The organism is Gloeotrichia echinulata CP02 (genome assembly GCA_038087035.1).
Classification (GTDB): Bacteria; Cyanobacteriota; Cyanobacteriia; order Cyanobacteriales; family Nostocaceae; genus Gloeotrichia; species Gloeotrichia echinulata.
This window is the reverse complement of record CP051187.1, coordinates 1,556,539-1,614,209: the sequence shown is the minus strand read 5'-3', so window position 1 is coordinate 1,614,209 and position 57,671 is coordinate 1,556,539. Positions and strand designations below refer to the sequence as shown.

Annotated in this window: 53 protein-coding genes, 1 pseudogene and 1 CRISPR repeat array (2 of these 55 only partly in view); of the genes and pseudogenes, 37 read left to right on the top strand and 17 right to left on the bottom strand. The window is 41.3% G+C overall.

Translation table 11 applies throughout. The features are described 5' to 3' along the window. From HEQ19_07145 to HEQ19_07120, 6 genes are all read left to right on the top strand, one after another. On the top strand, positions 1–161 hold the final stretch of the coding sequence (locus HEQ19_07145; GenBank protein ID WZI67131.1) for a hypothetical protein. It extends 598 nt beyond the left edge of the window; only the last 161 of its 759 coding nucleotides appear in the window; its start codon lies off the left edge, out of view; its stop codon occupies positions 159–161. 242 nt (positions 162–403) lie between these two features. Further along, a complete protein-coding gene (locus HEQ19_07140) occupies positions 404–1,006 on the top strand; it encodes a hypothetical protein (GenBank protein ID WYL99331.1) in 603 nt (200 codons plus the stop codon). Positions 1,007–1,619: 613 nt separating this feature from the next. Continuing rightward, positions 1,620–5,606, top strand: a complete 3,987-nt coding sequence (locus HEQ19_07135) for a magnesium chelatase subunit H (GenBank protein WYL99330.1) — start codon at positions 1,620–1,622, stop codon at positions 5,604–5,606. Positions 5,607–5,662: 56 nt separating this feature from the next. Further along, positions 5,663–6,745 (top strand): AAA family ATPase, encoded by a 1,083-nt coding sequence (locus HEQ19_07130; GenBank protein ID WYL99329.1) that lies wholly within the window; start codon positions 5,663–5,665, stop codon positions 6,743–6,745. Continuing rightward, positions 6,736–7,593 carry a hypothetical protein gene (locus HEQ19_07125; GenBank protein WYL99328.1) on the top strand — a complete coding sequence of 286 codons (858 nt, stop codon included), beginning with the start codon at positions 6,736–6,738 and terminating at the stop codon, positions 7,591–7,593. The genes HEQ19_07130 and HEQ19_07125 overlap by 10 nt, the downstream gene beginning before the upstream one ends. A 307-nt stretch (positions 7,594–7,900) precedes the next feature. Next, on the top strand, positions 7,901–8,473 hold the full coding sequence (locus HEQ19_07120) for an NYN domain-containing protein (GenBank protein WYL99327.1): 573 nt from the start codon (positions 7,901–7,903) through the stop codon (positions 8,471–8,473). Between the two features lie 288 nt (positions 8,474–8,761). Here HEQ19_07120 and HEQ19_07115 read toward each other — a convergent pair whose 3' ends face one another. Together HEQ19_07115 and HEQ19_07110 are read right to left on the bottom strand one after the other, a co-directional pair. Beyond that, positions 8,762–9,208: a PIN domain-containing protein gene (locus HEQ19_07115; GenBank protein WYL99326.1), complete on the bottom strand. Its 447-nt coding sequence runs from the start codon at positions 9,206–9,208 to the stop codon at positions 8,762–8,764. Beyond that, a complete protein-coding gene (locus HEQ19_07110; protein WYL99325.1) occupies positions 9,196–9,414 on the bottom strand; it encodes a hypothetical protein in 219 nt (72 codons plus the stop codon). Before HEQ19_07110 ends, HEQ19_07115 begins: the two co-directional genes overlap by 13 nt. A gap of 159 nt (positions 9,415–9,573) precedes the next feature. On the opposite strand from HEQ19_07110, the gene HEQ19_07105 reads away from it, so the two are divergent. From HEQ19_07105 to HEQ19_07095, 3 genes are all read left to right on the top strand, one after another. Next, entirely contained in the window at positions 9,574–9,753 is a 180-nt protein-coding gene (locus HEQ19_07105; GenBank protein WZI67130.1) for a hypothetical protein, read from the top strand. Between the two features lie 106 nt (positions 9,754–9,859). Beyond that, positions 9,860–10,084 (top strand): DUF433 domain-containing protein, encoded by a 225-nt coding sequence (locus HEQ19_07100; GenBank protein ID WYL99324.1) that lies wholly within the window; start codon positions 9,860–9,862, stop codon positions 10,082–10,084. Between the two features lie 382 nt (positions 10,085–10,466). Continuing rightward, positions 10,467–10,679, top strand: coding sequence for a type II toxin-antitoxin system HicB family antitoxin (locus HEQ19_07095; GenBank protein ID WYL99323.1), 213 nt, complete (start codon positions 10,467–10,469; stop codon positions 10,677–10,679). A gap of 38 nt (positions 10,680–10,717) precedes the next feature. Here the strand turns inward: HEQ19_07095 and HEQ19_07090 are convergent, their stop codons facing one another. Next, positions 10,718–11,005 (bottom strand): hypothetical protein, encoded by a 288-nt coding sequence (locus HEQ19_07090; protein ID WZI67129.1) that lies wholly within the window; start codon positions 11,003–11,005, stop codon positions 10,718–10,720. A 260-nt stretch (positions 11,006–11,265) separates the two neighbouring features. Between HEQ19_07090 and HEQ19_07085 the strand changes: the two genes are divergently transcribed. The 7 genes and pseudogenes from HEQ19_07085 to HEQ19_07055 all read left to right on the top strand — a co-directional run bounded on the left by HEQ19_07085 (position 11,266) and on the right by HEQ19_07055 (position 18,529). Further along, positions 11,266–12,891 (top strand): SDR family NAD(P)-dependent oxidoreductase, encoded by a 1,626-nt coding sequence (locus HEQ19_07085; GenBank protein ID WYL99322.1) that lies wholly within the window; start codon positions 11,266–11,268, stop codon positions 12,889–12,891. A gap of 21 nt (positions 12,892–12,912) precedes the next feature. Next, positions 12,913–13,002: pseudogene (locus tag HEQ19_07080) on the top strand (Uma2 family endonuclease). 78 nt (positions 13,003–13,080) lie between these two features. After that, positions 13,081–13,374 carry a response regulator gene (locus HEQ19_07075; protein ID WYM03293.2) on the top strand — a complete coding sequence of 98 codons (294 nt, stop codon included), beginning with the start codon at positions 13,081–13,083 and terminating at the stop codon, positions 13,372–13,374. Positions 13,375–13,382: 8 nt separating this feature from the next. Continuing rightward, positions 13,383–15,155, top strand: coding sequence for a response regulator (locus tag HEQ19_07070; GenBank protein WYL99321.1), 1,773 nt, complete (start codon positions 13,383–13,385; stop codon positions 15,153–15,155). Between the two features lie 229 nt (positions 15,156–15,384). Continuing rightward, on the top strand, positions 15,385–15,834 hold the full coding sequence (locus HEQ19_07065; protein ID WZI67230.1) for an RNA-guided endonuclease TnpB family protein: 450 nt from the start codon (positions 15,385–15,387) through the stop codon (positions 15,832–15,834). A 237-nt stretch (positions 15,835–16,071) separates the two neighbouring features. Beyond that, positions 16,072–16,803 carry a phycocyanobilin:ferredoxin oxidoreductase gene (locus tag HEQ19_07060; GenBank protein ID WYM03292.2) on the top strand — a complete coding sequence of 244 codons (732 nt, stop codon included), beginning with the start codon at positions 16,072–16,074 and terminating at the stop codon, positions 16,801–16,803. A gap of 67 nt (positions 16,804–16,870) precedes the next feature. After that, positions 16,871–18,529, top strand: a complete 1,659-nt coding sequence (locus HEQ19_07055) for an ABC transporter ATP-binding protein (protein ID WYL99320.1) — start codon at positions 16,871–16,873, stop codon at positions 18,527–18,529. A 246-nt stretch (positions 18,530–18,775) separates the two neighbouring features. Here the strand turns inward: HEQ19_07055 and HEQ19_07050 are convergent, their stop codons facing one another. After that, positions 18,776–19,714 carry a hypothetical protein gene (locus tag HEQ19_07050; protein ID WYL99319.1) on the bottom strand — a complete coding sequence of 313 codons (939 nt, stop codon included), beginning with the start codon at positions 19,712–19,714 and terminating at the stop codon, positions 18,776–18,778. Between the two features lie 966 nt (positions 19,715–20,680). Between HEQ19_07050 and HEQ19_07045 the strand changes: the two genes are divergently transcribed. The 6 genes from HEQ19_07045 to HEQ19_07020 all read left to right on the top strand — a co-directional run bounded on the left by HEQ19_07045 (position 20,681) and on the right by HEQ19_07020 (position 28,088). Further along, complete coding sequence (locus HEQ19_07045; GenBank protein ID WYL99318.1) at positions 20,681–21,184, top strand: N-acetyltransferase family protein; 504 nt, start codon at positions 20,681–20,683, stop codon at positions 21,182–21,184. A 976-nt stretch (positions 21,185–22,160) separates the two neighbouring features. Further along, positions 22,161–23,549, top strand: a complete 1,389-nt coding sequence (locus HEQ19_07040; GenBank protein ID WYM03291.2) for a tetratricopeptide repeat protein — start codon at positions 22,161–22,163, stop codon at positions 23,547–23,549. A 162-nt stretch (positions 23,550–23,711) separates the two neighbouring features. Next, positions 23,712–24,518: a DNA adenine methylase gene (locus HEQ19_07035; GenBank protein ID WYL99317.1), complete on the top strand. Its 807-nt coding sequence runs from the start codon at positions 23,712–23,714 to the stop codon at positions 24,516–24,518. Positions 24,519–25,311: 793 nt separating this feature from the next. Continuing rightward, positions 25,312–25,851: a universal stress protein gene (locus HEQ19_07030; GenBank protein WYL99316.1), complete on the top strand. Its 540-nt coding sequence runs from the start codon at positions 25,312–25,314 to the stop codon at positions 25,849–25,851. Positions 25,852–25,966: 115 nt separating this feature from the next. After that, positions 25,967–26,461, top strand: coding sequence for a bidirectional hydrogenase complex protein HoxE (gene hoxE, locus HEQ19_07025; GenBank protein ID WYL99315.1), 495 nt, complete (start codon positions 25,967–25,969; stop codon positions 26,459–26,461). Between the two features lies 1 nt (position 26,462). Then, positions 26,463–28,088, top strand: a complete 1,626-nt coding sequence (locus HEQ19_07020; GenBank protein ID WYL99314.1) for a NuoF family protein — start codon at positions 26,463–26,465, stop codon at positions 28,086–28,088. 38 nt (positions 28,089–28,126) lie between these two features. Here the strand turns inward: HEQ19_07020 and HEQ19_07015 are convergent, their stop codons facing one another. Next, positions 28,127–28,390 (bottom strand): hypothetical protein, encoded by a 264-nt coding sequence (locus HEQ19_07015; GenBank protein WZI67128.1) that lies wholly within the window; start codon positions 28,388–28,390, stop codon positions 28,127–28,129. An 83-nt stretch (positions 28,391–28,473) separates the two neighbouring features. Between HEQ19_07015 and hoxU the strand changes: the two genes are divergently transcribed. The 7 genes from hoxU to HEQ19_06980 all read left to right on the top strand — a co-directional run bounded on the left by hoxU (position 28,474) and on the right by HEQ19_06980 (position 34,195). Beyond that, on the top strand, positions 28,474–29,190 hold the full coding sequence (gene hoxU / locus HEQ19_07010; protein ID WYL99313.1) for a bidirectional hydrogenase complex protein HoxU: 717 nt from the start codon (positions 28,474–28,476) through the stop codon (positions 29,188–29,190). Between the two features lie 36 nt (positions 29,191–29,226). Beyond that, positions 29,227–29,754 (top strand): DUF3122 domain-containing protein, encoded by a 528-nt coding sequence (locus HEQ19_07005; protein ID WYL99312.1) that lies wholly within the window; start codon positions 29,227–29,229, stop codon positions 29,752–29,754. Positions 29,755–29,768: 14 nt separating this feature from the next. Next, entirely contained in the window at positions 29,769–29,909 is a 141-nt protein-coding gene (locus HEQ19_07000; protein WYL99311.1) for a hypothetical protein, read from the top strand. 109 nt (positions 29,910–30,018) lie between these two features. Continuing rightward, positions 30,019–30,564: an oxidoreductase gene (locus tag HEQ19_06995; protein WYL99310.1), complete on the top strand. Its 546-nt coding sequence runs from the start codon at positions 30,019–30,021 to the stop codon at positions 30,562–30,564. 62 nt (positions 30,565–30,626) lie between these two features. Continuing rightward, the gene (locus HEQ19_06990) at positions 30,627–31,241 is read left to right on the top strand and encodes a CP12 domain-containing protein (protein ID WYL99309.1); all 615 of its coding nucleotides are present in this window, start codon (positions 30,627–30,629) and stop codon (positions 31,239–31,241) included. A 231-nt stretch (positions 31,242–31,472) separates the two neighbouring features. After that, positions 31,473–32,924 (top strand): Ni/Fe hydrogenase subunit alpha, encoded by a 1,452-nt coding sequence (locus tag HEQ19_06985; protein ID WYL99308.1) that lies wholly within the window; start codon positions 31,473–31,475, stop codon positions 32,922–32,924. A gap of 641 nt (positions 32,925–33,565) precedes the next feature. Continuing rightward, entirely contained in the window at positions 33,566–34,195 is a 630-nt protein-coding gene (locus tag HEQ19_06980; GenBank protein WYL99307.1) for a Uma2 family endonuclease, read from the top strand. A 4-nt stretch (positions 34,196–34,199) separates the two neighbouring features. Here HEQ19_06980 and HEQ19_06975 read toward each other — a convergent pair whose 3' ends face one another. Beyond that, a complete protein-coding gene (locus HEQ19_06975; GenBank protein WYL99306.1) occupies positions 34,200–34,589 on the bottom strand; it encodes a pentapeptide repeat-containing protein in 390 nt (129 codons plus the stop codon). A 173-nt stretch (positions 34,590–34,762) separates the two neighbouring features. On the opposite strand from HEQ19_06975, the gene HEQ19_06970 reads away from it, so the two are divergent. The 3 genes from HEQ19_06970 to HEQ19_06960 all read left to right on the top strand — a co-directional run bounded on the left by HEQ19_06970 (position 34,763) and on the right by HEQ19_06960 (position 38,471). Continuing rightward, complete coding sequence (locus HEQ19_06970; protein WYL99305.1) at positions 34,763–34,903, top strand: hypothetical protein; 141 nt, start codon at positions 34,763–34,765, stop codon at positions 34,901–34,903. Between the two features lie 91 nt (positions 34,904–34,994). Continuing rightward, on the top strand, positions 34,995–35,453 hold the full coding sequence (locus HEQ19_06965) for a hydrogenase maturation protease (GenBank protein ID WYM03290.1): 459 nt from the start codon (positions 34,995–34,997) through the stop codon (positions 35,451–35,453). A gap of 225 nt (positions 35,454–35,678) precedes the next feature. Beyond that, positions 35,679–38,471, top strand: a complete 2,793-nt coding sequence (locus HEQ19_06960; GenBank protein ID WYL99304.1) for a bifunctional acetate--CoA ligase family protein/GNAT family N-acetyltransferase — start codon at positions 35,679–35,681, stop codon at positions 38,469–38,471. Between the two features lie 272 nt (positions 38,472–38,743). Here the strand turns inward: HEQ19_06960 and HEQ19_06955 are convergent, their stop codons facing one another. Then, positions 38,744–39,052, bottom strand: a complete 309-nt coding sequence (locus tag HEQ19_06955; protein WYL99303.1) for a hypothetical protein — start codon at positions 39,050–39,052, stop codon at positions 38,744–38,746. A 361-nt stretch (positions 39,053–39,413) separates the two neighbouring features. After that, positions 39,414–39,669: direct repeats of the CRISPR family, unit length 37 nt; unit sequence CTTGCGCCGACTGCGTTAAGTCGGATTAGTTGGAAAC. Positions 39,670–41,152: 1,483 nt separating this feature from the next. Beyond that, positions 41,153–42,286, bottom strand: coding sequence for a CRISPR-associated protein (locus HEQ19_06950; protein WYL99302.1), 1,134 nt, complete (start codon positions 42,284–42,286; stop codon positions 41,153–41,155). Positions 42,287–42,767: 481 nt separating this feature from the next. On the opposite strand from HEQ19_06950, the gene HEQ19_06945 reads away from it, so the two are divergent. Then, the gene (locus tag HEQ19_06945; protein ID WZI67127.1) at positions 42,768–43,169 is read left to right on the top strand and encodes a transposase family protein; all 402 of its coding nucleotides are present in this window, start codon (positions 42,768–42,770) and stop codon (positions 43,167–43,169) included. 110 nt (positions 43,170–43,279) lie between these two features. On the opposite strand, the gene HEQ19_06940 is transcribed toward HEQ19_06945, so the two are convergent. Beyond that, positions 43,280–44,248, bottom strand: coding sequence for a type III-B CRISPR-associated protein Cas10/Cmr2 (locus tag HEQ19_06940; protein ID WZI67126.1), 969 nt, complete (start codon positions 44,246–44,248; stop codon positions 43,280–43,282). 677 nt (positions 44,249–44,925) lie between these two features. Between HEQ19_06940 and HEQ19_06935 the strand changes: the two genes are divergently transcribed. After that, positions 44,926–45,705, top strand: coding sequence for an MBL fold metallo-hydrolase (locus HEQ19_06935; protein WYL99301.1), 780 nt, complete (start codon positions 44,926–44,928; stop codon positions 45,703–45,705). Between the two features lie 275 nt (positions 45,706–45,980). On the opposite strand, the gene HEQ19_06930 is transcribed toward HEQ19_06935, so the two are convergent. Both HEQ19_06930 and HEQ19_06925 read right to left on the bottom strand, forming a co-directional pair. Beyond that, positions 45,981–47,204 carry a glycosyltransferase family 4 protein gene (locus tag HEQ19_06930; protein ID WYL99300.1) on the bottom strand — a complete coding sequence of 408 codons (1,224 nt, stop codon included), beginning with the start codon at positions 47,202–47,204 and terminating at the stop codon, positions 45,981–45,983. Positions 47,205–47,326: 122 nt separating this feature from the next. Further along, on the bottom strand, positions 47,327–48,187 hold the full coding sequence (locus tag HEQ19_06925) for a PhnD/SsuA/transferrin family substrate-binding protein (GenBank protein WYL99299.1): 861 nt from the start codon (positions 48,185–48,187) through the stop codon (positions 47,327–47,329). Between the two features lie 280 nt (positions 48,188–48,467). Here HEQ19_06925 and HEQ19_06920 point away from each other — a divergent pair, with 280 nt between their 5' ends. After that, on the top strand, positions 48,468–49,370 hold the full coding sequence (locus HEQ19_06920; protein WYL99298.1) for a DUF3365 domain-containing protein: 903 nt from the start codon (positions 48,468–48,470) through the stop codon (positions 49,368–49,370). A gap of 1,038 nt (positions 49,371–50,408) precedes the next feature. On the opposite strand, the gene HEQ19_06915 is transcribed toward HEQ19_06920, so the two are convergent. Continuing rightward, positions 50,409–50,540 (bottom strand): alpha/beta hydrolase, encoded by a 132-nt coding sequence (locus HEQ19_06915; protein WYL99297.1) that lies wholly within the window; start codon positions 50,538–50,540, stop codon positions 50,409–50,411. 7 nt (positions 50,541–50,547) lie between these two features. Next, entirely contained in the window at positions 50,548–51,924 is a 1,377-nt protein-coding gene (locus tag HEQ19_06910; GenBank protein WYL99296.1) for a serine/threonine-protein kinase, read from the bottom strand. Between the two features lie 359 nt (positions 51,925–52,283). On the opposite strand from HEQ19_06910, the gene HEQ19_06905 reads away from it, so the two are divergent. Both HEQ19_06905 and HEQ19_06900 read left to right on the top strand, forming a co-directional pair. Then, positions 52,284–52,538, top strand: a complete 255-nt coding sequence (locus HEQ19_06905) for a hypothetical protein (protein ID WYL99295.1) — start codon at positions 52,284–52,286, stop codon at positions 52,536–52,538. A 9-nt stretch (positions 52,539–52,547) separates the two neighbouring features. After that, complete coding sequence (locus HEQ19_06900) at positions 52,548–53,807, top strand: murein transglycosylase A (GenBank protein WYL99294.1); 1,260 nt, start codon at positions 52,548–52,550, stop codon at positions 53,805–53,807. On the opposite strand, the gene HEQ19_06895 is transcribed toward HEQ19_06900, so the two are convergent. The 4 genes from HEQ19_06895 to HEQ19_06880 all read right to left on the bottom strand — a co-directional run. Beyond that, a complete protein-coding gene (locus HEQ19_06895; protein WYL99293.1) occupies positions 53,786–53,986 on the bottom strand; it encodes a hypothetical protein in 201 nt (66 codons plus the stop codon). The genes HEQ19_06900 and HEQ19_06895 overlap by 22 nt on opposite strands. After that, on the bottom strand, positions 53,961–54,830 hold the full coding sequence (locus HEQ19_06890) for a DUF5895 domain-containing protein (protein ID WYL99292.1): 870 nt from the start codon (positions 54,828–54,830) through the stop codon (positions 53,961–53,963). Before HEQ19_06890 ends, HEQ19_06895 begins: the two co-directional genes overlap by 26 nt. Positions 54,831–55,349: 519 nt before the next feature. Further along, positions 55,350–55,658: a hypothetical protein gene (locus HEQ19_06885; protein ID WYL99291.1), complete on the bottom strand. Its 309-nt coding sequence runs from the start codon at positions 55,656–55,658 to the stop codon at positions 55,350–55,352. An 8-nt stretch (positions 55,659–55,666) separates the two neighbouring features. Continuing rightward, positions 55,667–57,671 carry the 3' portion of a bifunctional (p)ppGpp synthetase/guanosine-3',5'-bis(diphosphate) 3'-pyrophosphohydrolase gene (locus HEQ19_06880; protein WYL99290.1) on the bottom strand. 263 nt of this gene lie beyond the right edge of the window, so the window shows 2,005 of its 2,268 coding nt (coding positions 264–2,268); its start codon lies beyond the right edge, outside the window — the gene reads right to left on this strand; the stop codon is at positions 55,667–55,669.

Genomic DNA, 57,671 nt, shown 5'->3' with positions numbered 1-57,671 from the left:
TTTCTGGCGTCGTCGTCCAACACATCGACAAAATCAATCAACCCCTAGTAGCCATATCTCCTAACAACCCACCCCATCCCTTTTACGCTTCCTTAATTATCAGCATCCTTGTCACCCTGGGATTTATTGGTTTAGGTTGGCTACTCACCAAACCTAAATAATACCAGAACTGAAACGAAGTATGTCTATAATAAAATTACATCTTTTGTAGGGGTTTAGCACTGCTAAACCCTAGCAAAGCGCGGATCTATTTACTTCATTTACCCGAAAAACGCTGTATGTCTATAATAAAATTACATCTTTTGTAGGGGTTTAGCACTGCTAAACCCTAGCAAAGCGCGGATCTATTTACCATCAACCCATTATTCATCAAAGCCGGATTATTTGCGCCAAATTAATTATCATGGCTTATAGCGACTTCTCTCTATCAAAAGTCAAACGTGACTTTAACTTAACTACAGTTGAAAACGGACGCTTTCTACCGGAAACCCAATCCATAGAACCTAGTATTTACCTCAAAGAAGCATTAAACGAAGGACTACCAATAGCAACAGCCACAGGTTCAGAAAAAGCTCGCTCAGAGTTAATTATTAGTCCTATTCTCGTAGAAGTTCGGAAAATTCTCGAACGAAAAATCAGCTTTTTTTCCGGTGAAGATTTCACCGTCGCATCGGAGTTAGGCTTAAGTGGAGTATGTGATTTTTTAATTAGCCGCTCACCCGAACAAATATTTATTGAAGCTCCCGTAATCGTAATTATTGAAGCCAAAAAAGGTGATTTAAAACCAGGTCTAGGTCAATGTGCAGCAGAAATGATTGCTGCACAAAAATTTAATGAAATTAATCATATCCCAATTAAGACAATTTATGGCAGCGTCACCAGCGGTACGGCTTGGCGATTTTTGAAATTAGAAGGACAAACATTGAGTATTGATTTGAATGATTATACCGTTCCCCCAGTGGAAATATTGTTGGGGATGTTAGTTTGGATGGTGCAGAAAGCTTAGAATCGTAGGGTGCGTGACCCTTCGATAAACATTCTACGCAGTTACAGAATTGCGGGATGAAATCGTTACAGCGGTTTTCAGGTAAATGAACCACATCTTTATATCTCAATATAGTTCAGTTAAGGAAAATTGTCGTAGGGGCACGGCACGAATAAAATTGTCATTAGAAGAAAAAATTTTGGATGCCGTGCCCCGTAAGTGTATATCATTCGAGCCTAACTGAACTGTATTGCTTTATATTTCACGCCTTCTCTACGTTCGCGAAGCGTGTCGTTCGCGGTAGCGTTGCGTAGCAAAGACAGACGCTCCGCGAATGCGTGAGATAAAAATCATCTAAGATCGGTTTTATAAACTCATAAATGACTAAATAGCTAATTAGTGATTTAACTAAAGTTAACAAAAAAATGAGTAATCACTTTTAACAAAAGTCAAGATTTGTTAACAAATCTTGCGTTTTTTATATCGATTTGTGTCAGATAGACCACAAAATCGGTATTTTGTAAGCATTTTCTGATAAAAAACTCATAGTGCCAAATCAAAAAAAATTCACATTGGACAGCATTAGCCGTCCAAAACTTCCACTAGAGAACTCGCATCAAAGGAGCTTATCTGCATGTTCACCCACGTCAAGTCCACCATTCGTCATATTGCGCCTGATAACTTACGCGGACGTAATTTAATCAAGGTGGTCTATGTCGTGCTTGAGTCCCAGTACCAGAGTGCATTGTCGCAAGCAGTTCGCACGATTAACTCTAACCATCCCAACCTGGCGATTGAAATCAGTGGTTATTTGATTGAAGAACTCCGAGATCCTGAGAACTACAAGGAGTTCCAGCGGGATATGGAGAGTGCTAATATATTCATAGCTTCACTGATTTTTATCGAAGACTTAGCACAAAAAGTAGTAGCAGCAGTAGAACCATACCGCGATCGCTTAGATGTTTCGGTTGTCTTCCCTTCGATGCCTGAAGTGATGCGCCTAAACAAAATGGGTAGCTTTTCTTTGGCACAGTTGGGGCAATCTAAGAGTGTCATAGCACAATTCATGCGGAAACGCAAGGAAAAATCCGGTGCGGGATTCCAAGATGGAATGCTGAAGCTGCTGCGAACACTCCCCCAAGTGCTGAAGTTTCTCCCCATTGACAAAGCACAGGATGCTAGAAATTTCATGCTCAGTTTTCAGTATTGGCTGGGGGGTTCGCCAGAAAATCTGGAAAACTTCTTACTGATGCTGACTGACAAATATGTATTAAAAGGCGTAGAAAAACAAAGTTCTGCAGCTGTTGATTATCAAGCGCCGGTAGTTTATCCCGATATGGGGATTTGGCATCCTTTAGCACCGAGTATGTTTGAGGATGTTAAAGAATATCTCAACTGGTATACAGCCCGTAAGGATATTTCTAGGGATTTAAAAGACCCCTTAGCGCCCTGTGTTGGCTTGGTATTGCAACGCACTCACCTAGTAACTGGTGATGACGCCCATTATGTAGCAATAGTACAGGAATTAGAATCACTAGGCGCAAAGGTGTTACCTGTGTTTGCTGGTGGTTTGGATTTCTCTAAGCCTGTAGACGCCTATTTCTACGAACCGACTACCAACAACGCTTTAGTGGATGCAGTAGTGTCCTTAACTGGGTTTGCTTTGGTGGGTGGACCAGCCAGACAAGACCATCCCAAAGCAATTGACTCACTCAAGCGCCTAAATCGTCCTTACATGGTGGCTTTACCCTTAATATTCCAAACCACAGAAGAGTGGATGGATAGCGATTTGGGGTTACACCCGATTCAGGTAGCTTTGCAAATTGCCATTCCCGAATTAGATGGGGCAATTGAGCCAATTATATTATCGGGTAGAGATGGCACCACAGGCAAGGCGATCGCACTCCAAGACCGTGTGGAAATTGTCGCCAAACGCGCCTTGAAATGGGCGAACCTCCGCCGTAAGCCGAAACTTGATAAAAAAGTAGCCATCACCGTTTTCAGTTTCCCCCCAGATAAGGGAAACGTCGGAACCGCAGCCTACCTGGATGTATTCGGTTCCATCTTCGAGGTGATGAAAGGCTTAAAAAACAACGGCTACGATTTACCAGAATTACCAGAATCAGCCGCAGCGTTAATGCAAGAAGTCATCCACGACGCCCAAGCACAGTACGCTAGCCCTGAACTCAACATAGCCTATAAAATGTCCGTGCCAGAATACGAAGCACTGACACCTTATTCTCAACGCCTAGAAGAGAACTGGGGACCACCTCCCGGTCATCTCAACAGCGACGGGCAAAACTTGCTGATTTATGGTAAACAATTCGGTAACGTCTTCATCGGTGTCCAGCCTACCTTTGGTTACGAAGGCGACCCCATGCGGTTGTTATTCTCCCGTTCCGCGAGTCCCCATCATGGTTTTGCTGCATACTACACCTACCTAGAACGGGTTTGGCGTGCCGACGCTGTGCTGCACTTTGGAACACACGGTTCCTTGGAATTTATGCCCGGTAAACAAATGGGGATGTCTGGTGATTGTTATCCAGACCAACTAATCGGCACAATTCCGAATCTGTATTATTACGCAGCCAATAACCCCAGTGAGGCAACAATTGCCAAACGCCGCAGTTACGCCGAGACAATTTCTTACCTGACACCACCGGCAGAAAATGCAGGTTTGTACAAAGGGTTAAAGGAACTGAGCGAATTAATTGCTTCTTACCAAACCTTGAAAGAAACTGGACGCGGTATCCCTATCGTCAACTCCATCATGGACAAGTGCCGGATGGTGAACCTAGATAAAGATATTAACTTACCAGAAAGCGACGCCAAAGATATCAGCGCCGATGAGCGGGATAATATTGTTGGTAGCGTTTACCGCAAGTTGATGGAAATTGAATCTAGGCTGTTGCCTTGTGGATTACATATTATTGGTAAACCACCGACAGCAGAAGAGGCGATCGCCACTTTGGTCAACATTGCCAGTTTAGATCGTCAAGAAGAAGAAATTCAAGGCTTACCCGGAATTATCGCCAATAGTCTGGGACGCAACATTGAGGATATCTACAAAAATAACGATGCCGGGATTTTAGCAGATGTCCAATTATTACAAGATATCACCCTAGCTACCCGTGCGGCTGTAACTGCTTTGGTACAAGAAAAAATCGACGCCGAAGGTCGAGTTTCTCTCGTTTCCAAGTTAAACTTCTTTAACATGGGCAAAAAGGAACCTTGGGTAGAAGGATTGCATCAAGCAGGCTATCCCAAAGTGGACACCTCTGCTTTAAAACCCCTGTTTGAGTATTTGGAATTCTGCTTAAAGCAAGTTTGTGCAGATAACGAACTGGGTGGACTACTCCAAGGCTTAGAAGGCGAATATATTCTACCAGGACCCGGTGGCGACCCCATCCGCAACCCAGATGTATTGCCCACAGGTAAAAATATACACGCCCTTGACCCCCAATCCATCCCCACAACCGCCGCTGTCCAATCAGCCAAAATCGTTGTGGATAGGTTATTGGCACGTAACAAAGCCGAAAACGATGGCAAATGGCCGGAAACCATCGCCTGTGTTCTTTGGGGAACCGATAACATCAAAACCTACGGGGAATCACTAGCACAAATCATGTGGATGGTTGGTGTGCGTCCCGTTCCCGATGCTTTGGGACGGGTGAACAAGTTGGAATTAATCTCTTTAGAAGAGTTGGGACGCCCCAGAATTGACGTGGTGATCAACTGTTCTGGAGTATTCCGCGACTTGTTCATCAACCAAATGAACCTGCTAGACCAAGGCGTGAAAATGGCTGCGGAAGCCGATGAACCCCTAGAAATGAACTTTGTTCGCAAACACGCTTTGCAACAAGCACAGGACATGGGAATTAATCTGCGTCAAGCAGCGACTCGTGTTTTCTCCAACGCTTCCGGTTCCTACTCGTCAAATATTAACTTGGCGGTAGAAAACAGCACGTGGGACAGCGAAGCCGAGTTACAGCAAATGTACCTCAATCGGAAATCCTTCGCCTTCAATTCCGATAACCCTGGTGTGATGGACGAGTCTCGGCAGATTTTTGAAACTACCTTGAAAACTGCTGATGCGACGTTCCAAAATCTCGATTCTTCGGAGATTAGTTTGACGGACGTTTCCCACTACTTCGACTCAGATCCTACCAAGTTGGTGGCAAGTCTGCGTGCTGATGGCAAGAAACCATCATCTTACATTGCAGATACTACCACAGCTAACGCCCAAGTACGCACATTATCAGAAACCGTGCGTTTGGATGCTCGTACTAAATTATTAAATCCCAAATGGTACGAGGGGATGCTATCTCACGGTTACGAAGGTGTGCGCGAACTTTCCAAGCGGTTGGTGAATACAACAGGTTGGAGTGCGACAGCTGGCGCCGTGGATAACTGGGTTTATGAGGATACCAATGAGACGTTCATCAAAGATGAAGAAATGCAAAAACGGTTGATGAACCTTAATCCTCATTCTTTCCGCAAGATTGTATCAACTTTGTTGGAAGTGAATGGACGCGGTTATTGGGAGACTAGCGAGGAGAATTTAGATCGCCTGCGCGAGTTGTACCAAGAGGTTGAAGACCGCATTGAAGGGATAGAATAGGATTAAGTTAAGAGGCTGAATCCAGCCTCTTAATTCTTAAATTGCAGGATAGAGTTATGAAAGTTGAATCTATATCCATTCAAAACTTTAAAAGATTTGACCATTTACCCCCTATTTCTTTTAAACATAAAACCCTGCAAGAAGTTAGTGATCAGTTTTTAATTTTAGGTGATAACGGTTCAGGGAAAACCACGATTTTACAAGCTGTAGCCTTACCCCTAGCATTAGCAACTAAAAAAATTCAAAAAGTATCTGATTTCAACTGGATTGGCTTTTTAGCCAGTCGATATTGGCGATGGGGAACACCTCATATTGAACTAGAAATATCCTTTGTAGATGAAGAGATAGAAGCAACTAAAGAAGTAGCTAAACTTTGGTTTGATTCTTTACCTGACTACTTCCGAGAAAGAAGACAATTTATTGAACCAGGCGATAACAAAATATTAAAAGTTGTCTTAGATGGTGAAGATTGGGAAGTGGGAAATAGAGAAGCAGATCGTTTACAATTTCAAGGACGCTATTATGTCCAGAAAACTCTCAAGAAAAACCCTGCTATTCGTTCAAAATTTGCCCAATTACCGGGAATATTTTGGTTTGATCAATATCGTCTAAAAACGAGTGATACTGCTAATACAGAAGACGGTAAAAAAGATGATATAGCCTCTATTGAAAGTATAGCAAGTTTACGTCCTTATTTACTCGATTGGATAGAAAGAAGAAAAACCCCTAATTATAACTCTGAAAATGATTATTATTTCAAGCTAGAAAATTATTACAAACGTATTTTTAAAGGTCGTTCCTTTTCTGGATTAGAACCATCAACTAATCAAGGAGATGAGCCTTTTTTCGTACTTAATGACGAGAACAGAACCTATGATATTGTAGAAATGTCTGGGGGTGAGTATTCTGTTTTCCCGATTCTATATGAATTTGTCCGGCAACAAATTGCTTATTCAGTTGTTTTAATTGATGAACTTGACTTAAATTTGCATCCCCCGTTAGCTCAATTTTTTGTTAATCAGTTACCTAAATTAAGTCCCACTTCTCAATTTATTTTCACGACTCATTCAGAAGCCGTAACAGAAATTATTGGTAATGATGAAATTTATCGGCTCAAAGGGGGAAGATTGTGTCTGTAGATTTATTATACTGTGAAGGTAGAGAAGGAAAAACAGACTCTCGTGTTCTCAGTAAAGTGTTAGATGGATTATGTCAACTTAAAGCTATTGGCAGTAAATATGGTTTGAAAGAAAAAATTTTAATGAGCAGAGAATTAAAACCTGAGACCATTGTTGCAGGTTTAAGAGATAGAGATTTCGATAATTTTGCACAAAATCAGTCTCTTCCTCAGTGTACACCTCAAGAATGGCAGGTTACAGATAATCAAAAATCTATTCATCTGGGTTGGTGTTGGGAAAGGAAAGAAATTGAGAATTACTTAATTGACCCTCAAATAGTTATTCCAGCATTAGGTAAAAAAGCACCATCGTTAGCCAATTATCAAAGCATTTTAGAGAACTCTGCTTTAAAAATTTATACATATACAGCAGCAAGAATATCATTATCTTTATCTCGTGTACGGTTATTACCTTTACCTAATTATTGGGGTAAGAAACAATGGGGTTGTCCCTTTCCTTTTGGACAAAAAATAGATGAAGCCTCTTGTCGCTCAGAAATTCAAAACATTATAACCCGCTATCAAAGCGGACAAATTCCCGAAGAAGCAAATGTGATGAGTAAATTTGCCGATATATTGACTTCTTGTCAACCTGGAGGGTTTCGTTTTGAAAATCAGAGTTATTTAACCTTTTTTTCTGGTAAAGATTTACTCTGTGCTATGGAAGAGGACTTAGATAATTTAAGGTTAGGTAGTCCTGGTGATTTCCGAGAGCGAATTTTAACAGGAATAAAAAAACTTAGTGATATTTGGGAATATTTACCTGAATGGCAAAGATTACGAGAATTGATACAAGATTATCAATATTAATATAATTCAATTCCTCAACCAAACCTACGCAGCTTTCTTGGAAGTGAATGGACGCGGTTATTGGGAGACTAGCGAGGAGAATTTAGATCGTCTGCGCGAGTTGTACCAAGAGGTTGAATATCGCATTGAAGGGATTGAGTAGGTTGATAGATAACCAATAAGCTAGAAGGCACAGTGATACCGTGCCTTTTGCTTTTATCTGGCTTTTCACGGGATAGAGAAAAACAAGACAAGTTAATGGACTTATACTTAAATAATATGTATAATAAATAACTATTATTCTTTTGCCAAGAGTGTATTATACAAGATGAGAATTTTTACCTACGTTGACAATTCTAACCTTTTTATAGAAGGCCGCCGACTATCTGCTGTACGCAAGGGGATTAATGGAGTTTGTAACATCTATGAAGCAATTAACCTGAGAATATTTGATAACGATTGGTATATGGACTACGGTCGATTACATGAGTTTTTATGCGGTACAGAAAAGTCAGAGATTGGCGGAGCTAGACTTTGGGGATCGCCTCCACCCGAAGATAGCTTCTGGAATTACGTTAAAAGCAAAGGTTTTGATGTCCAAACATATGAACGTTCACAAGGTAGAGAGAAAAAAGTTGATACTGCTATTGCTTACCAAATTGGTAAAGATTCAGGAAAAATAATCGATAAAGAAAATGACATAATCGTTATTGCAGCAGGCGATAAAGATTATATGCCTTGCATAGATGATTTGACCAGTGATGGCTTTCAGGTTCATGTTGCTTTTTGGGGACACGCTGCAAAAGAAGTGCAACAGGCTGCTACTAAATTTATCAATCTTGATCCTCATCAAGATTATTTGAGTGCATCTTGGTGCCGCCCACAACAAGCGATCGCTTGATTTTTGAGGTTTTCTGTATGGCGTAGGCGTAGCCCGTCGTAGACATCGCTCATTCTTCCACAACAAGCGATCGCTTAGTTTTTGAGGTTTTCTGTATGGCGATCGCTCTAGTCTTCCACAACAGGCGAGCTTTTTTTGAAGTTTTCTGTCAGGCGATGTCTAACGACAAGCCACTACGTGTCTACGCACTTTTGGGGATGTTGGGGATGTGGAATGCTGTAGCTACGCCCGTCGTAGACATCGCGCTAGGGGAAATTTTAGGGAGTACAAGGTCTGACGACAAAAAACTCAAGCTATCAATTGATTTAAAACTAACACCGTTAACCCCGGTAAAGATGGCAAACGTGCATCATTAGTCAAGAAAAAAGATGCACCCCCATAAATAGCAGTAGCCATTTGAATAGCATCTAAAGAATGCAAATTATACACTGCTCTTAATTGTGCTGCTATTTCCGCTATATCTGGAGAAAGTTCTATAACCTTTAAAACTTCCTCATCCTCAAAAAGAATGTCACGATATTGTTGAGATAATATTATATCTCCACGTCGCAAAGGATAAACTAATACTTCCAGTAAAGTTACAACAGATGTAATTACCTTAAATTCACGATTATTTAATGCTCTGAAAAACAGCCTTACCCTTTCTATATATTCAGGATTTTGCTCAATAAAGTAAATCAGCGGTGCAGTGTCTAAAGCAACAGTTTGACCCTGGAATTGTTCTATCCATTGCATTTTCCACGTTCCTGATTAACATATTCTTGGGCATCAATACCTTGCCAAATTTCCTTACCTAAACCTTCTAAATCTAAGATACTACGCTTTTTTGATTTATCTATAACACGATTACGAACCACTGAGATTAATTCAGCTACTAATTTAAGTTGTTCTTCAGCAGTTAGATTTTTAGCTTGCTGTAGCAATTCTTGATAATTAGACATATATTTTTTGCTTATTTATAGTTATAGTTTTTACCTGAATTTAACTATACAGAATAGTATCATCCAATTGTATCATAATTTTATATTTTGACGGCGATCAGTGCGCCACACGTTTCTCAAGACATCCTAATTACACCCTAGACGAGCAAAACTGGAGCATTGCGAGAAGGTGAGTTTGTCTTGTCTGAATGGGGAGCAGCAGGGCTAAACGTGGCTACAGCAGTCAAGAGAGGTTTATACACAGTGCATCAAAGCTTAGTTGTCAAAGTGATTGGTAAGTTAGCTGATGCTGATGCTGAACTGTTAGAGCGATCTTTGCGGTGTTGGTTGGGGTTGTGATAGTATAGCGCAACACATTTATATTCGGTACAATATCATATCGCGATGTGTAGGGGCACGGCAATGCCGTGCCCCTACGAGTGTACCTAACTAGGGCGAGAAACGAATGGTTGTATCAGATCCAAAGGTAATGATGGGAAAATCGGTGATTGTTGGGACACGCATCACCGTTGAGTTGATTTTAGAAAAGTTAGCTGCAGGTGAAACTCCAGAACAAATTTTAGAATCTCACCCGCGACTAACACGCGAAGCAATTCAAGCAGCTTTAGCATTTGCAGCTGAGGCTTTACGATATGATGTAATTTATCCCATTGTTGAGAATGCTTCTTGAACTTTCTAGCAGATGAGAATTTAGACCGACAAATCGGGATCTTCCGTACTTAGCGTGCTAAATTTATTAAATAATCAGCTTGAAACCCTTACTGAGATACGGTAATAGCCATTATTTCCTGTATTTTTGGTCATATTGCTGAAAATTAAATTATGAACGCCTGTAAGTCTTACTTTTAAAGCAAATTTATAGACTTTAACTAATAATTAAGCACGCTAAGTACGCAAGAACCCCTTTTTCTACAATCCAAACAGCCTCAGCATTTTTACTCAAGAGGGAATAGAAGAAATTCTCAATCTTCAACCTAAAGGTTCTCAAGCCAAAGCATATCAAGTTAAACAAGTTCGTGCAGTAATTCTTAAGTACCAGCTAGGAGGACAAGATGACGCTTCATTATGAAATAATTCTCTACTGGAGTGAAGAAGACCAAGCATTTATCGCCGAAGTTCCAGAGTTACCTGGATGCGCTGCTGATGGCGAAACTTATCAAGAAGCACTACAAAATGTAGAAATTATTATGCAGGAGTGGATAGAAACTGCTCAAGAATTAGGTCGTCAAATTCCTGAACCAAGAAAGCGCTTAATGTCCGCCTAATTTCACAACTTCTGTTTTCGCTGTTTTCTTGATAGAATTTACTTTGCAGCCAACTCAGCAAAAGCATTATCAATTTTCTGTAACATATTTCTTACATGGTTCTCCACCAAGTCATAATCCATGTGAATCTTATTCCAAAATGCTTTACCAGCAATGCGAGGAATTTTAGGATCGTTAAATGTCCAATCACCTAAATCAAAAACTGCGATAAATAAGGGATTATCATGAATCCCTAATTCTTTTTTAGCTCTATTTGTTTGTGAACCAGTCAATGTTACTTTTAAAGTTTTTAACTGTGCAAACTTAATTGTTTCTTCTGTTATCAAAATAATATCTACTCCCTTAATTTTAATTCCAAATTCAAACTCAGGGATAATTACATAAGGACTATCTATGTCTGAATAAATCTCAGAAGTGCGATTTTGAAGGTGTGGACTGTGTTAGCAAAAGCGAGCGCGTCTTTTTAAGGTATCGCTCATTCTTGCATAACAAGCGATCACTTATACACTTAAATGATATTGTATATATCATCAGATTGTGGATATCTTCAAACTGGGTTTAAATAAATACTGAGAGATAGTCAATTATGCAAGTCTGTTTAGTTACAGGTGGTAACTCTGGTGTAGGTTTAATGACGGCTGTAGGTTTAGCAAAATTAGGCAATCATGTATTTATTGCATGTCGTTCAGAAACGAAATCAGCAAAAGCTATAAAATACATCCGGGAAACTACTGGAAATCAAAGTGTGGAATTTTTACCACTTGACCTAGCTTTTTTAGATTCAGTTCGTAACTGCGTCAAACTATTCAATGACAAAAACTTACCATTGCATATATTGGTCAATAATGCAGGCATATTTAACCACAGAGGTACAACAAAAGAAGGGTTTGAACTGATTTGGGGAACTAACTATTTGGGTCATTTTTTGCTGACTTATTTATTGCTAGAAAAAATGCAAAAATCCGCACCTAGTCGCATTATTATGCTGTCATCAGATTTAGCACTATATCCAAATAATATTAAATGGGACTTCTTAGTAAAAAAAACAAGTTTAAATGTGATAAAACACTATGCTATTTCTAAATTATGCTTATTGCTATTAACCCAAGAACTTTCTCAAAAATTAAATAATTCGCAAGTTACCGTTAACGCCATCCACCCAGGTTTTGTACAATCAAATATTACTATATGGCATCGTCTCAGTAAATATTTAGGTTTAGGTCTTTCCCCGGAAGCAGGAGCATATAGCACTTTAGTTTGTGCCACTTCTCCAGATTACCAAAATATTAGCGGGAAATTTTTCGACAGTCAGAACCAAGAAATTGCCTTACCTAAAATAGCACAAAATCAAGAAATATTGAACCAATTGTGGGAACGCAGTCTATTATGGACTGGCTGCAATCAAAAGCAAAATTTACGACAAATTAATAATTATGATGATGATGGTACTCATGGTATTTGGAAACCAAAGTCTCTTAATTTAAACAGTAATGAAATAGCCGATATTACCAGAAATATTTTAAATGAAGTATTACCAAAATTCCCCAAAAGAATAATATTTACTCAGCTATTATTAGCATTGATTAGATTCGATTGGGGAGCTTTTTTTATTATACTAATTCAAATCTTTAAAAAATATTTTTACATGGATAGACATTTAGATTCACGTGTAGTTTTACAAATATGTCACGATAAAAATTTGTTAGAAACACTCACTGAATATTTAGGAGAGAATTTAGTATTATGGCGTTCAGAACTGTGGTTAAGTTATCCATCTGACCAATTAATTCCTTTTTGGCATCAAGACTCTTATCCTAAATTGCTTAAAGGAGATGGTAAAACTATCCATGCTTATATAGCTTTGACAGAAGTTAATGAGTATAACGGTTTTGAGTATATACCTAATTCTTACTTAAAAGATTGTCAGATAAAAGTAACCGATCCCTTTAGTGGTAATCACTTTTTTGATATCCCTGATAAAATTACCAAACAAGCTATTCCTGTAGTGTTACGTCCTGGAGAATTCGTCTTATTTACTGATAACCTTGTACATCGTTCTATACTTAATCAGAGCGGTAAAGTACGACTTTCTTTAACACTGAGGTTAACTCAGTCTGGGGTAAAAGTTTTACCTGGTTACACCTCTAATTATCAAAAACCTGTGATTTTACCAATATCTTCACCAAATTATGAGGATGAAAAAAGTTGGTAGTCCCTGCAAACTGGTGCAGGTTTTGTGATTGAGTTACTTTCGCCGAGTGATAGTTTGAAAGCTACTCAAGAAAAGATGAGAGAATATTTAGATAATGGTGTGCGTTTAGGACGGTAAAACCTCTGTGCTGTAATTATCCACTGCAATTCATCCAGTCCCTTTGCTCCCCCAATCTGTAGGGGCACAGCATTGCTGTGCCCTGAGGATATATGTGATGAAGAGGAAGGTATCCAAACTGCCCAAAGCGAAAAACCAGATGTGATTTTATTAGATCTAATGATGCCAGATATGGAGGGGATTGCTACCTTTAAAGAACTCCAGTCTCATTCACGGACGGAACAAATACTGGTGATTCTTTTAACCGCCAAAGCACAAACAGCGGAAAAGCGTCAATTTAATGATTTGGGAGTCAGTGGTATAATTACCAAACCCTTTAACTCCCTAGATCTACCGGAGCAAATTACGAAAATTCTCCATTGGTAGCTGCATCAATGAAAATCTTGCTTGTGGAAGATGATGACGTGTTAATTAAAGTCCTGACCAGGAATCTAGCAACCCATCACTATGTTGTAGATGTGGTGAAAGATGGGGAAATGGGTTGGACTTATGGCTCTACGTTTGAGTATGACCTGATCGTATTAGATATCATGCTGCCCAAGTTAGATGGTATCAGTTTATGCAAACGGTTTCGTACAGAGGGATACATGACTCCCATTCTGTTACTAACAGGACAGGATACCAGTACCGCTAAAGTCCAGGGATTAGATGCAGGTGCAGATGACTATGTGGTCAAACCGTTCGATCAAATAGAACTTATCGCCCGGATTCGGGCGTTACTCAGGCGAGGAAGTGCGAATCCTTTTCCCTTGCTGAGTTGGGGCGATTTGCTTCTCAACCCCAGTAGTTGTGAAGTGACTTATAATGGTCGTCCCTTGAACCTAACAACAATGGAATATGATTTGCTAGAACTTTTGCTGCGGGAGTGCCAGCATGTGTTTAGCAGTGAAGAACTTCTGGATCGATTATGGTCTTCCGAAGAATTCCCCTCTCAAGCAACGGTGCGTTCCCATATCCGTCGGGTGCGGAAAAAGCTAGTTGCAGCCGGTGCTAGTCCAGATTTCATTGCCACCATGCATGGACGGGGCTACTATCTCAAAGCCCTAAATACGGAAGACTCAACTACTCAATATTCTACACCTACTGTGAAGAATGCGACGGACTCCCCTGGCATCGCTAGCCCAATAGAAGCCTTCAACGATTCCCCCAAGCATATTCCTCCAGACGCCCAAGAACAATACCTAGCCTTCCTCAACGACACTTGGACAACGACTAAACCGAAAAGCCTCGACCAGATGAGCATTTTGTTACAAACCGTCAGAGACTTACAAACCAATCAACTTAAACCCCCCCAACAAGAACAGGCGCAACAGGTGGCGCACAAACTGGCTGGTACTCTGGGAATATTTGGGCTAACCAAGACAATGCACATCGCCCGCCAGTTGGAGTATTGGTTGGGTGGTCGAGAGCCGCTACAACCGAAACACGCACCGCTGATGAAAACTTTGGTGATGGCTCTACAGCAAGAGATTGACCATACCACACTGATCCAAATGTCCCAAATTCCCAATGGACAGTCACCGCTGTTACTGATTGTGAGTTCAGACACCGAATTGAACCAATCCCTACAGGCTATAGCCATCAGTCGGGGAATTCGTGTTGAGATTATTCCGGTGTCAGATGTGGCTAAAGCTTTGCGGACAACTGAGTCTGTCTTTGATAGTTTAAGTCAAGATCCTGATGTCATCCTGTTGCGGTTGACCTCCATCCCATCGGAGTTGGGTAGCCCCCAGGTCTGCAATTTTTGGGCAACATTGCAGACATTTGCACACCATTACCCTGACTTGCCAATTGTTGTGATTGGCGATCGCGGTGAATTGAGCGATCGCCTGGAAGCCCTGCGGCGAGGCGGAAAACTTTTTTTGGCATCGCCCATAGCACCTGAGCAGGTGATTGACGCCGCTGTAAATTTGTTACGCGGTACTGAGAAGACAAACAAGGTGATGATTCTTGATGACGATCAAGATTGGTTACGCACTCTCCCCACCCTGCTTAAACCCTGGGGATTCAAGGTGACAACCTTGGCCGATCCATTGCAATTTTGGACAGTACTGCAAGCAGTCACCCCCGATGCGCTAGTCTTAGATGTAAATATGCCACAGATCAATGGATTTGAACTCTGCCAAATTCGGCTCTTGCGTGTATAGCGTGCTTAATTATTAATGAAAGTCGATTAAATTGCTTTAATAACAAGGCTTATAGGCGTTTATAATTTGATTTTTAGTAACAGTAGCTCAAATACAAAAAATAATGGCTTTTATCGGAGCCAGGCAAGGGTTTCAAACTTATTTTTTAACAAATTCAGCACGCTAAGTACGCAAGAACCAAAGTGCCAGGAGAAAGTTAACAAGATTACAACGTCAACTTACAAGAAAAATTAAGGGAAGTAATCGTTACAAAAAACAAAAGTTGAGAATATCTAAACTGCATCGACGTATTACTAATATACGTATTGATGCCACTCATAAAGCAACTACATTTATCTGCAAAAACCACGCAGTTGTTGCTTTGGAGGATTTGAATACTTCGGGGATGTTGAAAAATCATAAGTTAGCCGGTGCTGTCAGCGATGCCAATTTTTATGAATTCCGCAGACAAGTAGAATATAAAGTAATTAGATACGGTGGAACTGTCGTATTTGTAGATAGATTTTACCCATCTAGTAAAACTTGTGCAAATTGTGGAGAAATTCAAGAAATTAGTCTATCACAGCGGGTTTACGAATGTAAAAAATGTCAGCATACCTCAGACCGAGATTTAAATGCGTCTAAAAATCTCGAAAAATATGCACGTCAGGCTAAAGCGTGTCTGGACGTTAAGGGATAGCCGCTCCCATGCTCCCGTTGAAACGTCAAGTAATGTCTGGATTTGTCCAGCTTTTATGTAGCAGAAACCGTAACAATCGACCTAACGGATCATGTGATTCCGCCCATCGATGTTTTGCTAGGTTAGGTATACTGGTCTGGATGATCCAATCGTAAAGCAAACTGCACAAGTTTTGCACGGACTATACGCCAAGGTAGGTTAATCCTATACTCAAAAAGAAGCGTATTGTTGAATTGTATGGAAGCATCGTTAAGAAGCCGTCAGCATCCCCTAATCCACAGATTGGCGGATTGTATTGAAGAAATTTGGCAAAAGCACCTGGATATCTCCCCTTACTCGGTTCCAGAAGGTTTAGGCTACGTCGAAGGACACCTGGAAGGTGAAAAGCTGATCATTGAAAATCACTGCTACCAGACGCCGCAATTTCGCAAACTGCATTTAGAATTGGCTCAGGTTGGCAATGGATTAGATATTCTGCACTGTGTGATGTTCCCCAATCCCGAATACGCCATTCCCATCTTTGGTACAGACTTGGTTGGGGGACGAGGTGGAGCTATTAGTGCGGCGATCGCCGATTTGTCTCCAGTCAGTAGCGATCGCGCCCTACCAGCACGCTATTATCAAGAATTGTCTGTTTTGTGTCGCCTGGAATTTTCCCAACCACGGGCTTTACCAGAGTGGGGCGATATCTTTTCGGAATTTTGTCTGTTTGTGCGTCCGGGAGACTCTCAAGAAGAAGATTGGTTTCTGGGTCGAGTTCGGGAATTTTTAACCATTCATTGTCAGATTGCTAGTACAGAAACCCCCCTTACTTCAAATCTTGATATCTCCAGGGTTCTAGCTGGTCAACGATATTACTGTACAAAGCAACAACAAAATGATAAAACCCGGCGAGTTCTGGAGAAATCCTTTGGTACAGAGTGGACCGATCGCTACATGAATACTATGCTGTTTGACTATGTAGCTTGAACAACTCGCGGCAGTCCGCTACTGGAGTAAGCTGGTAGCTAGTGGCGGGCTGTTAAAAAATAACACTATGACTGAATCTTTATTGAGTATTGAAAATCTCCGTGTAGCCTATCCTCAGCCTAGCTCTGAAGAACTAACGTTGGCAATTGATCATGTGTCTTTTGACCTGCAACGCGGTGAAAAAATGGGATTAGTGGGGGAGTCTGGTTGTGGTAAGTCAACCCTGGGAAGGGCTGTAATGCGCTTGCTTCCCTCATCTAGCCGCATTGAGGGACGGGTGAGATTTCAGGGAGAATCTGTGTTGGATTTAGCACCGGATAAACTGCGGAAATTTCGGGGGGAAGCAGTGGCGCTGATTTTCCAAGACCCGATGACGCGCCTCGATCCGTTGATGACGATTGGGAATCATTGTATCGAAACCTTACAAGCCCATGCACCAGAATTATCTAAGCAGCAAGCTAAAGAAAAAGCGATCGCCACTTTGGAAAAGGTGAAAATTCCCGCTAGTCGCTGGAATCAGTATCCCCATGAGTTTAGTGGTGGGATGCGACAACGGGTAGCGATCGCCTTGGCTTTACTCCTGAACCCCAAATTAATCGTTGCTGATGAACCGACCACCAGCTTAGATGTCACCGTCTCGGCACAGATTTTACAAGAATTAACTCGCCTATGCGCCGAAGATAACATGGGACTGCTGCTAATTTCCCACGATTTAGCAATGGTAGCAGAATATTGCGATCGCATTGGCGTCATGTATCACGGTAAAATGGTGGAAATGGGAACGACAAAATCTGTATTTGGACAACCCCAACACGAATACACGCGATCGCTCCTGCAAGCAGCTTTGCACATTCAAGCCATAGATGAAACAGAAACTGGGGAAATTTCTTCCCAATCCCCAATCCCTCATCCCCAATCCCCAATATTGCAAATCACCGCACTCAAACAGCACTACACTATAGAACCTAACTTGATCGAACGACTGTTTAAGGTGCAAAATCAGACAATTAAAGCCGTAGATGGTATCGACTTGGAACTTTATCCAGGAGAAATTCTCGGTTTGGTCGGGGAGTCAGGTTGCGGTAAAAGCACACTGTCAAGGACAATATTACAACTAATTCGTCCTACTGCTGGTAAAGTCGAGTTTTTGGGACAGGATTTAACTAGCCTATCACGCCAAGAAATTCGTTCCTCACGGCGACAAATACAAATGATATTTCAAGACCCCCATGCTTGTCTCAATCCAGCAATGACCGTGGGACAAAGCATTGCTGACCCCTTATTAATTCACAATTTAGCCGCTCCAGCCAAAGCCAAAGAACAAGTTTTATGGATGCTAGAGAAAGTGGGATTAACACCACCGGAAATTTATTATCAGCGTTATCCATCAGATTTGTCTGGAGGACAGCAACAACGAGTGGCGATCGCCCGTGCTTTGATTACCCATCCGAAACTAGTAATTTGCGATGAACCTGTAAGTATGTTAGATGCTAGTGTACAGTCACAAGTCCTAGATTTGATGTTGCAATTAAAAGCAGAATTTGAGTTAACTTATTTGTTTATTACCCATGACCTGTGGTTAGCCAGATTTTTGTGCGATCGCATTGCCGTCATGAATGGTGGTACAATTGTGGAAATTGGACCGACAAAACAAATTTTTGCCAATCCACAACACCCCTACACCAAAACCCTTCTAGCTGCAGCACCCTTACTAGCACGCGCTTAAAGAAATACTAAAAAATAAATTACCCAATATTTCCGTAGGGTGCGTGACGCTTCGATAAATATTGTACATAGTTACAATAACTGTGGCGTCACGCACCATTCTTTAAATCGTGACACTAGCGTAAGTCTTGGTCATCAGGGTGCGTCAGTATCAGTAATCTGTTGCTATTTCCAAGTTTTCTCGCTGCTGACGCACCCTACAAATTGGATATTTTTTTTAATGACCAATGACAAATAAGCAATGAACTTAATCACTACGCTCAATTAATTTAGGCTTTTCTTCGCCAGTACCATACAGTTCTACAAATCTTTTAAAGAGCAACATACTTTCGTGGTTTGACGCCAAATTTAAATTAAATAACCGCTCGATATTTCTGTCTGCTAGAGCGCGTAAATAAGGCAAATCTTCAAATATGGTCAAACAAGAAGCAAAATGCAATATTACTTGTAATAATGGTTTTGGCCAATCTAAATCGCTGTAAATGTCTATAAAGAACTGATGTTCAGTTTGATTTAATGGTAAGGCACTAAATATCACAAATATTCTTTTGTGGTTGTAGACCGGAATACTAAGTTCAACAGTATAGGGTGTATGCAAAATTAAATCTACTTCCACAGTTGGTTGTCTCCAAATTCTCAAAGGATTGACTGGAGAATCCAAAAGTGTTTCAAATTTAATGATTCCACCGATGGCTGTGGGCTGAAAATAGCTGATATTAACAACCCTTAAGTTATTCAAACTAAAACTGTGAACTGTTTCTAAATGTTTTAAATTCAATAGATGATAGATTTGGCAAAGATACGGAAAAGGTAAAATATATTCTTGGCTAATCATATGTCGCCTTTTTAGCTCAAATTGGTTAGTTTGAGTTCGACATAGATATCCTTGATATTGGCTGGAATCTAAATCATTACTGTCCCAGCTATTTTCTGGCTTTAAATATAGCCAACTTACAAAAAAGAATGAGGCTGTAAATAGCTGAAAAACTTCCAAAGCCGATAGATAGCCATCAGCAAATGCAGCCAGGCTTCTATCAGTTATGCCGAATAACCAAGATGGAATACCACAAATCCAAATACCGTTTTTCAGTTTAACGATAAATATAGCAATCTCTAACTCTATAGAGATATTGCTACTTTGATCAGCGCCGCCGCTATCATTTTTATTCGGTAAATTATGAGACATATAATTTGAATAGTTTTAGTTGTTTATTTCAATTTTAAAATTGATAATTGATATATAATAGATATCCTGATCATATTGGCAGTAGACAGATATCATCAAAATAAATTCTGCCTTAAGCTGTAAATCCAAGGTTAAAGTATAGATGCTAATTTAATTACAAAAATATTTTCCTAAATCAGACTAAATTATGCAAGTCGTTATTATACATATAGCAATCCTAAATGATTTGTGAAAAAGAAAAATTTTAAGTTGTGTAGGGTCGGCAATGCCAAGCAAAACCCGGATATGCTTGGCATTGCCTAGCCTAGGTATATTTCTGGAATTTTCACAACTGAAATAGGATGGCTATATCTCTATAATATTAGCAGATAAATTATTGGGGCATGATGCTGTTGACAGTTAACAATTTCTGAAGCGGGCGTGAAAGACAGAGCCAATTGGAGTTATGGGTTTGGTCGCATTACGACTACACCTGATAACTTAACTGTTCACGTGACATACTCCCACACTGACTGCAAGCAGTACAGTGTGGGCTTCTCATCCAATCCAGCTATTGCTGAGGAGGCGATGAAGCTCACTTTAGAGTCCACGAGATGCCCCCTCCGCAGACTTGAACAATACAAAAATGTTCAACACCTGTGTACTGTCAGAGTTTTACCTACCCACAGAATCGACACGCAAATGCCTGTTACTGGGTAGAACCCCATACTCTGAGTTGTCTTGGCGCAGCCTCTCCCTTTGGGAGAAGGTTCAGATTAAGGATGACCAGCATTTTCGGCTTTGCCATCCAGTATCATTGTAATAGAAATATCATTACAGTGTAATGGTAAAAGTAAATTTAAATATCCGTAATGATGTACTCACAGAGTTGATTCGGAAGTTAAAGAAAAGCCGTCCTAGAAGGACGGGGCTTTAGACCCAGTTTTTCGGTAAATATTTTCTCAAAATTTAACCCAAACGACAACAATGATCATCCGCCATGCGACAGATATTGACTTACCTACTATTGTGGCAATTTATAATGCTGCAATTCCCAGCCGCATGGCCACAGCCGATTTAGAGCCGGTATCTGTGGAAAGTCGCCTAGCGTGGTTTAAGGGGCGATCGCCTTCACAAAGACCACTTTGGGTGATGGAAGTAGAAGGTACAATTGCTGGTTGGCTCAGTTTTCAATCCTTCTATGGGCGACCAGCCTACAATAGAACAGCCGAAATTAGTATTTACATTGCGCCAGGCTTTCATCGGTGTGGTTTGGGACGCCAACTCCTAGCCCAAGCAATTAGTGAAAGTCCTCGTTTGGGATTAAAAACCTTAATAGGCTTCATCTTTGCCCATAATCAACCTAGTTTAAAGCTGTTTGAAACATTTGGCTTTCAGGCGTGGGGAAATTTACCCAAAGTCGCAGAACTGGACGGTATTGAACGCGATTTAGTCATCATGGGACTCAAAATTAGTGAATCGGTGCCCTAGCTACAATGACAAAAAAAAGGGAACAGGGAACAGGAAAAGATTGAAACTACTACGTCAGGCTTCACTTAACTGAAAACTGCTGTGAATTTATATAGTAATATATTACTATATTACTAATTAATTGATGTATTTTCCTGTATAAAAAAGTTTATCAATATGATAAAAACAGGCACGATGTAATATCATATACATATTTTTTAGCTGATTTATGAAATAATTTATACTAGCTGAGTGTAGAATTGCTCATAGCAAAGAGCAGTTCAAACCGTCAGCAACTTCCAAATAAAAATATCCAATCTTGACGGTTGACAGTTGACAACTTAAAGTGGTTATTTTTATTTTTTGCAGTTCCCTAATTCTGATGCATTGGTAATGATTCATGGGGAAAAGCCGTACGAAAGTTACAGTTTTGACTTCAATGGATATCAATCACAGGTGCAGTGCTACTGATATCCACAACTGCTAATACTAGTACAGGACGGCGTAAATAAACCACCCATTCCAAATCACCAAAAAGTCTACCCTATGAGACTTTTGACTTTTGACTTTTGACTTTTGACTAACGCCTTGCGGTACTAGACTGGCAATTAGTTAAATCCCCACTACCCAAATCGTCCAGAGTCGAATCATCTGCTTTTGGGTATAGGAATAGGGACAAATTTATCATACTCAGGGCGGGTTAGGCACAGAGATTTCCTTTCTAACCTTAACTTCTACTGAAATCCAAATTAAAATTCTAGATACAGAGGAAAATTCATGGACGAAAATTCATGGACGAAAAGCCTTGAGCAGCCTACTGGAGATATATTCTGGCTAAAACTTAAGCTGAATCCCTAACTAAGGTTTGGGCTAAAAACTTCAAATCTTATCGGAAAAACAAAAAATCTTTACTAAATTAAAGGGTGAAAGGCCACCCATAAAATGCTAGGTATTACTGTAATCCCTATGGACTCCATAATAAGGCAGTCATATTTGGTTGGAAAATAAGTATAATTTAACACTAAAAATGATAGGGGAAGATGAACTAAATTCAACAAACCTCCTCCGTAGGAGGCTCGCCTATTACTTAGATAAATTGTCAATCAGCCGTCGAAATCAAGACAGGCAAGAAGAGATAACTTGTCTGAGTCAATTAGCAGCAATTTATGAAAAATTCTTCAAGTTTTCACAAGCTTTGGAGTATTATAAGCTACTTTTGGCTTTATCTCAACGTATGGGTCTGGAAAATTGGCAAGAAGTCGCTCTCTACGGCATAGGTAATTGTTATCGTCAACTAAAGCAATTTCATGAATCGATTAAATATTTTACACAATTAGTCAAAACTACTTACAAAACTGGTAATAGAATATTACAGGTAGCAGGTATTTCAGGAATAGGAACCGATTATCAATATCTGGGGGAGTATCAAAAAGCTCTTGAGTGTTTTCAAAATCAGCTAGCCATTAGTTGCGAAATGAATGAGCGGAGTTGGGAGAAAAGCGCCCTGGGGTCACTGGCCAATGTTTACGCGTGTCTAAAAGATTACCAACAGGCACTTAATTATGAGCAAAAGGCTCTCTTGGTTGCTCAAGAAATTAGTGATACCAAATCCATCGCCAACTCACTAGTAAAAATTGCTGATATTTATCTTCATCTGCAGGAGTGGCAAAAGGTAATTGAATTTTGTAATCAAGCGCTCTTTATTGCCAGAAAAATTGATAACAAAAACTTGATTATGAGCAGCCTGCATATTCTAGGTCAATCATATCAAAAACTTGATCAGTATCACAAAGCCATAGATTTTTTAACAAAAGCCCTGGAAATTTCTTATGAGCTTGACAATCAAAAAATCCAAAGTTCTATTTTGCTTTGCTTAAGTGATGTATGCTGTCAAATCAATCAACTTGAAGAAGCACTTGAATATAATTTAGAATCTTTGCATATTACTCGCAAAATTGGCAATCGATTTAGCGAAGCTTCTACTCTAGCTAAAATAGCATCTACATACCAGCACTTGGGTAGAAAAGAAAATGCTTTGGTATACTATAAACAGTCTTTAACAATTTTTCAGCAAATTGGCAGTAAAGAAATTCAGCAACAGTTATTTTTTAACATTGGCAGTATATTTTATTATAAAGAGGAATATTGCCAAGCAATGGGATTTTTACGGTCTGCTCTGGTTTTAGCTCAAGATATAAACAATCATACTGAAGAAGCTAAAGTATCTCTGACTTTGGGTGCGACTCTTCACAAATTAAATCGTCATCAAGAAGCTATTTCTCATTACCGTCAGACCTACAGAATTTATAAAAATTTGGGTGATGAAGTTCAAGCACAACAAATGTTGCAAACTATGCAGATATTAGGAGTTGAATTTTTAGGCTGAAAAATTTTATATTTTATAAAGCTTCCTCAAAAATTATAGCAATTTTCATTTCTTTGAACCACATATCCTTGTAGGGGCGCAAGGCCTTGCGCCCCAAAAGCGTGGTCTATTTACCAGAAAATCATTGTAATATCCGTACCTCATTTACCTGCAATCTGCTGTATGTTCAAAAGTCCACTTCGTTATCCTGGCGGTAAATCAAAAGCCATCAATCAAATAGTTGAATACTTGCCAAATAGCTTTTCGGAATTTAGAGAACCTTTTGTAGGCGGTGGTTCTGTCTTTATTTACCTAAAACAGCAATTTCCAGATTTAAAGATTTGGATTAATGATTTAAACCGCGAATTATACCTTTTTTGGAAGTTTGCCCAATCTGATATAGCTAAATTAGTTGCCGAAGTTCGGGATATTAAAGCTAAATATACAGACGGTAAATTACTATTTACAGAATTGACCAATGTAGATATTAATAAATTTTCGGATTTTGATAGAGCCGTGCGTTTTTTTGTACTCAATAGAATTACGTTTTCGGGAACTGTAGAATCAGGCGGATTTTCTCAGGAAGCTTTTCATAAAAGGTTTACAGATTCGTCAATAGACCGCCTGGAAAAATTAGGAGATATTTTAGCAGAAAATGTCCAAATAACTAATTTAGATTATAGTGAACTATTAAATCCCACTGGAAAAGAAGTATTTGTATTTTTAGATCCTCCCTATTTTAGGGCAACAAAATCAAAGCTGTATGGTAAAGATGGTGACTTACACACGTCTTTTGATCATCAAAGATTTGCGGAAGTTGTGAAAGTATGTCACCATGACTGGCTGATTACTTACGATGATTCACCGCAAATTCGAGAGAATTTTCAATCAATGAATATTGCAGCTTGGCAATTACAGTATGGGATGAATAACTATAAGCAGGGTGGTGCTGCTAAGGGCAAAGAGTTATTTATTAGTAATTATAAATAACTCCACCCACAAAATGAGTAATGAGTAATGAGTAATGAGTAAAGCACTTCCTATTCAGATGAGGTACAAAATTGTATCACGCGATGTAGGGGCACGGCACTGCCGTGCCCTTACCGATGTACCTCACTAGGGCGAGAAACGCTATAAGGAGTAAGGAGTAAGGAGTAAGGAGTAAGGAGTAAGGAGTAAGGAGTAAGGAGTAAGGAGTAAGGAGTAAGGAGTAAGGAGTAAGGAGTAAGGAGTAAGGAGTAAGGAGTAAGGAGTAAGGAGTAAGGAGTAAGGAGTAAGGAGTAAGGAGTAAGGAGTAAGGAGTAAGGAGTAAGGAGTAAGGAGTAAGGAGTAAGGAGTAAGGAGTAAGGAGTAAGGAGTAAGGAGTAAGGAGTAAGGAGTAAGGAGTAAGGAGTAAGGAGTAATGGGTATAGGGTATCTCATATCTTGCACGAGGTAGATCACGCACAACTTTAATCACTAAGTAATTATATATTTTCGCGGAAAAAAATCCGCCACCAAGTCGGTGGGTGGCTGTCCTTATCCACCCACAAGGGGATGGATAAACCGCCGACTTCCAATGCAATTAAAGATTGCGAAAAAAATCAAAAGTAAGTAGATTCCCAATACTGCGTAGGTTTTGAAGGTTTGTCTGCTGTCCTCACAAGTTCCTCAAATTGTTGATCTATAAACAAAACTGTGGGATGAAAAGCGGTTCACCACTTAAAAGTTGGCAAAAAGAGTTGAGGGATTGGTAATTACCAAAAACCTCAATAACCGATGACCAAGAAAAACAGAGGTCTATATGTTTAACAAAATTCTCGTAGCATTGGATCGCTCAGAAATTGGACAACAGGTTTTTGACCAAGCCTTGGACTTAGCGAAGGCAACAGGAGCTAGCTTAATGCTACTGCATGTCCTGTCTGCAGAAGAAGAAGGCAGTCCTTATGTACCGATATTATCTAATTTTGATTACTATCCGGGATTGGGCGCTCAAAGTTTCGAGTACTACCAACAGCAGTGGGAAAGCTTTAAAGACGAAGGGCTAAAGATGTTACAAGCCTTCAGCGCCCAAGCAAACACAGCAGGCGTAAAGACGGAATTTACCCAAAATTTGGGGCTTCCTGGTCGTCTCATCTGTCAAATAGCTGTGAATTGGGGTGCTGAGTTAATTGTTATGGGTCGTCGCGGACGGACTGGCTTGGCTGAATTGTTCCTGGGTAGTGTGAGTAACTACGTTCTCCACCATGCAACTTGTTCAGTTCAGATTGTCCATCTTCCAGCTAGTGCGCCAAAAGCACAAGAGGTTGTCAAAGAACCTAGCCAGACGGCGATTATTGGTTAATTACTGCTTTACCCAACTTCTGGCTTTTTTAAACGCAGAGGAACGCTGAGGAAACGCTGAGGAACGCTGAGTTAAAACCTAATTTTCCAGCAGGTCGATAGCTTACAAATTCCCGATGAAAATGTCTCCCCCTACCTTCCCGCACCCCAGCGGTGATAAACGCTTTAAGATGCTGGAGGCGACAATCAAGCGTCATCAGTATCAGCAAAATGCGTTAATTGAAATTCTCCATAAAGCTCAGGAACTCTTTGGCTATTTAGAAAACGATCTATTACTTTATATTTCCCATAGCCTGAAATTACCACCCAGCCAGGTTTATGGTGTCGCAACTTTCTATCATTTGTTTTCCCTCGCACCCAAGGGAGTTCATACTTGTGTGGTGTGTACGGGTACGGCATGTTACGTTAAAGGCGCCATGACAATCTTGGCAAATTTGGAAAAATCTGCCGACGTTCATGCAGGTGAAAGCACTGTAGATGGTCAACTTTCACTATTAACCGCTAGGTGTCTTGGTGCTTGTGGAATTGCGCCTGCTGTGGTGTTTGATGGCACTATTTTAGGTAATCAAACCTCAGAATCAGTATGCGATCGCGTCCAAGGATGGCTGTAAAATGGAACTGACTGAATTACTCGAAATAGCCAAACAAGAACGCTCTTGTCAAAAACCGATTCAGATTCGCTGCTGTACTGCTGCTGGTTGTCTGTCTGCAAATTCCCAAGCTGTGAAACAAGGTCTGGATGAGGCTTTAACAGCAGCAGGTTTGCAGGAAAAGGTGCAAGTCGAGGGTGTTGGTTGTCTGCGGTTGTGCTGTCAAGGGCCTTTAGTTCAAGTCCAGGGAGTGGGGACTGGGGATAAAACTGATACCCGATTTCTAGGGGAAACACTTTATGAGAAAGTAACGCCAGAGGATGCGCCCTCAATTATCGCTACTCTGATGGGGGAAGCGACAACGGTAAAACGTGGCGATTTGACTCAGCCATTTTTTACCCAACAATTGCCCATTGTCTTAGAAAACAGTGGCAAAATTGACCCAGAACGGATTCAATCTTATATTGCTGCTCAAGGTTATCAGGCTCTTTACCAAGTGCTGCGGGAGATGACACCTACGGAGGTAGTAGAGACAATTACCCGCAGTGGTTTACGGGGACGCGGTGGTGCTGGTTATCCCACAGGGTTGAAATGGGCGACGGTTGCTAAAGCTAAAGGCGATAGCAAATTCGTAATCTGCAATGCTGATGAGGGTGATCCTGGTGCATTTATGGATAGGAGTGTGTTAGAAAGCGATCCTCATCGGGTTTTGGAAGGAATGGCGATCGCCGCCTATGCTGTGGGTGCAAACCAAGGTTATATTTATGTGCGGGCAGAATATCCTACCGCCATCAACCGTCTACAAATCGCCATTCGTCAAGCTACTCGCCTTGGTTTGTTAGGTAGCCAAATCTTCGAGTCTCCCTTTGATTTTAAAATTGATATCCGCATCGGCGCGGGGGCTTATGTTTGCGGTGAAGAAACCGCCTTAATGGCTTCTATCGAAGGTAAACGTGGTGTCCCTCATCCCCGTCCACCCTATCCCGCTGAATCTGGTTTGTGGGGATATCCGACTTTAATTAACAACGTTGAAACCTTTGCCAATATTGCACCCATTATTCGTCAAGGTGCTGATTGGTTTGCCAATATCGGTACAGGTAAGAGTAAAGGTACTAAAGTTTTTGCCCTGGCGGGTAAAATCTGCAACACAGGCTTAATCGAAGTGCCAATGGGTACTTCCTTAAGGCAAATTGTCGAAGAAATGGGGGGCGGTATCCCCGATAGCGGTACTGCGAAAGCGGTTCAAACAGGTGGTCCTTCTGGAGGATGCATCCCTGCATCAGCTTTTGATACACCTGTTGACTACGAATCCCTAACCAGTCTAGGTTCCATGATGGGTTCCGGTGGCATGATTGTGATGGATCAAACTACCAATATGGTGGATGTAGCTCGATTCTTCATGGAATTTTGCATGGATGAATCATGCGGTAAATGCATACCTTGTCGAGTCGGAACTGTTCAATTACATCGACTATTGACGAAGATTCACGAAGGTAAGGCATCACACGCCGACTTGCAACTCTTAGAAGAACTGTGCGACATGGTAAAGCATACCAGTTTGTGCGGTCTGGGTCAATCAGCACCTAATCCTGTATTTAGTACCTTGCGCTATTTCCGGGATGAGTATTTGACGTTGATCAAAAACTAGGGATTGGGGACTAGGGATTGGGGACTGGGGACTGAAGGTTAATCAACAGAAGGAGGAGTTTCGAGTTCGGAAGCTGAAGTTTCGAGTTCGGAAGCTGAAGTTTCGAGTTCGGAAGTTGAAGTTTCGAGTTCGGAAGCTGAAGTTTCGAGTTCGGAAGTTGAAGTTTCGAGTTCGGAAGCTGAAGTTTCGAGTTCGGAAGCTGAAGTTTCGAGTTCGGAAGCTGAAGTTTCGAGTTCGGAAGCTAAAACTTCTCCCCCCAATCCCCAATCCCCAATCCCCAACTTATCAAATAAACTTATCAAATAGAGTGGACATTACCTCAAAGCACCCCTAATTAAGGCAATATCCACAGAAGGCTATTGCAACAGATAAATAATACTGCTTTATGACTGTAAAAACACTGGCGATAAATACTCAATTAGTGAGCGCAAAAGAAGAGCAAACTGTACTGGAGGTAGCGCAAGAGGCGGGAATTCATATTCCTACACTGTGTCATCTGGAGGGGGTAGGGGATGTAGGTGCTTGTCGGCTTTGTTTGGTGGAAATTGTTGGAAGTAACAAATTGCTACCAGCTTGTGTAACTAAAGTTGCGGAAGGGATGGAAATCCAAACTGATACGGAACGTCTACAACAATACCGTCGCATGATTGTAGAAATGCTGTTTGCTGAGGGTAATCATGTTTGCTCAGTTTGCGTCGCTAATGGCAATTGTGAATTGCAAGACTTGGGGATTGAAATGGGTATGGATCATGTAAGTTTAGATTACCATTTCCGCGATCGCCAAGTTGATCTTTCTCATGATCGCTTTGGTCTTGACCATAACCGTTGTGTGCTTTGTACGCGCTGCGTCCGTGTATGTGACGAAATTGAAGGCGCTCATACTTGGGATATGGCGGGTAGGGGAACCAACTCTCATGTAATTACTGACTTAAATCAGCCTTGGGGAACTTCCCAAAGTTGTACTTCCTGCGGTAAATGCGTCAATGCTTGTCCAACAGGTGCGATTTTTTATCAAGGTTCCAGTGTCGGTGAAATGAAACGCGATCGCGCCAAAATTGATTTTTTAGTTACCGCACGGGAGAAACAACAATGGAACTTTTAACGATGGATCTCAAGCCAGTACAAGGAGGTACATCTAATGTTGCGCCGCTTTCTACACACATTTTGGTGGCTGTTAGTACTCGGAATATTGACGTTGTTTATATTCCTGGGTTTAGGAAGCCTCACATCTCAGACAGTAATGGCTGCTGTCAGCAAGTTAGAAGGAACACCGGGAGAAACACTTTATCGCTCACAGCTAAAATTAGATGACCAATCAGGAAAAGTTTGGCAGGTTATTTTGTGGAAACAAGTTTATGCTGAACAAGCACCAAGCATAAATTTACGGTTGGTCGGTTTTCCTGGTGCTGCTGAGTTGCTCCATCCCCAACCCTTGCATATTACCATAACGACAGGTGAAATCTTAACCGCTCCTGATGTTTTCTTGGGAGCAGCACCAGCACCAAGTATAGCTCAATATGACCTCAAAGATATCTTGCCCAAATTACCAACCGAACCACTACAGCTTGGTATACCCCTACCTGGTAAACGCTTGATTAATATCTCAGTCCCTAAATCTGTAGTCCAGGAATGGAAATCGGTAATCGTAATGGGTAATGGGGAATAGGGATTGCACTTCTGGTGCGGACGCTACGCGAACGGCTCCGCTCTGTTACCAGGGATTGGGGATTGGGGATTGCACTTCTGGTGCGGACGCTACGCGAACGGCTCCGCTCTGTTACCAGGGATTGGGGAGACAAGGAAGACATAACAAATACCTAATTCCTCTTGACCCTTGACCCTTGACCCTTGACCCTTGACCCTTGACTCTTGACCCTTGACCCTTGACTCTTGACTCTTGACTCTTGACTAATTTTTACAGAGGTAAATTATGACTCGTTTGAAATTAGCAACGGTATGGTTAGGTGGCTGTTCTGGCTGTCATATGTCCTTTCTTGATTTGGATGAATGGCTGATTGATTTAGCAGCACAGGTAGATTTAGTATTTAGTCCCTTCGTTGATGTTAAAGAATATCCGGTTGGGGTTGATGTTGTGTTAGTTGAAGGTGCGATCGCTAATGAGGAACATTTGGAAATGATCCAGATTGTTAGGGCGCGTTCTCAGATTTTAATCTCCTTTGGTGACTGTGCGGTAACTGGTAATGTCACGGCTTTACGTAATCCTTTTGGGGGTGCAGAAACTGTTCTGGAACGTAGTTACATAGAAGCCGGAGATATGTATGCTCAAATTCCCGATGAACCGGGAATTGTTCCACGTTTATTGGATCGAGTGACACCTGTACATACAGTAACTCCTGTTGATATTTATTTACCTGGTTGTCCACCTGCAGCTACTCGCATTCGCGCTGCATTAGAGCCATTATTGCAGGGACAAAAACCTGTGTTAGTAGGACGGGAATTTATCAAGTTTGGCTGAATTATTCTTGGCGCTAAAGCGCTACTAAAAACAAAAAATAAAGATTTTTGTAGGGGTGAATTATGTTGAAAGCAATAGACATTATGACCAAGGATGTAGCCACGATTCGTGGTTCCGCAACAGTGGCTGAAGCCGTGAAGTTATTGAGAATAAGGGACTGGCGATCGCTAATTGTGGAACGTCGCCATGAACAAGATGCCTATGGCATTATTAGTGAGAGTGATATTGTATATAAAGTACTTGCCTATGGTAAAGATCCTCAGAAAGTCCGCGTCCATGAAATCATGACCAAGCCTTGCATTACTGTCAATCCTGACCTGGGTTTGGAATACGTTGCGCGATTGTTCGCTGACCATCATCTACATAGAGCGCCTGTCATCCAGACGGAACTATTAGGGATTATTTCACTCACTGATATTTTGGCTCAAAGTAATTTTCTCGAAGCACCCCGAATAACTTTACTAGAACAGGAATTAGACGATGAAATTGAAAAAGCCCGCGCCATCTGCGCTGAAAAAGGTCTCACATCAAAAGAATGTGCTGTTGCTTGGGATGTTATTGAGGAACTACAAGCAGAAATAGCGCATCAACGCGCACATAAGTTTGACAAAACAGCGTTTGAGGGTTACTGTGACGAATATCCAGAAGCCTTAGAAGCTAGAATGTATGACCTTTGAATCAGTGAACAGTCAACAGTTATCAGTTATCAAAACTTTTAACTGATAACTGATAACTTTAAGGATGCCTTTTTCCTTGCACTACGTGTCTGGGAAAAAATCTTTTTCCTTCTCCATAAATAAATTTACTTGCTGGAAACCTAAATTTATTAATTCAAAATTGTTTATTTCTTAATCTTCAATTTTGAATTTTGAATTTTGAATTTTGAATTTTTTTTGGTCAAGAGTCCAATGTCTCAAACAATAATCATCGATCCAGTAACTCGGATTGAAGGACACGCTAAAATCAGTATATATCTAGATGATGCCGGACAAGTGAGTGATGCTCGGTTTCATGTGACAGAATTTCGCGGATTTGAAAAATTTTGTGAGGGTCGTCCACTCTGGGAAATGCCAGGAATTACAGCACGGGTATGTGGTATTTGTCCAGTAAGTCACTTGTTAGCTTCAGCGAAAGCAGGCGATCGCATTCTTTCTGTTACTATACCACCAACAGCTGCCAAATTACGTCGATTAATGAATTGGGGGCAGATTATTCAATCTCATGCTTTGAGTTTCTTTCATTTGAGCGCCCCTGATTTATTACTAGGAATGGATAGCAACCCCCAAAAGCGTAATATATTCGGTTTGATTGCAGATAAACCAGAAATCGCCCGTGGGGGAATACGTTTGCGTCAATTTGGACAAGAAATTATTGAATCCTTGGGGGGACAAAAAATTCACCCGTCTTGGGCTATTCCCGGTGGGGTGCGAGAACCGTTATCTGCAGAAAAACGCCTTTACATTCAAAATCGGGTTCCTGAAGCTTGTACCACGGTTTTAAATGCTTTGAATATATTTAAGAACTTGCTCAAAGACCATGAAAGAGAGGCGCAAACTTTTGGTAATTTCCCCAGCTTGTTTATGGGTTTGGTAACGCCTGAAGGTTTGTGGGAAACTTATGATGGCTATATCCGCTTTGTGGATAGTGGAGGTAACATTATTGCTGATAAACTTGATGCAAGTCGCTATCAAGAATTTATTGGCGAAGCAATTCAACCAGATTCCTACTTAAAATCTCCCTACTATCGTGCTTTAGGGTATCCCGACCAAAGTGATCATTGTCGTTTAGATAGTGGGATGTATCGAGTAGGTCCCTTAGCGCGTCTGAATATTTGTAGCCGTATCGGTACACCTCTAGCTGATCGAGAATTGCGAGAATATCGTGATCGGGCTAAAGGTACTGTCACATCTTCTTTTTTCTATCACTACGCTCGCTTAATTGAAATTTTGGCATGTATTGAGTCCATCGAAATATTACTAGATGACCCAGATATTCTATCAACAAAACTGCAGGCAGAAGCTGGTATTAATCAACTAGAAGGTGTGGGAGTCAGTGAAGCACCACGGGGTACTTTATTTCATCATTATAAAGTTGATGAAAACGGTTTACTTAAGAAGGTAAACTTGATTATTGCCACAGGTCAAAATAATCTAGCAATGAATCGCACAGTTGCTCAAATTGCCAGACATTTTATCCAAGGTAGGCAAATTTCCGAAGGAATACTCAATCGTGTTGAAGCCGGAATTAGAGCCTTCGATCCATGTTTAAGTTGTTCAACCCATGCGTTCGGAAAAATGCCTTTGCAAATTCAATTAATCGCAGCCGATGGGACTGTGGTTAATCAAATTTGGCGCGATTAAAATGAGGTATAGCAGGGGACTGGGGACTGGGGACACAACGACCGGCTCAGTGCATCGCTGGGGACTGGGGACTGGGGACTGGGTTACAAGTCTGATTGTGTCTAGGTTTTATCATCAGTTAATGTCCTAAGCACTTTGGCGGTTGCTATAGAACAACCCCACCCCCCGTTAAATCAGTGAACAGTCAACAGTTATCAGTTATCAAAACTTTTAACTGATAACTGATAACTGATAACTGATAACTGTTAAAAATGGGGGATCTCAAATTTTTGATCCCGACCAGAGGACTTTTCAAACATCCTCTGAGAAAATTGTCGTAGGGGCACGGCACGAATAAAATTGTCATTAGAAGAAAAAATTTTGGATGCCGTGCCCTTGTCGTAGGGGCACGGCACGAATAAAATTGTCATTAGAAGAAAAAATTTTGGATGCCGTGCCCTTGTCGTAGGGGCACGGCACGAATAAAATTGTCATTAGAAGAAAAAATTTTGGATGTTCCCTACTAGAGTGTATATCATTCGAGCCTAACTGAACTGTATTGACGTATATCAAGGTTTTTGGCTCTAACACCAAGCATATTGGGCTATGATATAGCTCAGTAGACTGGGAAACGCTATAGCAGTTTCTCAAGGTAAGCGAATATGCACACTGTAATTACACCTGAAAAAATCGAGTTACTACCAGGCACAGTTGTCAGGATGTTGGGATGTTGGCAAGACTATCAAGTACTGAGTCAGCAACTTGGAGATCGCTGCTCACCTCGGATTAAATATCGAAGAGGAGAAATTTTGCTGATGGCGCCGCTACCAGAGCATGGGAGAGATGCGAGCTTGCTAGGATTGATAGTAACAGCTTTACTTGACCACTTAAACCGCACATACGACTCATTTACTCCCATCACCATGAGTTTACCTCAAGTTAGCGGCATTGAGCCTGACTATTGCTTTTATATTGAGAATTGGAAAGCGGTAGTAGGTAAAAGCCGTATCGACTGGCTCAATGAGCCTCCACCAGATTTAGTCATTGAAGTAGATGTTACTAGCTATACTAATATAGATGATTATCTCCCTTATAAAGTTCCAGAAGTTTGGCTGTTAAAGAATAAGCAGCTATTAGTTTATAGATTACAGGGTGAAAATTACATACTTACAGAAAGCAACTATTTTCCTAATGTAAGAGAAATTGTGCAGCAATGCCTCCAAATTGCCAACGAGCAAACAACAAGTCAGGCGATTAGGTGGTTAAGAAGGTTTTTACAGCGACAGAGTTAGGTTCCTACGCTTCTTTAATTTGCAGACCTGCTTGCACTGGGTCAAAATTGAGCGGAAAATGGGTAGTGCGATCGCAATCTGCTTTTTCTAGTTTCGCTCCGGTGATATCAGCTTGGCGCAGATCGGCTGAAAACAACAAAGCACCGCGTAGATCAGCAGCTTGTAAATTAGCTTGACTGAGGTCTGCAAAGCTGAGATCACAGCCTCTGAGATTCGCTCCACTCAGGTTGGCTGCACTCAAATCAGCATAGCTGAGGTCAGATCCTTTGAGATCTACACCAGCCAAATCAGCGTTACCCAGTTGAGATCGATTAAAGTCCCGCTGTCCCGCTGCATACCTCGTCAGAAGAATGGCAACAGTATTAATGATATCTTGAGAATTTGCTTCAGACATAGAACAGACCCACAAGCTGACCACACAAGTTAATCATATAACCGCTGATACACAAAAAGCTGAAATTTTCTAGGAGATTTCTCCTTCCTCACAAGTTCCTCAAACTTTTCCTTTAGTTTCAAACATGGAAGCGTGTATAAGTGGGTCGGGGGAAATAAACCTTACATATCTTCATGCGCGATCAACCACAGGGATTTGATGCTAAGGTAGGTCATTCCTGGTACGAGTTGATTTACAAACCCCTAAAAGCGGATATATATCAGGATGCGGCGATTCAAACCCCAATCCGAAAAGATCGATTAGTCACAGCTTGATGCTGATTGCGAACCAGGGAGGTGGGGATGAAGAATGGTCGAACTTCTCAAAAAATATAGATTGGTCACTACCATGCTGAAGCGCAAAACGATGAAATTTATTGTGACGGTGATTGGTTATGGTAATGACTTGCGTAATGATGATGGTATTGGACAAAGAGTAGCTAATGCGATCGCTTGTTGGCATTTATCAACCGTAAAATCCTTAGCAGTCCACCAACTTACCCCAGAACTAGCGACGACTTTAGCCAATACCGAGTTAGCCATCTTTGTTGATGCTTGTTTAACCTCAGAAAACTCACAAGTACAGGTACAATCGCTACTACCTTCCTGTTTTATTGGCAATTCTAGTCATTTAGGCGATCCGCGATCGCTGCTAGCCCTCACCTCAGTTATCTATGGTCATTGTCCCCTAGCTTACTTGGTGACAGTACCTGGAGTCAACTTTGAATTGGGCGATCGCTTATCATCCATTGCGGAAACTGGGGTAGTGATCGCTTTGCTAAAAATTATTCAACTTCTTGACAAAAGTAGAAATATATGGATTTAAACCAATTTTCCCGCAATAACCACAGACCCTCGTAGGGGCGCAAGGCCTTGCGCCCCTACCGCGTTTGCATCCCTACCGCGTTTGTGTCCTAGAATTTACGCCTCATTACAGCAGTTTTCAGGTATTTAGACCACACCTCGATATCTGTATTTCTTTCTTCCTTTGCGCCTTTGCGCCTTCCCTACGGGACGCTCCGCGAATGCGTGAGATATAAAAATTATGATTATGCAAAAATCTCCCAAACTAGCTACTGAACGCGCCTATGATATTTTGCAGGCACAGAAGGTCAATCCCCTAGATGCTATCTTTGCACCACAGACTGTAGCGGTTATTGGTGCGAGTGAAAAGGCTAATAGTGTCGGACGCACGTTATTGTGGAATTTGATTAGTCATCCCTTTGGTGGGACTGTTTTTCCGGTGAATCCCCAGCGCCATAGTATACTGGGTATCAAAGCCTATCCAACTATCTCCGATGTCCCAGAACCGATTGATTTGGCTATCATCGCGACGCCAGCACCAACAGTTCCCGGAATTATTGCTGAATGTGTGGATGCAGGTGTTAAAGGTGCGATCGTCATTTCCGCTGGGTTTAAAGAAGCTGGTGCTGAGGGTATCGCTTTAGAACAGCAAATTCTGGAACATGCTCATCGGGGTAAAATCCGCATTATTGGCCCTAATTGCTTAGGTGTGATGAGTCCACGCACGGGTTTAAATGCTACTTTTGCCAGTTCTATGGCACGTCCGGGAAATGTGGGTTTTCTCAGTCAAAGCGGCGCCCTTTGTACTGCTATTCTTGATTGGAGTTTGCGGGAAAATGTCGGTTTTAGTGCCTTTGTCTCCCTAGGTTCGATGCTGGATGTGGATTGGGGTGACTTGATTTACTATCTCGGTGATGACCCGCAGACTAAAAGTATTGTAATTTATATGGAATCTATCGGCAATGCTCGGTCTTTTCTCTCAGCAGCGCGGGAGGTAGCACTGACCAAGCCGATTATAGTCATTAAGGCGGGTCGTACTGAAGCTGCAGCAAAGGCAGCTGCTTCTCACACGGGAGCATTAGCTGGTAGTGATGCAGTACTAGATGCGGCTTTTCGGCGTTGTGGGGTGTTGCGTGTCAACAGTATCTCTGATTTGTTCGATATGGCGGAGGTATTAGCTAAACAACCCCGTCCCAAAGGGCCACGATTGACGATAGTGACTAATGCTGGTGGTCCTGGGGTATTGGCGACGGATGCTTTAATTGAGAGTGGTGGGGAACTTGCGCCGATTTCCTCAGAAGCGATCGCCTCCCTGAACGAAATCTTACCACCCCACTGGAGCCACAACAACCCTATTGATATTCTGGGGGATGCTGACCCCCAAAGATATACTAAGGCGCTGGAAATTGCGGCGAAAGATCCCAATAGTGATGGTTTATTGGTAATTCTCACACCCCAAGCGATGACAGACCCCACCCAAACAGCCGAACAGTTGAAACCCTACGCCCAGATTCCTGGTAAACCCATCCTGGCGAGTTGGATGGGGGGCGCAGATATAGCTGCGGGGGAGTTAATTCTCAATCGTCATTCTATCCCTACCTATGCTTATCCAGATACAGCCGCCCGTGTGTTTAGTTATATGTGGCGCTCTAGCTATAACCTGCGTGGTATTTACGAAACTCCCCATCTGCCAGGGTTGGATTCTGCCTCAGATATGCCAAACTGTAGTTTAACAGAAAAGATCATCGCCACTGCACGTCAGGCAGGGCGAACTATTCTGACTGAATTTGAGTCTAAACAGATTTTAGCAGCTTACGGGATTCCCATTGTCGCTACTTGTGTGGCGAAAACTGAAGATGAGGCGATTCAATTTGCTTGTAGTCTTGGTTATCCAGTCGTCCTGAAACTTTATTCGGAAATTATTACTCATAAAACCGATGTCGGTGGTGTACAATTAAATTTGCGAGATGAAGAAGCCGTTCGCCGTGCTTATCGCGCTATTGAATCTTCGTTGCGGGATACGGTAGAAAACAATCCGGTTTACTCAGCACTGAAAACTGACAACTCAGCAGTTTTTTTAGGCGTCACCGTTCAGCCAATGGTGAAAACCGACGGTTATGAACTAATTATTGGTAGTAGTCTTGATCCACAATTTGGTCCAGTGCTGCTGTTTGGCGCCGGGGGACAACTAGTAGAAGTTTTTCAGGATCGAGCGATCGCCCTTCCACCCCTGAATACTACTTTGGCACGACGCCTAATTGAACAAACACAGATTTACAAAGCGCTTATTGGAGTGCGCGGACGTAAAAGTATAGATATTGCTGCCCTGGAGCAACTTTTGGTAGTATTTAGTCAGCTGGTTGTAGAACAGCGTTGGATCAAGGAAATTGATATTAATCCATTATTAGCAATCCCTGATCAAGGGGGATTGATTGCACTCGATGCGCGAATCGTCCTGCATGAATCACATGTCAGGGAAGACCAATTACCCAAGTTAGCGATTCGACCCTATCCGACACAATATGTGGGACAATGGACGATGAAAGACAGTACCCCTGTTACCATCCGTCCCATCCGTCCAGAAGATGAGCCGTTGATGGTGCAATTTCACAAGACACTTTCTGAGGAAAGCGTCTATTTTCGCTACTTCCACCTAATTAAGCTGAGTCAACGCATCACCCATGAACGGCTAACACGCATCTGCTTTATCGACTACGATCGCGAAATTGCCCTAGTAACAGAATATCAAAATCCGCAAACAGCCGCACGAGAAATTTTAGCCGTTGGTCGATTAAGCAAATTGCATGGAACCAACCAAGCCGAATTTGCTATTTTAGTGAGCGATCGCTTTCAGTGTCAGGGTTTAGGTACTGAATTAGTCAAACGGTTACTGCAAATTGCTGGTGATGAGCAAATTAGATCTATGACTGCGGATATTTTAGCAGACAATTACGGTATGCAGCGTGTGTGTCAAAAACTCGGTTTTCGCATCGACCGCACGACAGATACCACTGTCGTCAAAGCTGAAATGGCGCTGTAGTAAGAAGTAAGGAGTAATGAGTAAGGAGTAATGAGTAATGAGTAAGGAGTAATGATACCGTTTCACTTTAAGTATGATACAACGTTGGTAGGGGCACGGCATTGCCGTGCCCTTACGCGAAATCTATATGTATCAGAGTTTTGGTGAAATGGTATAAGTCCTAGTGCTTTCGTTACCAACACAAGTGCTTTCGTTACCAACACAAGTAGTACTCTGTCAAGATAAAAATGATGGACTGTAGTGCGGGCATCTTGCCCGCGTGAGCGAGACGCTCACACTACCAAAAATCCCTCAAAACAAAATTGACAGACAACTACTTTCGTTACCAAGACAACTACTTTCGTTACCAAGACAACTACTTTCGTTACCAAGACAACTACTTTCGTTACCAAGACAACTACTTTCGTTACCAAGACAACTGCTTTCGTTACCAAGACAACTACTTTCGTTACCAAGACAACTACTTTCGTTACCAAGACAACTACTTTCGTTACCAAGACAACTACTTTCGTTACCAAGACAACTACTTTCGTTACCAAGACAAGTGCTTTCGTTACCAAGACAACTACTTTCGTTACCAAGACAAGTTTGTAGCGATGGCTGCGCCCACCTACGGTATCGCCTGTTTTTTCCTAATTTCTCTTACTGCATTATTTATCTAATTTGTCAATGCGTAAGTCTTAGTGTGAAAACACGCCATAGTGCGTAAGTTATGTTATATTTTTACTACCCAGCTTAATCTTTGGCAGAACGAAGCGGGGGCTAAAACTAGGGGGGTTCTGCCAAAATCGCTATAACCTAGACAGGTCAATAGTTACAGCGCTTGAATGTTGGAGGTAAATAGTAATTTATGTCAATAAGCGACGCTGAAATCGACCTGTTTTTGGGATCTGCCAAAACCTGTTGTGGAGTGCTTACTCTGCAAGGGTTTCAGCAAACGGTCTTGCGCCGACTGCGTTAAGTCGGATTAGTTGGAAACAAAGCCACGTAGGATAGAACCAATCCGGTTTCAACTGCACTTGCGCCGACTGCGTTAAGTCGGATTAGTTGGAAACATGCGAAATCTCTTGCCGTTATGTGGAGCTATGTCCTTGCGCCGACTGCGTTAAGTCGGATTAGTTGGAAACTTTAGAGAGTTGACGCTATAGTTAGCGTACCCGTCTTGCGCCGACTGCGTTAAGTCGCAATATAGGGATGTTAGGCTCGAATGATATACACTGTAGGGGCACGGCATCCAAAATTTTTTCTTCTAATGACAATTTTATTGGTGCCGTGCCCCTACGACAATTTTCCTTTTTATTCGTGCCGTGCCCCTACGACAATTTTCCTTAACTAAACTGTATTGCTTTATCAGACACCAATGCTTTAGCTTGCGCCGACTGCGTTAAGTCGGATTAGTTGGAAACTTCTCTTCAATTGGTTGAAGAAGATTGTTAAACTCTTCCACTTGCGCCGACTGCGTTAAGTCGCAATATAGGGATGTTAGGCTCGAATGATATACACTGTAGGGGCACGGCATCCAAAATTTTTTCTTCTAATGACAATTTTATTGGTGCCGTGCCCCTACGACAATTTTCCTTTTTATTCGTGCCGTGCCCCTACGACAATTTTCCTTAACTGAACTGTATTGCTTTATCAGACACCAATGCTTTAGCTTGCGCCGACTGCGTTAAGTCGGATTAGTTAGAAACTTTAGAGAGTTGACGCTATAGTTAGCGTACCCGTCTTGCGCCGACTGCGTTAAGTCGCAATATAGGGATCTTAGGCTCGAATGATATACACTGTAGGGGCACGGCATCCAAAATTTTTTCTTCTAATGACAATTTTATTGGTGCCGTGCCCCTACGACAATTTTCCTTTTTATTGGTGCCGTGCCCCTACGACAATTTTCCTTAACTGAACTGTATTGCTTTATCAGACACCAATGCTTTAGCTTGCGCCGACTGCGTTAAGTCGGATTAGTTGGAAACTTCTCTTCAATTGGTTGAAGAAGATTGTTAAACTCTTCCACTTGCGCCGACTGCGTTAAGTCGCAATATAGGGATGTTAGGCTCGAATGATATACACTGTAGGGGCACGGCATCCAAAATTTTTTCTTCTAATGACAATTTTATTGGTGCCGTGCCCCTATGACAATTTTCCTTTTTATTCGTGCCGTGCCCCTACGACAATTTTCCTTTTTATTGGTGCCGTGCCCCTACGACAATTTTCCTTAACTGAACTGTATTGCTTTATCAGACACCAATGCTTTAGCTTGCGCCGACTGCGTTAAGTCGGATTAGTTAGAAACTTTAGAGAGTTGACGCTATAGTTAGCGTACCCGTCTTGCGCCGACTGCGTTAAGTCGCAATATAGGGATCTTAGGCTCGAATGATATACACTGTAGGGGCACGGCATCCAAAATTTTTTCTTCTAATGACAATTTTATTGGTGCCGTGCCCCTACGACAATTTTCCTTTTTATTCGTGCCGTGCCCCTACGACAATTTTCCTTTTTATTCGTGCCGTGCCCCTACGACAATTTTCCTTAACTGAACTGTATTGCTTTATCAGACACCAATGCTTTAGCTTGCGCCGACTGCGTTAAGTCGGATTAGTTAGAAATAGCCATACAAAAAAGTCGGATTTCTTCAAGAAACCCGACCTTTAATTTTCGACACAAACCCTATAATAAAAATAGAATTAAGGATGACTATTTACTTCCGGTTCCAAACCATAGCGACGTAAAATCAATTTACCGTCAGCAATAGTATTACTAACTCGCGTATCTTGAGTTACCCGAAAATGGTCAATATTTCCCTTATTCACATATCGGTCATACTGTATTCCTCCATGTTGCCTCAAAATCGCAGTATCACCATTAGACTCATCTAATAAACGTGTCACGGTGGCTAGGGTTTCCTGTAATTTGACTCGTTTATGGGGTTCTCTAACTCTGTTATAGTCAGCCCTAAAGCTATCTTGATATTCTAATCTAGAGAAAGCAATTAAATCACCAGAAAGCAAATCATCTTTACACTGGTTCCAAATCAACTGTCCCCAGGTAGAAATGGTCATTTTACCATCAATTTCTGCCAACATAGCTTCGGGAATTCCTACAGTTTTATCGGGAGCAAGTCCCGCACCAGCATTTAATAAAGCTAGTTGCATGGTGTAGGGTTTAATTAAAGAAGAATCTACAGAAATTGGTAAACGTGGAATTGTAATTAAGTCAGATTTTTCTCCTTCAAAGATATAAATTATTTCATCGGCGTAAAACATGCCAATGGTATTTAAATACCCTTGTAAACTCTTGAAACTCCCTACCAAATTAAAGCAGATTTTGTATTGACGTTCTTTGAAGGGGGGAATATTTTCTTGGAGCCAAACAATTAAAGCATCAATTCCTAAAGAAAATGCTTCAGTGCTAGCAGCAGAAAGCCCACTAGGAGCATAGATACTAGTATTAGTTAACCCTTGGCGTCTGAGAAAATCCTCGACAATTTGAGCGGTGGTTTGACCTTGGGCTGTATCTGTAGCGATGAGAAAATGATAATCTTCTTTACCCTTAATTAAATCTTCCTGATAAATCCCAAAAATGCCATTTAATTCAGCACTGGCGCGACGAATTTGGGGAATTTTGGCACTAGCTAATTGTGCATCTGCTCTTTGTTTGAGGGTAGAAATAATATCTTTGACATTTTCTGGAGTTTCCTGGAGATTTTTGTTAGCTGTATCTCGCAAATGGGAATACCAATCTTTTTCTTCTGGGTTAGCGCGGTTAATTTGATTGGTGAGTAAACTGGTGCCAATAGTGGAAATAACGACTCTACGCATGATTTTAGCATCTCTGGAAACTTGTTTTTAACTACTCCCTTCCCGCTGGAAGATTACCATTCGCGGAGCGTCCCGTAGGGAAATAATTTTTAGCTCACGCATTCGCGTAGCGTCTCGCAGAGAAGGCGCAAAGGCGCAAAGAAGGAAAATTATAGGTAATCTTAGACCGCGAAGGGAGTAATTCGGAAGTAACTTACCAAACTTTCTTCCATTCATGTTGATTCTGCTTATTCTTAAAAGAAGCAAGCCAATTAATAAATGATTCTGCTTCAGGACATCCTGTGGGAAAAATTGTGACTAATTCCAAGTATCTGCCATCTATCAAAGGATACATTCGATGCCAAAGTCTACCTATCCGTGTTGGGTCATCTGATTTATTGGGATCTTTAACACAACCAGTTAGGGTTCTTGGGTACTTAGCGTGCTAAAATGTTAAGATATTTTTTAATAATGTTTAATAAAATAAATTATGAAACGAATAATGACTCAACTCCTAAATTTGCCTGAAGTATTAGTAGAATCAAGCCTACAAGAGGGTCAAGTCCTAATTCTATCAGTAGGTAAAAAAGCGAAAAGTGCATCGTGCCCACACTGTGGTCAAAACTCAAGACATTTACATCAAAATCAAAAATGTTTAGTGAAAGATTTACCGATGGGGGATTTTGAAGTAATGCTGAATGTCAATAGACGAAGATTCAAGTGTAAAAAATGCCGAAAAACATTTAATGAAAAGCTAGATTTTCTAGGAGCAAGAAAGAGGTATACATACCGATATGCGGAATATATTATCAAACAAGTGATTAATAGTAATGTAAGTAATGTGGCAAGAAATAATGGACTAACTAATGAAGAAGTCATATCAATGCGGTTCTTGCGTACTTAGCGTGCTTAATTATTAATTAAAGTCTATAAATTTGCTTTAAAAGTAAGGCTTACAGGCGTTCATAATTTAATTTTTAGCAATATGATATAAAATACAGAAAATAATGGCTATTATCTTAGCTCTGCAAGGGTTTCAAGCGGATTATTTAATAAATTCAGCACGCTAAGTACGGAAGAGCCATATTTTTTGAGATAATCGCCTGCTTTATCTCCATCTCCTTGAAACCAACCAGTCCAGGATTTTTTTGGTGATGTCTGTCGGCGTAAGTCTTTAAAAGATTTGGGATTAAGCTCCTGGGATAGTTGTCTAATCTGCTTAATCAGGTTCTCAGATGTTATACCATTTTTGCTGAAAGATGACTGAATTCGTTCAATTAATTTTTCAGCAATTACCTCATGGGTAATCATTCTCTTAATTAATTCTGGAACGCTTAGTTCTTCATTGATATCAATAAATGATTCTCCTAATCGCTGCTGGAGTTGTTCATAAAAGCTCCTGATTTCTGTTTTCTCTTGTTGATAATTATATTGGCGAGGGTCAGAAATACGTCCCAGTCCTGGATAAGCGATAGCATCTGCACCACTTAAGCTGGAACTCTCTCCTTGCCAGTTTATCGCAGTCCAGCCGCGCCAATATTTTTTATCATTTAAACGTTGACGAACATCACTAATACTTTCACCAGGGTTTCCTTGAACCCAAAAAAATTCCCAAGAATATTTTGTCCACAGTCTCCAAATTCTTCGCCAATTTCGCCAATATTTAGAGTCTCCGCCAATCTGTTCTTCTATCCATTCTCGACAGGTTTCGGTTACACATTCCCAAGCTATATTCAAAGCCGCTTTGGCATCTTCTTCTGGAAAATCTCCCTCTATAATAATTTGATTAGGCGTTCCCTGAGCCACATCAATTAAAGCCGGAGAAATAACTTGATAACCTTTAGTTTCGGCTGTAGTACAGATTACCCAAGATAAATAAGAAAGTAAAAAAGAACTCCCATATAAATCTCGTAATTTCCGCGATTTTTCGATAAATCCCTGCACAGGAGCAAAACTAATGACTGTGTAAATTTTGTTAGTCATATTTACTTAAAATATTTCCTGTTTATTTGCTAAATTTTGAATAAATGAGCTAAAAATAACCATCCTGTATAGCCCAAACTCATATCTTGCAGCACTCTGTCCATACAAGAGTTTAATCACCAAGTATTTGAGGACTGCAACCCATATTAATTTTAGGCAAAATAAATTACATTATTTTTGTCGATTCATAGTTTATACTTAAAGGTGAAAGATGTGGATAAATCTTATTGTTATCCAAGTCGTTGTATATACTATATCAAAAAAGCATTAATATTACTAGTATTAATACTGAAAATAAACATAAATTTATTTATATGACTACTATTTGATTTTTGAACAAAATTAGGTAAGGTGCGTTATACAGTTTCACTTTAAGTATGATACAAATACGTTGGTAGGGGCACGGCATTGCCGTGCCCCTACTGGCTTCTATATGTATCAGAGTTTTGGTGAAATGGTATTAGGCGAGAGTACGGCACCATCATCAAGGATTTAGTGCCGTACTCTCGCTAACGCAGCCTACGTATCTTGTCAAAAATCCTCGGAAGATCATCGAACAACGCCAAAAACCCTGATTTTCTCGTGCGATGAGGGATTAAACCTACCATTCGCCAGACGGACTACTAAAGTTAAAAACACTTCATAATATTTAATAGAGGCGTTATCTTTATTGTGATATGCATTTAACTTGGTTAGACAGCAATAGTTGGCTGATTGAAATTGGCGGTCAACGGATACTACTTGACCCTTGGCTGGTTGGTTCCTTAATCTTCAGCAATTTGGATTGGCTATTTAAAGGCTCCCGACCTCAAGAACGCCCAATACCAGAGAATATTGACCTGATTTTGCTGTCTCAGGGTTTAGAAGACCATGCTCACCCTCCAACACTCCAGCAGCTTGACAAGCAAATTCGAGTTGTCGCTTCACAGAATGCGGCAAAAGTCGCACAGGGACTGGGTTATACTGCTGTCACAGCCCTAGCGCATGGTGAAAGTTTCACATTAAATAATCAAGTTGAAATTAAGGCTACTCCCGGCTCGCTCATTGGTCCCAATCTGGTGGAGAATGGTTATATTCTCACCGAATTAGCCACTGGTTTCACCCTCTACTATGAACCACACGGAACTCATTCCCCTCAACTTCAGAAAGCAGGACCAGTCGATGTAGTAATTACACCGCTGATTGACTTGGGAATACCTTTAGTCGGACCGATTATTAAAGGGGGAAACAGTGCCTTAGAAGTGGTAAAGTGGTTACAACCTCAATTTATACTCCCGACAGCAGCGGGAGGAAATGTTATATTTGAAGGATTGCTCAACAAATTGATTAAGGCTGTGGGTAGTATTGAGGAATTTCGTGCGTCACTAGAAAAGAACAATCTGGCGACACAAGTGATTGACCCATTACCAGGCGATCGCTTTGAAATACAATTAGAAAAACGAGCCTTAGCAGTTTAATTTCAATTTCCCCCCAGTAGGGGCGCAAGGCCTTGCGCCCCTAAGATCATAAAAATCCTTACGGGAGTTTGGAAACCCAGTGGCTTTTAGCCCTGGGAGGAAAAACGACTCGGTGGGATAAATCCCACAGTCTCTCTTGTTGACCAGATTATAGTTTCGCTGTAAACTATAATCCACGGATGACCGCCTGTTGCGTAGCATCCTTTTAGAATCCCCTCGGCTTTAGCTGCGGGGAGGGTCAAAAGGCCTTGCGCCCCTAAAAATTGAAGATTTTTTTATTTTCGCGGTAGTGCGCGATTAGCAACATCGATAATTAATTGAATGTGTTGGGGTAGTAAATTAGCCAAAGCATAACGCTCCAGCACAGTTTTTCGAGCATTTACGCGAATTTCTTCCATTCGCTGAGGATGATCTAATACTTCATCAATTCGGTCAGCAATCTTTTGGGGTGAGAAGAAATCAAACAACAACCCATTTTCACCATCCCGAATAATTTCCGTCACAGATGGGGTATCAGAACCCAAAACTAAACATCCCGTAGACATCGCTTCAATCATTGACCAAGAAAGTACAAATGGTCTGGTTAAATAGACATGTACCGATGATGCTTGAATTACTTTGAGATACTCCCCATAGGGTAAAGGTCCAGTGAAGTGAACCCGCGATAAATCCAGGGGAACTTTTTTCAGCATCAGTTCTTTGTAGGTGCTACCATCTGGTAAAGTTTTGCCGTAACATACTCTATCAGCGCCTACAATCACTACATGACAATTTGGTCTTCGCTCCAATACATAAGCCAGGGATTCAATGAACTGAGGAAAACCACGATAAGGTTCCATCCCTCGTCCCACATAGGTGACAATTTCATCGACACCAGACAAATCGAGATTGGGTAATACTAGTTTAGCACCTGGTTTAGGTTTAAAGTATTCTGTATCCACCCCATCATGCAGTACCGAAATTTTGTTATGGAATTCTTGCGGAAACTGTGTTTTTTGCCAAAGAGTTGGCGATAAACCCCAATCGCAACTATATAAATCAATTAATATCGGTGAATTTTTTACTCGGATACGCGCTATATCATCAACAGTTAAAGGGTCTGCTGGATCAAAATCTGCATCTGAACCACGAGCATGATAAAACCATTCAAAGTAACAAATAAGCGGTGTATTGGGAAATGCATCCTTAACAAACAAAGTAGGACCCCATCCAGAATGACCACAAATTACATCCGGTACAAAGCCTTTAGCTTTGAGTTGTTCACTCAACTTATATACCGCTTGTCCATGCAAAACAGCATTCTCTAATGGTTTAACATAATGATGGGTCGTAGGATGAGCATCACGACTAGGTTCAAAAATCGCTTTATTAATACCAGGTAGGTTAACCTCTCGATTCTTAGTACCAAAGACCACCTGGTTCTTTGGATTTTGAGCCAGAGTTAGGGCTACATGGCGATACTGAGCAGGAAAGTTGCTATGAAGAAAGAGAACTCGCATACTGTTAAAATATTACATTAAGAGTCAGGAGTCAAGGGTCAAGGGTCAAGGGTCAAGGGTCAAGAGTCAACCGTCAACCATTAACCGTCAACAGTTGCGATTGTATATTCTTTTCTTGGGAATTAGCTCACAACCAGCCGCACGGGCTTCTTTTGCAGTTGGGGAGTAATCAATCTGACTCGCTCAACTACGTCTATCATATATTTGTAATTTGGTAATTGTCCATTTGGTACATACCCTACTTCTTGAGCGGAAATTGCAGGTAATTCACTCATGATTTTGCGGATATACTCTTGGCGATTGCGTTCTATATTCGGTCCTATTAAAACCACACCAGCGGGAACGTAGTGCGGGTCTGTGTAGACTATACGAAATTCCGTCTGTTGTAATTGTTGACTGTAAAGATTATATTCTGCGATCGCCACGGCACCAGCTGCCGCTTTTCCTTCAGCTACCCATTCCATCACTGTTTTTGGCGTAGGTGCAGACAATATATCTTTCAGTGTAAGACCATAAAGATTGTAAAGGGGCAAGTCATATCCTGTGGCTGAACCTGGTTGACCCAAAGCAACTATTTGATTCTGTAGCTGTTTTAATTCACGGATCGGGCTGTCTTTGCGTACCACCAAGATAGAGCGTAGATTATTTACACCCACTAAAGGAAACAAGGGAATGTATTGGTAGCGAGAGATAGCAATACCTGCTAAACCTGGTGGAGCAAATACCAAAGACCACGCACGAGATTCTAGGCGCTCCATTGCTTTATTTTCATTAAAAACAGGCTCTATCCGAACGTGTGCTTTGGTTTTTTCAGCTAAGTAACGATTGAACTTAGCGTATCGGTTAATTATTTCTTCTCCACCACCATAGGTGATACAGCCAATGGTTAATAGTCCATCAAACTCAGGTGTTGATTGACATGCACCAATGGTCAAAAATAGCATCTGTGAAAGCACAAAGCGACGCGAAAATTTACCAGACATTACTAGTTTTTGTGATAACAAATATCCTGAACTCGGCGTTAACATCAAGCAACTGCACAGCAGTAAAGTTTAGTGCATCTTACCATAAAAACAGCCCGATATCTGACAAAAGCCAAATTACTAAAACCCTGCAAATCATCTCTGACAGACTACTAAGCAGAATTCAGAATAAATTAATATTTTTTACGCTTGAAATATCTGCTCAAAACCAGATATAAGTAAGATGAGATAGGTTAAGATTACCCGGACAACTCTAAAGTTTTGCCTACCAGTAAACATTATGTTGAACAACTTAAAAATTGGTACTAAGTTTAACTTGCTTTTGATCCTAGTCTTCATTATTAGCATTATTGGCAGCGGTATTGCCTTATCAACTGTATTTGAGCAGAAAGCGCAAAATGAAGTGACTACTAAGGCGCAGATTCTGATTAAAACGATGAACTCGGTAAGAAAATATACAAGCAATCATGTTAATAACCTACTAGCATCTAGACTAGAAACAGAACCCGCATTCATCCCAGAAACAGTACCAGCTTATTCTGCCACAGAGGTGTTTGAAAATTTCCGCAAGAACGAAGAATACCAAAATTTTCTTTATAAAGAAGCAACACTGAATCCAACTAATTTACGAGACAAAGCTGATGGTTTTGAAACTAAAATTGTGGATCGCCTCCGCAAGAATCCCAAGCTTCAAGAAATCTCAGACTTTCGCACCTTACCCGAAGGGAAAGTCTTTTATATTGCGCGACCACTGGCTGTAACAGAAGAAAGTTGTCTCCGCTGCCATTCTACACCAGATAAAGCTCCTAAGAGTCAGCTGACAACTTATGGCTCTAACAATGGTTTTGGGTGGAAACTCAATGAAATTGTTGCAGCTCAAATGATATCTGTTCCTTATGAAGAAGTTTTTAATAATGCTCAACGTACTTGGTCGTTAGTTATGGGGCTATTAATTGCGATTTTTACTATCATCATTATTGTAATTAATTTCTTAATCAAAAAAGGTGTAATTGCGCGTATTAAAAAAATAGAAAAAATCGCTCAAAAAGTTAGCACTGGAGATATGACTGCTGATTTTGAAGAAAATTCTCATGATGAAATTGGCGGTTTGGCAGCAGCATTTAATCGGATGAAATATAGTTTAACAATAGCTATGGATATGCTGAATCAGCAAGGTCAGTAAAATTAAAGAATTTGTCAAGGGTCAAGGGTCTAGGGTCTAGGGAGATGACAAAGGACAAATGACCAATGACAAAGAGTAATGAGTAATGAGTAATGAGTAATGAGTAATGAGTAATGAGTAATGAGTAATGAGTAATGAGTAATGAGTAATGAGTAATGAGTAATGAGTAATGAGTAATGAGTAATCAGTAATGAGTAATGAGTAATGAGTAATCAGTAATGAGTAATGAGTAATGAGTAATGAGTAATGAGTAATGAGTAATGAGTAATGAGTAATGAGTAATGAGTAATGAGTAATGAGTAATGAGTAATGAGTAATCAGTAATGAGTAATGAGTAATGAGTAATCAGTAATGAGTAATGAGTAATGAGTAATGAGTAATGAGTAATGAGTAATGAGTAATGAGTAATGAGTAATGAGTAATGAGTAATGAGTAATGAGTAATGAGTAATCAGTAATGAGTAATGAGTAATGAGTAATGAGTAATGAGTAATGAGTAATGAGTAATGAGTAATGAGTAATGAGTAATGAGTAATGAGTAATGAGTAATGAGTAATGAGTAATGAGTAATGAGTAATGAGTAATGAGTAATGAGTAATGAGTAATGAGTAATGAGTAATGAGTAATGAGTAATGAGTAATGAGTAATCAGTAATCAGTAATGAGTAATGAGTAATGAGTAATGAGTAATGAGTAATGAGTAATGAGTAATGAGTAATGAGTAATGAGTAATGAGTAATGAGTAATGAGTAATGAGTAATGAGTAATGAGTAATGAGTAATGAGTAATGAGTAATGAGTAATGAGTAATGAGTAATGAGTAATGAGTAATGAGTAATCAGTAATGAGTAATGAGTAATGAGTAATGAGTAATCAGTAATGAGTAATGAGTAATGAGTAATGAGTAATGAGTAATGAGTAATGAGTAATGAGTAATGAGTAATGAGTAATGAGTAATGAGTAATGAGTAATGAGTAATCAGTAATCAGTAATGAGTAATCAGTAATGAGTAATGAGTAATGAGTAATGAGTAATCAGTAATCAGTAATGAGTAATCAGTAATGAGTAATGAGTAATGAGTAATGAGTAATGAGTAACCAGTAATGAGTAATCAGTAATGAGTAATGAGTAATGAGTAATGAGTAATGAGTAATGACAAATGACAAATGACAAATGAATATTAAGACAATAAGCGCTGCTGAAATTGCAGAGCTTTTTGAGGATCGGGAATTTTTGATGCTAAAATTTTCACAAATTCAGCCTGAGTCGTTGAACCAGAAGTTTTGATAGCTTTTTGCACGAGAAAACTAGCTATTGGACCGATTAAATTTGTCAATTCTCGCTCACATTGACGCACAAAGCTATCACTGATGCCTGGAGGTGCATTGCGTGGTATACTGTCTGAGGTCGGTTTAGTCTGTCCAGTAGTTTGCCGCAATAGCAACCTTGACTTCTCTTGAAACTCATTTTTTTGATGTCCTGCAAGGTGAAGTGTCAAATTATCTATGACATCTTGGTAACTGGAGGCTGAGGCTGTAATTTTTCGTAATAATGTTGGAGCTAACGGACCGACAAGTTCTAAGAGAATCCTTTCGAGGTTAGTGTACTGTTCTGGAGACAGGACAGCAGGAATTGAGCTTTTAGTCGAATTCCTAATTGTGTTTTGTTCAGATTGAGAAGTTGGGGATGAGTGGATGACGGATGATGGTGGTTGAATTGCTTGATATTCAATTTGAGTATCGAATTGTTGAAGATCCTGGAGGACAAGTCTGGCAGACTGGTAGCGTTCTTTAAAGTGGTATAATACCATCTTGGATAGCACAGTAGCTAACCAAGGGCTGACCTGAGCCTGATGTTCCCAGAAAATTTCGCCTGTATTTGGGTCTTCCTGAAGTTGTTTAGGATGCAACCCTGTCAGGGCTTGAATCCCAATAATCCCCAAAGAATAAATATCGCTGTTGGGACGGGGTTTACCTTGTCCCTGTTCTGTAGACATATATCCAGGGGTACCAATGGCGATGGTAGTCTCACCCAGCGTTGTACCTGTGAGCATTTGAGTTTGGATTTGCTTGACCGCGCCAAAGTCAATGAGTACTAACTTACTGTCCTCTTGGCGTCTGATGATATTGTCTGGTTTGATATCTCGATGGATGACTTGATAGCTGTGAAAAAATTCCAGAATACCCAAGATCTGTTGTAGAAGTTGAATCACTTGGTCTTCTGTCCAGCGTTGACCAGGTAGGAATTCAGCTTTTAGCGAATATCCTTGAATGAACTCCTGTACCAAGAAGAACTCATGGTTATCTTCAAAATAGGCTAACAGTCGAGGAATCTGGTCATGATGACCCAGTTTTTCGAGAGTTGCGGCCTCAATGGTGAATAGCCTTCTAGCGGTTGCGAGGAATTCGGGATTATGGGTAAAGGGCTTGAGGTGCTTGACAACGCACTTAGGGGAACCTGGTCGGTGGGTGTCAAGAGCAATGTAAGTTTGACCAAATCCTCCTCCACCTAAGACTTGGAGGATTTGGTAACGTCCAACTAGTATCCTTCCTAACATTATATCACTAGCCTAAGTCCAGGAAATTGCTCTCCTTACTTACATATTGACATAAGCATTAGCATTGCCAGCATTAATTTAGCAATAAAATAAGTTTTGCGGAAATTTCCCAATTTTGGATTCTGTCCTCAGTTGTAGGTTAAAATTTTTCTTGCACTGGACAATTGGTTGGGAACTGTTGCTGGGTAGGCAACCGTCATAGCACGAAAGGAAAATTTCAGAATTAGGAATGACCAATAATGAGTGATTAATTTCTCACTTTTGTGAACAGAAATGGCTACTCCCGTATGCTTCCCCTTTTCATTCTAGGGTTACGTGGGTTAACAATGGGTTGAATGTGTCTCAAATGATTCAACTTTATGGCAAGAACTCCAAATGAATACGCTGTACACCTTTTAATGGACAGTGGTCACCGCGAAGAAGTACGTTTTCCTACTATTCAAGACTTTCAAAAGTGGTATAGTGGAGAGCTTGTGCCCAAGTCTGCTTCTCATGATTTTATCAGCGTACCGATCAAGAATATTCAAGGTGAGTATATGGTGGTACGCCCATCTCGGATTGTCGCCATTCGCGTAGAACCCATTTTTACCTCTAGTGTTGAAAGATTCAACTGATAAATGTAAATGATGAGAAAAACCCTTGCTTTGCTTTCCTTGAGTCTAGGAATTGTCTTTGTAAACACACTTTGGTCTGCTGTTGCTCAAGTTCCTAATTTACCCTCACCGATACCAACCAATCCTGAGACACCGCAAGCAGCACCCCCAAGCAATCCTGAGGTGTCACCACCGCTCAAACCAATCGACTTAGGAAGCGATTGTACCCCCCGTCAGGCTTGCTTAGGTTGGGATGAGCAACTTTGGGGTCGCAGGGGTAAACGGGGCGATCGCCAAGCATTATTGACATCAATTGATAACAGTTTAAAATACCTGTCAAGAGATGCTGCGATCGCCGCCTATCAACAATATCCTATCAAGGAAATTACCCTCGATCGCGTGCGTCGTAGTTTGCTGCGCTTTCGTCAGTTAGTTGTTCAATCCAGGTCTCCAGCACAATTACAAGCTGCTGTGCGTCGAGAGTTTGTTTTTTATAAGTCCGTGGGTAACGACGACAAGGGGACTGTTAAATACACCGCATATTATGAGCCTATTTACACAGCTAGCCGGGTAAAAACTGCAGAATATAAATATCCCCTTTATCGGCTACCGTCCGACTTTGATCAATGGGCTAAACCCCACCCAAAACGGATTGATTTGGAAGGACAAGATGGTTTACTAGGGGATAAAAGCCAGCTGCGCGGTTTAGAACTGTTTTGGTTCCGGGATCGCCTAGATGCATACATGGTACACATCCAAGGTTCTGCCCAAATTCAGTTAACTGATGGCAAGAAAACCTCTGTAGGCTTCGCAGGTGGAACTGATTACCCTTGGACTAGTATCGGCAGAGAATTAGCGAAAGACGGCAAACTCCCAGCTAGTAAATTAAGTCTACCAGGTGTAATCAGTTATTTCCAGCAAAATCCCCTGGAATTAAATAATTATTTACCCCGCTGGGAGAGGTTTGTTTTCTTCAAAGAGACGGACGGGGGATTACCACATGGGAGTATTAATGTACCCGTCACAGCAGAGCGTTCCATCGCTACAGATAAGTCTCTCATGCCTCCGGGAGCGCTAGCGCTGGTTTACACCTCACTTCCCTATCCCACCCGTGGTCGCAAGTTGGAGTATCGCAAAGTCAGCCGCTTCGTGCTAGATCAGGATACAGGTAGCGCCATCAAAGGACCAGGACGGGTAGATTATTTCATGGGAACTGGTCAACTCGCAGGCGATCGCGCTGGCGTTACAGGCGGTAATGGTTCACTATATTACTTACTGCTCAAAGAATAGACAAGAGGATAGGGGGCACATAGGGAGATAGCGCGATGAACAATTGAAAATTTCCCCCAGTCCCCAATCCCCAGCGATGCACTGAGCTTGCCGAAGTGTCCCCAATCACCAATCCCCAGCGATGCACTGAGCTTGCCGAAGTGTCCCCAATCCCTAGTACGGTGGATAACCGAACTCATCCTCATCAGCGTAAACATAAGAACCAGAAACCCCCGCTAAGGCCATTTTGGGGGTTTCTGATTTCAATGGTTCCTTGCCAAACTCTTTGTGTTCTTCAAAAGTTTTGCAGATTTTAGCTGACTCTGGTGCATCTGAGGCGATCATGTATTGTGTTAATGTCCCTACTGTGGGATGCTTATAATCGACAGTTGAAGCTACCAGTACTATATTTGGTTCAATGCCTCGCTCTTCACAGTCAATGATGGGCGAAAAAATGCCGTGGGCGTGAAATAGTGGACCTTTTGGTGTCACTGGTTGTTTACGGTATCCTGCATAAGCTTTTTCTAGTTCTGCAACAAATCCGCTGACAACTTTTCCTTGTTGATATTCACAGTAGGTTTTGCTGAAACTTGCTCCGGCTGCACCATTGAGCGTTAATTGCAGTGGTGATTCATGTAACAAGTTTTTATTTTCTCCTACTAAATATATTAGATAACGGGTGAAGGTCTTAAATTTAAGTTTGTCTGCTAAAAAGGCATCATAATTCTCTTTGAGAGTACCCAATTTTATCCCTGTTTCTCGGTCTTTGACAGACAACGGTCCGCGACGGACTATAACTATACGTGGGGTTGTACTAATAAATACAGTTTCAGTACCGGAGCTAAATTCATGCTCTACCTGTTGCCAATTTTCATCGGGAGTAAAGCCGACAGCATGGGCATTATCTAGCTTAACTGCCAATCCGTAGGCTTGGATACCGTCTGTGCCATATCGAGGATTAATCATCTGACACCAGGGGATGACTTGAGAAGGCGGTGCATTAAATTTCTCGTCCTCAAAGTCGAATTTAGCAGATGCTTTCATTATTGTTAAGCTATAAAAGTGTTTTGCTGAACAAAGTTTGTCGGTTGTCAATTGTCAATTTTCCGTTGTCCTGTGTAATTTGTCATTTGTCGAATTACTAATTACTCATGACAACTGACTTTCATCAGAAAAATGGGTAGAAACCCCGTCCTTCTAGGACGGCTTTACAAGCCCCTTACGGGGACTGGTTTTTAAATGGCGTTGAGCAACAGGAAACCAGGAAAACCCGTTTAAGTCCCTTCCCGCAACACAGATAAGATATCTTGTTTTTACACAACGCCTAACCAATTAGGCTTGCAGATAGTCCAGACTAGGGAAGTATCTGGAAGTGCGTACCAACCTGTGTCTCAATGCGGTATTCACCTCTTGCGTTGTCCAAATTGGTTTAGACAATCCTCGCCCTTCAAGGGTGAGGTTGGTGAATTGTGATCCGTGGATGGGGTTTTTAATGATACATCTATTGACCACAACCGACTGTAGAAGAACACTACGCAGCAGAATTACTGCTACCAGCGCAATTTAGGGATAATTTCTTTGTATCATCCTAGTGAGACTTCGAGGAGCTTCTGAAGCAGATTTTAACAACAGCTTTACACTAGCTTGAAAATCGGGGCTAGTCCAATAGACTTTCATGTTTGTTTGTGGGATTTTCCCGTGATTAGCTAGCCTGAAAATAGTGATCGCTCCTGATTCCTGAGTTGTGAGTAAAAATACTACGAGCAGGACCCCAGTCCCCAATCCCCAATCCCCAGCGATGCACTGAGCTTGTCGAAGTGTCCCCAGTCCCCAATCCCCAGCGATGCACTGAGCTTGCCGAAGTGTCCCCAATCCCCTAACTACTCATCAATTTGACCAACGCGGTGGATATTCAAGATGTCGCTCATTTTTTTGATTTGGGTAAAGACTTGTTCTAATTGGGGGCGATCGCGTATATCTATGCCTAAATCCATTAAAGCTGGTTGACCGATAGCAGTTTTGACTTGAGCATGGCGGACATTGATCCCTTGGTCACTCAACCGAGATAATATATCTTTTAAAACCCCCACACGATCAAGAGCTTCAATTTGAATATTGACTGGGTAAGTTTGAGGACGACTCCTAGTTTCCGCTGCTGGGTTCCAGGTGACTGGTACTAGGCGCTCATACTCAACACTTTCTAGATTATTACATCCTTGACGATGAATGGAAATCCCCCGACCTCGTGTCACTACACCAATAATCGCTTCTCCGGGAATTGGCGTACAACACCCAGCTATATGATATACCAGTCCTTCTACGCCAATAATTGGCGAATCGGTGGTGCGTGAGCTAAAAGACGCATCCCGCAAGGCTTTGGCGGAGGCTGACTCTTTGGTGGGAAGGAGGGGCGTAGTCACAATTGGTTGTTGGGCTTTTGCCACTTCGCGCCAACGATTTAGGACTAGATTCAGGGTAATTTCACCGTAACCCAAACCCGCGAGTAAATCTTCCACACTATGATAGTTACACTTTTCTGCCACAGTCTGCATGGTGTTTGACTTGAGGAAGTTGTCAAAACTGTTTTTACCTAGTTCTTTTTCTAGCAATTCCCGACCACGGGCAACATTTTCTTCCCGGCGCGATCGCTTGTACCATTGTTTAATGCGATATTTTGCTGCCGAGGTTCTGACAAAGTTTAACCAATCCAAACTGGGATGGCTATTCTTTTGCGTAATAATCTCCACAATATCACCATTTTGCAGCCTTGTGGACAGGGGGACTATCCGCCCATTTACCCGCGCCCCTGCACAGTGGTTTCCGACTTCGGTATGAATGCGATAGCCAAAATCCACACTCGTAGAACCAGGACTTAAAGGTACAACATCCCCCTTAGGCGTGAATACATAAACGTCGTCTTCAAATAAGTTATCTTTAACGCTATCTAAGTATTCCTGGGCATCTTTTAAATCACTTTGCCATTCTAATAACTGCCGCAACCAGGTAAATTTTTCATCAGATGAGGTCAAATGAGTGGTGTTAGATCCCCCTGTTTCTTTATACTTCCAATGAGCTGCGATCCCATACTCAGCAATATGGTGCATTTGCTGTGTGCGAATTTGCACCTCTAAAGGACGACCGGTTAGCCCAATGACGCCTGTATGCAATGATTGGTAACGATTAGGCTTAGGTAGTCCGATGTAATCTTTAAATCTACCAGGTATCGGACGAAAAGCATCGTGAACCACTGCCAAAGCACGATAGCATTCCTCATTTGTTTGGACAATAATTCGCAGGGCTGCTAAATCATAAATTTCGTGAAATTCTTTTTGCTGCCGCTGCATTTTTTGGTAGATACTATAAAGGTGTTTGGGACGACCGCTGATATCGAGGCATTTAATTCCGGCTTGCTGTAAACGCTGCCGGATAATTTCCGTAGCTTTGGCGAGTTTTTCTTCTCGCGCCGTCCGTTTTTCGGCAACATGCTGCTGAATTTGGCGAAAAGCTTCCGGTTCTAAATACTTAAATGCTAAATCTTCCAATTCCCATTTAAAGTGCCAGATTCCCAAACGATTGGCTAGGGGAGCAAAGATATCTCGCGTTTCTTGAGCAATGCGGCGACGTTTTTCCTCTGGCATTACTTGTAAGGTTCGCATATTATGCAAACGATCAGCCAATTTCACCACAATGACGCGAATATCTTGGGCCATTGCCAAAAACATCCGCCGGAAGTTTTCGGCTTGACTTTCAGTTTTGCTTTTAAAATTGATTTTAGAAAGCTTGGTGACACCTTCGACTAATTGCCGTACTTCAGGACCAAAGCGCTCTTCTATTTGTTCAATGGTAATTTCTGTATCTTCCACTACATCATGTAGGAATCCAGCT

Excerpts from the sequence above, each read along its gene's own strand:
- HEQ19_07140 (WYL99331.1), top strand. The coding sequence starts at position 404 with ATGGCTTATAGCGACTTCTCTCTATCAAAAGTCAAACGTGACTTTAAC.
- HEQ19_07135 (WYL99330.1), top strand. The coding sequence starts at position 1,620 with ATGTTCACCCACGTCAAGTCCACCATTCGTCATATTGCGCCTGATAAC.
- HEQ19_07130 (WYL99329.1), top strand. The coding sequence starts at position 5,663 with ATGAAAGTTGAATCTATATCCATTCAAAACTTTAAAAGATTTGACCAT.
- HEQ19_07120 (WYL99327.1), top strand. The coding sequence starts at position 7,901 with ATGAGAATTTTTACCTACGTTGACAATTCTAACCTTTTTATAGAAGGC.
- HEQ19_07115 (WYL99326.1), bottom strand. The coding sequence starts at position 9,208 with ATGCAATGGATAGAACAATTCCAGGGTCAAACTGTTGCTTTAGACACT.
- HEQ19_07110 (WYL99325.1), bottom strand. The coding sequence starts at position 9,414 with ATGTCTAATTATCAAGAATTGCTACAGCAAGCTAAAAATCTAACTGCT.
- HEQ19_07100 (WYL99324.1), top strand. The coding sequence starts at position 9,860 with ATGGTTGTATCAGATCCAAAGGTAATGATGGGAAAATCGGTGATTGTT.
- HEQ19_07095 (WYL99323.1), top strand. The coding sequence starts at position 10,467 with ATGACGCTTCATTATGAAATAATTCTCTACTGGAGTGAAGAAGACCAA.
- HEQ19_07085 (WYL99322.1), top strand. The coding sequence starts at position 11,266 with ATGCAAGTCTGTTTAGTTACAGGTGGTAACTCTGGTGTAGGTTTAATG.
- HEQ19_07070 (WYL99321.1), top strand. The coding sequence starts at position 13,383 with ATGAAAATCTTGCTTGTGGAAGATGATGACGTGTTAATTAAAGTCCTG.
- HEQ19_07060 (WYM03292.2), top strand. The coding sequence starts at position 16,072 with ATGGAAGCATCGTTAAGAAGCCGTCAGCATCCCCTAATCCACAGATTG.
- HEQ19_07055 (WYL99320.1), top strand. The coding sequence starts at position 16,871 with ATGACTGAATCTTTATTGAGTATTGAAAATCTCCGTGTAGCCTATCCT.
- HEQ19_07050 (WYL99319.1), bottom strand. The coding sequence starts at position 19,714 with ATGTCTCATAATTTACCGAATAAAAATGATAGCGGCGGCGCTGATCAA.
- HEQ19_07045 (WYL99318.1), top strand. The coding sequence starts at position 20,681 with ATGATCATCCGCCATGCGACAGATATTGACTTACCTACTATTGTGGCA.
- HEQ19_07035 (WYL99317.1), top strand. The coding sequence starts at position 23,712 with ATGTTCAAAAGTCCACTTCGTTATCCTGGCGGTAAATCAAAAGCCATC.
- HEQ19_07030 (WYL99316.1), top strand. The coding sequence starts at position 25,312 with ATGTTTAACAAAATTCTCGTAGCATTGGATCGCTCAGAAATTGGACAA.
- hoxE (WYL99315.1), top strand. The coding sequence starts at position 25,967 with ATGAAAATGTCTCCCCCTACCTTCCCGCACCCCAGCGGTGATAAACGC.
- HEQ19_07020 (WYL99314.1), top strand. The coding sequence starts at position 26,463 with ATGGAACTGACTGAATTACTCGAAATAGCCAAACAAGAACGCTCTTGT.
- hoxU (WYL99313.1), top strand. The coding sequence starts at position 28,474 with ATGACTGTAAAAACACTGGCGATAAATACTCAATTAGTGAGCGCAAAA.
- HEQ19_07005 (WYL99312.1), top strand. The coding sequence starts at position 29,227 with ATGTTGCGCCGCTTTCTACACACATTTTGGTGGCTGTTAGTACTCGGA.
- HEQ19_06995 (WYL99310.1), top strand. The coding sequence starts at position 30,019 with ATGACTCGTTTGAAATTAGCAACGGTATGGTTAGGTGGCTGTTCTGGC.
- HEQ19_06990 (WYL99309.1), top strand. The coding sequence starts at position 30,627 with ATGTTGAAAGCAATAGACATTATGACCAAGGATGTAGCCACGATTCGT.
- HEQ19_06985 (WYL99308.1), top strand. The coding sequence starts at position 31,473 with ATGTCTCAAACAATAATCATCGATCCAGTAACTCGGATTGAAGGACAC.
- HEQ19_06980 (WYL99307.1), top strand. The coding sequence starts at position 33,566 with ATGCACACTGTAATTACACCTGAAAAAATCGAGTTACTACCAGGCACA.
- HEQ19_06975 (WYL99306.1), bottom strand. The coding sequence starts at position 34,589 with ATGTCTGAAGCAAATTCTCAAGATATCATTAATACTGTTGCCATTCTT.
- HEQ19_06970 (WYL99305.1), top strand. The coding sequence starts at position 34,763 with ATGCGCGATCAACCACAGGGATTTGATGCTAAGGTAGGTCATTCCTGG.
- HEQ19_06965 (WYM03290.1), top strand. The coding sequence starts at position 34,995 with ATGAAATTTATTGTGACGGTGATTGGTTATGGTAATGACTTGCGTAAT.
- HEQ19_06960 (WYL99304.1), top strand. The coding sequence starts at position 35,679 with ATGCAAAAATCTCCCAAACTAGCTACTGAACGCGCCTATGATATTTTG.
- HEQ19_06950 (WYL99302.1), bottom strand. The coding sequence starts at position 42,286 with ATGCGTAGAGTCGTTATTTCCACTATTGGCACCAGTTTACTCACCAAT.
- HEQ19_06945 (WZI67127.1), top strand. The coding sequence starts at position 42,768 with ATGACTCAACTCCTAAATTTGCCTGAAGTATTAGTAGAATCAAGCCTA.
- HEQ19_06940 (WZI67126.1), bottom strand. The coding sequence starts at position 44,248 with ATGACTAACAAAATTTACACAGTCATTAGTTTTGCTCCTGTGCAGGGA.
- HEQ19_06935 (WYL99301.1), top strand. The coding sequence starts at position 44,926 with ATGCATTTAACTTGGTTAGACAGCAATAGTTGGCTGATTGAAATTGGC.
- HEQ19_06930 (WYL99300.1), bottom strand. The coding sequence starts at position 47,204 with ATGCGAGTTCTCTTTCTTCATAGCAACTTTCCTGCTCAGTATCGCCAT.
- HEQ19_06925 (WYL99299.1), bottom strand. The coding sequence starts at position 48,187 with ATGTCTGGTAAATTTTCGCGTCGCTTTGTGCTTTCACAGATGCTATTT.
- HEQ19_06920 (WYL99298.1), top strand. The coding sequence starts at position 48,468 with ATGTTGAACAACTTAAAAATTGGTACTAAGTTTAACTTGCTTTTGATC.
- HEQ19_06910 (WYL99296.1), bottom strand. The coding sequence starts at position 51,924 with ATGTTAGGAAGGATACTAGTTGGACGTTACCAAATCCTCCAAGTCTTA.
- HEQ19_06905 (WYL99295.1), top strand. The coding sequence starts at position 52,284 with ATGGCAAGAACTCCAAATGAATACGCTGTACACCTTTTAATGGACAGT.
- HEQ19_06900 (WYL99294.1), top strand. The coding sequence starts at position 52,548 with ATGATGAGAAAAACCCTTGCTTTGCTTTCCTTGAGTCTAGGAATTGTC.
- HEQ19_06895 (WYL99293.1), bottom strand. The coding sequence starts at position 53,986 with ATGAGTTCGGTTATCCACCGTACTAGGGATTGGGGACACTTCGGCAAG.
- HEQ19_06890 (WYL99292.1), bottom strand. The coding sequence starts at position 54,830 with ATGAAAGCATCTGCTAAATTCGACTTTGAGGACGAGAAATTTAATGCA.